The organism is Agrobacterium sp. ICMP 6402 (assembly GCF_009498615.1).
GTDB classification, from domain to species: Bacteria; Pseudomonadota; Alphaproteobacteria; order Rhizobiales; family Rhizobiaceae; genus Agrobacterium; species Agrobacterium burrii.
Genome location: NZ_QSNV01000003.1, coordinates 113,849 through 169,474, shown reverse-complemented (window position 1 = coordinate 169,474; position 55,626 = coordinate 113,849). Strand labels below are relative to the sequence as shown.

The following is a 55,626-nucleotide window of genomic DNA, read 5'->3' as shown; positions in this document are numbered from 1 at the left end:
ATCATGCTGCTGTTTCTCGGGCTTTAAACGAAAAAAGCCCGGCATTGCTGCCGGGCTTCCTTCAAGACTGTATCAACCGATCAGCGGCAATCGGCGCAGAAGCGCTGAATGCGCTTGCAGGCCTCTTCCAGCAGCGTTTCCGACGTGGCGTAGGAAATGCGGAAGTTCGGGCCAAGGCCGAAAGCCGATCCCTGCACGACGGCGACGCCTTCGGCTTCCAGAAGCTCGGAGACGAAATCCACATCCGACTCGATGACCTTGCCCGACGGCGCGGTCTTGCCGATCAGGCCGGCGCAGGACGGGTAAACGTAGAATGCGCCTTCCGGCGACGGGCAATTGATGCCCTTGGCCTGGTTGAGCATGGAAACGACGAGATCACGACGACCTTCGAAGATTTTCTTGTTGGCCGGAATGAAGTCCTGCGTGCCGTTCAGCGCCTCGACAGCCGCCCATTGCGCAATCGAACTGGCGCCCGAAGTCTGCTGGCCCTGGATCATGTCCATGGCCTTGATCAGTGGCAGCGGGCCGGCCGCATAACCGATACGCCAGCCGGTCATGGCATAGGCCTTGGAGACGCCGTTCATCGTCAGCGTGCGGTCATAGAGCGCAGGCTCCACCTCGACCGGAGTGACGAATTTGAAATCGCCATAGGTCAGATGCTCATACATGTCGTCCGTCAGCACCCAGACATGCGGATGCTTGACCAGCACGTCCGTCAGCGCCTTCAGCTCGTCATGCGAATAGGCGGCACCCGAGGGGTTGGAAGGCGAGTTGAAGACGAACCACTTTGTCTTCGGCGTAATCGCCTTTTCCAGCGCTTCCGCGGTCAGCTTGAAATTGTCTTCAAGCGTGGTGTCGACGAATACAGGCGTGCCGCCGCAGATCGCCACCATTTCCGGATAGCTGACCCAGTAAGGTGCGGGAATGACGACTTCGTCACCCGGGTTGAGGGTGGCCATGAAGGCGTTGAAAAGGATCTGCTTGCCGCCCGTGCCGACAATCGTCTGCTCCGGCTTGTAGTCGAGGCCGTTTTCGCGCTTGAACTTGTCGGCGATGGCCTTGCGCAGTTCCGGAATGCCGGAAACAGGCGTGTATTTCGTTTCGCCGCGCTTGATGGCCTCAATGGCCGCTTCCTTGATATTTTCGGGCGTATCGAAATCCGGCTCGCCGGCGCCAAGGCTGATCACATCGCGGCCCTTCGCTTTAAGCTCGCGGGCTTTCTGGGTAACAGCGATGGTGGCGGATGGCTTTACGCGGGAGAGAATGTCGGCAAGGAAGGCCATTTTTAATCGGTCCTGTTGTGGTTGACATCGACAGAGGCTGGGGCAGAGGCTGAAAAACTTGTCATCTGCGGCATTTTCTATGTCGAAAGACTGGCCTTCTTTCAAGGTCAAAAGCCGGCTTATGTGCCGTAGCGGAGAATTTAACCTTCCTTAACCCGGAAGTAACGCTTGATACGCTACATTCGCGAGCCTAGGGGTCGTGTCTCTATAGCTGGTTGAAAAATGGCGCCCAAAAGCATCTTTTCCAGTCTTGTCCGCGAGGTCGATGGCACATGGTCCACGGCCTACCAAACATTCAACCTGAAATCGGCCCTGCAGCCGATCTTTCGCCGAACGACGAGCGGCGCGCTCGACATCGATTCCTTCGAAGGTCTGGTACGGCCCCATCGCAATGGCGAACCGGTGACGCCAGGCGAGTTCTTCTCGCTGGTGGAGCCTGACGATATCGAGAATATCGACAGCATCCTGCGCACGATCCACATTCTCAATACCGGCAGGCTCAACCGTTCCCGCGCCCGCATCTTCGTCAACTTCCATCCGGGCCTGTTCCAGACCCCCGCCAAGATGCGGCAGGAAGTGGAGCGCATGCGGCTTACCGCCCACGAAGCCGGCATGACGGCAGACCGCATCGTCTGCGAAATCTCCGAGAAAAAAGCCTCCGACACGCAGATGGTCGCAGACTTCGCCTACCACATGCACGACATCGGCTTTCGCGTGGCGCTGGACGATTACGGTGCAGGCGATTCCGACATCGACCGGGTAAAGCTCATCAAGCCCGATTATGTGAAATTCGAAGCGGGCTGGGTGCGTGATTTCATGCAGAATTCAGCCGGCGCCGCCCTCCTGCGCGTCATCGTCAGCCAGTTTCGCGACGATGGAATAGAGCCGGTATTCGAAGGGCTGGAGAGCGCCTGGCAGGTCGATCTGTGTGAAGATCTCGGCGTCCTGCTGATGCAGGGTTATGCTCTCGCCAAGCCGGAACTCGCACCTACAAGTTTCGACGCACGTTTTCCCGAACTCGGCAGCGCCTATTTCAACACTGCGCCGCGGACGGACCGGAACGGCACGATGCCGCCATTTTTCCGTGAAGAGCGCCCGACTGAGCCGCATCCACAGCGCCCGACCCGCACCTTCGGAAAACGCGGCCTCTGAGGTTATCTGCGGCAGGCACCCCCTGTAATCCCGTTTGCCACAATATTGCCGCAATAAATACCGCGGAACGCCAGAATTCGGTCTCCAAGCCGTCCATTTCGAAGCCTCTTTTATCCTTCATGGACAGGGACAAGAGGCAATCGCCATGTTTACCAACGACCGGACTTCCGTTGAAAGGTTAAGGGCGCAGAGAACGCTGTTTTCCCTCTGGATGGCGGCGGCTGCTTTTCTTGTCATCGTCACCATGGCTGCGGGTATCGCGACATCCGCCAATGCAGCGGCCCAAGCCGTCGATACATTGCACACCGCCTCTATTCCGCAAGCGGCCACGTCGCGGGCCGGTCCCCATGTCCTGCTCATCATCCTGTCGGCGGCGGCCTTCATCGGCCTCGGCATCGGCGGCCTGACGCTGACCCGGCGGAGCCTCAAGGACGAAGCCCGCCGCTACAAATAAGCCGGGGCTCCAAAAGCCGTGGCAGTCGCGCCTGTGAGAGTGACCGCCTTCCGCCGGCTTGCGGCACCGGCAGGTTACTGCTAAAGCACCCGGGAAACCGTCTGATCGACATTTCAAAAAATCCCCGAATTGCCAAGGCCGATTGAATGATCTTCCGGCCCCTTGTGTGCTGGTGCCAATCATGACGCGTATTCAGGCCAATATGCTGCTTTTGCTCGCCGCAGCGATCTGGGGAGGCGGTTTCGTCGCCCAATCCTCTGCCATGGCCTCCATTGGTCCATTCTGGTTTGTCGGCCTGCGTTTCGCCATCGCCGCAATCACCGTGCTGCCCTTTGCCATGATGGAAACCCGGTCGAAAAAATCACCGCCACGCCGTAGGGAAATCGGTAGCTACATCCTCGTGGGTCTGGCGCTATTCGGCGGCGCCACCACCCAGCAGGTCGGGCTTTTGACCACGACCGTTACCAATTCCGCCTTCCTGACCGGGCTTTACGTCATTTTCGTACCCGTGATCGCCGTCGTCCTTTACCGGCGTCATCCCCACTGGGTCGTCTGGCCCTGCGCGCTGATGATGCTTGGCGGCATCTTCCTTCTGTCCGGCGGCGCGTTCGAGACACTGACGCGGGGTGATATTCTCAGCATCATCTGCGCCTTCTTCTGGGCGATCCAGATCACGCTGGCAGGGCGTTTCGTCTCCGAGAGTGGGCGACCACTGGCGCTCTCCTGCACACAATTTGCGGTTTGCGCTCTCCTGAGTTGCATGATCGGCATCGTCTTCGAACCGATCAGCCTGGCGGCCATCGAGGCGTCGCTGGCGGAAATCCTCTATGTCGGCCTTGTTTCCTCCGGCCTCGCCTTCGTCTTGCAGGTCATCGGCCAGCGTTACACCACGGCGCCGCAGGCGGCGATATTCCTGTCCTCGGAGGCGCTTTTCGGCGCTTTGATGGCCTCGCTTTTCCTGAATGAGGCCATTTCCAGCGCCGGTTATGTCGGATGCCTGATCATATTCATCGCCATATTGATCGTAGAACTGGTACCGGAACTGACGCGAAAGCGGCAAAAAACCGTGGCTGGAACTGCCTGACGCAAAAAGAACCGTTTTTTCTCACCCGGCGGAAAAACGCGTTTTGGCATCCAATTTTTTGCCGGGAACACCCGTGCCAACCGGCAATTATTTCATCAAGTATCACTTATGCGAAAAAAATGTGCGATTACACGCCTTAATTCTACCGCAGGTTTTTTATCTGACAAAAAGCCCGTGAAAACTTTTGCTTGCCAATTTTCCATAAACGCATCAATCTACTGCGGTTCGGGCAATTTGCGAGCATGGGAAGGCCTATAAAATTTGCGCACTGGGGACGCTATAAACCTCGGGCGGTGGGACGAAAAACGTTGGATGAGAACGCCATTACTTCCCGCTGTGAAGGTCCTTTTTCTCAATAGTCAAGAGCTGCCTGCCAACGCCCTCGCGGGGCAAAACTGTAATGCTGCCTGTAGCTGAACGCGGGCAGAGCGAAAAGGACCTGATGCATGGCCGAAACTGGCACCGTAAAATTCTTCAATACAGACAAAGGCTTCGGCTTCATCAAGCCAGACAATGGTGGCGCTGATATCTTTGTTCACATCTCTGCTGTACAGGCTTCCGGCCTGTCCGGACTTTCAGAAAATCAGAAAGTGAGCTTCGACACGGAACCGGATCGTCGCGGCAAGGGCCCGAAGGCAGTCAATCTGCAGATTGCTGGCTGACCCTAAAACGGCTTTCTTTTCTAGTTGAAGCCCGGCAGGAATGCCGGGTTTTTTTATGCCTGCCCCACGCACCATGCATAAGGCACTCAGAGCCCCTGAAGGTAGGGATTGTTGCGGCGTTCATCGCCCAGCCGCCCGCCCGGGCCATGCCCGCAGATGAACCCGACATCGTCGCCGAGCGGCAAAAGCTTGTCGCGAATGGACGCCATCAATTGCTCATGGTTTCCGCCGGGCAGATCGGTCCGCCCCACCGACCCAGCAAACAGCACGTCACCAACATGGGCGAATTGCTGCTCGCGATTATAATAGATGACATGACCAGGCGCATGGCCCGGGCAATGATAGACCTCAAAGACATGGCCCCCGAAGGATACCCTGTCGCCGTCTTTCAGCCATTTGTCCGGCACGACGTTCTGAAGACCGGTGATGCCATATTTCTCGGCCTGCGTCTCGATCCTCTCAAGCAACGGCCGGTCGTCCTCATGTGGACCGATGACCGACAGCGAGAGTTTCGCGCGCAATTCCTCGGCACCGCCGGCATGGTCGAGATGCCCGTGCGTCAGCCAGATTTCCTTGAGCGTGATGCCGTTTTCAGCGACGACCTGGAGGATGACGTCCACATCGCCGCCGGGATCAACGACAACACCCTCCTTGGTGTCCTCATCGAAGAGGATGGTGCAGTTCTGCTCGAACGGCGTGACCGGAATAATGCCCGCCTGCAACTTTCCCATATCCCGTATCTCCTTGTCCGACAAATCCCGCTTCCTATAGACCGCGACCGTTCCCAGCACAATGGCGGAGAAAAGATATGGCTTTTCCGCTGTCAGACTGACCTTGAAAATCACAATAAAATTCAATCAGATAGCGATTAACCCCTGGCCAAAAACGGCAATAGCCGTCGAAAAATGTGGAACGCCCGGGTGGCTGCGACGTTGTAGCTCCAGTCTTAAAAGGAGTGAGACACATGGACAAGACGCTTAAAATGCTCATGGCTGGCGGCGCTTTCGCCCTGATGGCCGGTTATGCAAACGCCGCCATGGTCGCCACCACCGCATCGGACATTTCCGTTCGCTCCGGCCCCGGCGAAGACTATCCCGAACTGGGTCTGGCCACCCGTGGCAGCAGCGCAGTGCTGGACGGCTGCATGGATGGCAGCAGCTGGTGCCGTATCGAGGTCAATGGCCTGCGCGGTTGGGCGCATGCCGATTATCTGAATGTGATGTATGAGGGTTCTCCCGTCATTCTCGAAGACCGCCGCACGGAACTCAGCGTGCCTGTCGTGACGTATGAGAAGACCTCAAGCGTGCAGGCCGAACCCAATCCCGGCGACCCGAACCTCGGCCGCGTCGGCGACGTCGACATCACCCCGCCCGAAGCGGTTATCACCTATATGGACGAGCATCCTGGGGACACAGTTACCTTCGATGGCGATGTGGTCGTCGGCACAACTCTGCCGTCCGATACCCGTCTCGTTGAAGTCCCCGACTATCAGTATCGTTATGTCCGGGTGAACGACGTGCCGGTTCTGGTCGAGCCATCAACCCACCGGATCGTCTACGTTTATCAGTAGACCCATTGGCTGAATGGTATGGAACAACTGAAGAGCGCGGGCTTTCCGCGCTCTTTTCTATTTCCGGTAAAGCCCACTCAGGATTCCAGTTGCACCCGCACCCGCAGCATATTATCCACCGCAACAGAAAATGATCGGCGGCATTCTCCCGAGCGGACGCATTTTCGGCTATGTTTACAGAATATTGGCGCATCGACGTATGTCAGCCGCAGGATATGAAGGAACCGCAGTGCCACCGCAATCGCTCAAAACCGCCGCCGCGAGACAAATACCGGCACTCCCGAAGGTTGACGACGGCAAGATCGACTTCGATATAATCGAGGCGCTGTTTTTCGCCTATCGCGATTTCGTCTCCGATCCCGATGTCATTCTGTCGAAACTGGAATATGGACGGGCGCATCACCGGGTGGTCTATTTCGTCAGCCGGCAGCCCGGCATGACGGTGGCGGATTTGCTCGATACTTTGCAGATCACCAAACAGAGCCTCGCCCGCGTCCTCAAGCAACTGATCGACGACGGTTATATCCGCCAGATGGCCGGACCCGAAGACCGCCGCCAGCGCCGGCTTTATCCGACACTGACGGGACGCGAACTGGCGCTGGCCCTGAGCGAACCACAATCGCGGCGTATCGATCGTGCGCTGGAGGGACTTGGCCCCGATGCCCGCGCCTGCGTGCGAAAATTCCTGGCGCAAATGCGCAGCCCGGCAACCGGCGAAAGTGACTGACAATGGCGACAGCAACGACAAAACGCCCGCCGGCGGATGACGACGCCGCCCACCTCCTGATCGTCGATGACGATGCCCGCATTCGCAATCTTCTCCAGCGGTTTCTGGGCGAAAAGGGATACCGCATTTCCGTCGCTGCGGATGCGGCCGAAGCGCGCCGCAAAATGATCGGCATCCGTTTCGACCTGCTCATCCTCGACGTGATGATGCCGGGAGAAAACGGACTTTCGCTCACCCGCTCGCTGAACGAGGACAAATCCGTGCCGGTCATTCTGCTGACCGCCCGCTCGGAAGCGGATTCCCGCATCGAGGGACTGGAGGCAGGCGCTGATGACTATCTCGCCAAGCCCTTCGACCCACGTGAGCTTGTCCTGCGCATCAACAATATCCTGCGGCGCAACACTTCGCCCGATACGCCCAAGATCGAGCAGATCATGTTCGGTCCCTACAGCTTCTCCATTCCCAAAAAGGAATTGCGCCGCGGCCCCGAAACGATCCGCCTGACGGACCGCGAGCAGGAGATCATGCTGCTTTTCGCACTCCGGGCCGGCGACACCATTCCGCGGCATGAACTGGTTGAGGCGGAATCGGAAGTGGGCGAAAGAACCATCGACGTGCAGATCAACCGTCTTCGCCGCAAGATCGAGGACGACCCAGCCAACCCGATCTATCTGCAGACGGTGCGCGGCATCGGCTACCGGCTGAGCGTGGATTGACAGGACAAACGAAAGGCGGGCGCACGGCCATGGCGAGCCTCGATTTTCTCAATACGGTCAAAAAAAGCGGCATAGCGAAGGCCTGGCGTTCGTTTGCCAGAGGGCTGCGCCACTGGTTGCCCACCGGGCTTTACACACGTTCGCTGCTGATCATCATTTTGCCGATGATCCTGCTTCAGGGCGTGGTCGCCGCCGTCTTCATGGAGCGGCACTGGCAGCTGGTGACGGAGCGTCTTTCTGCCGCCGTGACGCGCGATATCGCCGCGATCATCGAGCTTCTGCAAACCGATCCGGAAGAGGATGACTACCAGCGCGTTATCCGCATCGCCCGCGACAAGCTGGATCTCAGCGTCTATATCGAACCGAAGGCAGACCTGCCCGCGCCTAGGCCCGAGCCGCTGTTTTCGATCCTCGACAGGATTCTGGCGGATCAGTTGACGCAGCAAATCGGCAGGCCGTTCTGGATCGATACCTATGGCAACGGCTCGCTGGTGGAAATCCGTGTCCAGCTGGAAGACAAGACGCTGCGCGTCTTCACCAGCCGTAGCGCGGCCTATGCCTCCAATACCCATATCTTCCTCGTCTGGATGGTCGGCGCATCGCTGGTGCTGATTGCTATTTCGATCCTCTTCCTGCGCGGGCAGATCAAGCCCATCGAAGCGCTTGCCAAAGCGGCCGAAAATTTCGGTCGCGGCCAGAAGATCAGTGCCTATTCTCCCCGTGGCGCAGATGAAGTCCGGCGGGCGGGTCTCGCCTTCATCCTGATGCGCGAACGCATCGAGCGGCAGATGGAGCAGCGCACCGCCATGCTGAACGGCGTCAGCCACGACCTGCGCACCATCCTCACCCGTTTCAAGCTGCAACTGGCTCTGGCGGGCGACAATCCGGACCTTGAAGGGCTGGACAAGGATGTCGAGGACATGCAGTCGATGCTGGAGGCCTATCTGACCTTTGCCCGCACCGATGTCGAGGAGGATGTCGGCACGCTGGAGCTTCCCGCACTTCTGGAGAAGATCGGCCATGATTTCGAGCTTCACGGCAAGAAATTCAGCTACGAGCTTTATAATATCGACCGCATCATCGCGCGACCGAACGCCCTTTCCCGCCTCGTCGCCAATCTGGCGGAAAATGCCCGGCGTTATGCCACCAATCTCCATGTCGATATCCGCAAGGCGCCGCGCTCCATTATCATGACCTTCGATGATGACGGGCCGGGCATTCCGGAGGCCTCCCGCGAAGATGTCTTCAAGCCGTTTTTCAGGCTGGACGAGGCGCGCAACCTCAACGCCTCGGGCACAGGACTTGGCCTCTCCATCGTCCGTGACATCGCGCGCGGCCATGGCGGCGACGTATCGCTGGACGACAGCCCGATGGGCGGTTTGCGGGTAATCGTTAAAATTCCGGCATGAGACACCGGAGCGAAAACTGTCATGAGTTCGGGAATACCGTGCTCAACCTAAGAGATCGAGCAGCCATGCTGCTGTCTCAGCACATCTTCTCGCCGTTCGGCACCTGCTGCTCGACGGCAGCAAGCACGATATCGCCGTTGCTGTCAGCAAAGCCCAGCGTCAAGACCTCCGAGCGGAACGGGCCTATCTGGCGCGGCGGAAAATTCACCACACCCAATACCTGCCGGCCGATCAGGCTTTCCGGCGTATAATGCACGGTGATTTGCGCGGAAGATTTCTTGATGCCGATGTCAGGACCGAAATCGATTTTCACCTTGATTGCCGGCTTGCGGGCTTCGGGAAAGGGTTCGGCCTCGACGATGGTGCCGACACGGATATCGACCTTCTCGAAATCGGCATACGAAATTTCACCGCTCATACCCTGCTCCCGCTGGCCTGCAAGTTTCTCAACCAGCAAGTTCTTCCGCACGCGTTTTTGCCGCCGCAATCGCCTTGTCGAACAGCGGCTGCATGCCATCATCAGCCATCAGCACCGAAAGTGCCGCCGCCGTGGTTCCGCCGGGCGAGGTCACGTTCTGGCGCAGGCGCGCCGCCTCGTCTGGGGACTGATGCAGCAATTCGCCTGCACCGGCCACGGTTTCTCGCGCCAGGCGCATGGCGACATCCGCCGGCAGACCGGCCTTGCGGCCGGCTTCCGCCATGCATTCCACCAGATAAAAGACATAGGCCGGGCCGCTGCCCGAAACCGCGGTCACCGCGTCTATATCGCTTTCGGTTTCAACCCATTCGACCGGACCACTGACCTTTAGCAGCCCGTCCACCACAGCTTTAAGTTCCGGCGTCACCAGATCGTTGGCATAAGCCCCCGTCACACCGCGCCCCACCATGGCCGGCGTGTTGGGCATGGCCCGCACGGCGGCAACCGCGCCGAAATGAGAGACGAACGTGCCGATGGTGGTGCCGGCCGCAATCGAGACGACGACGGTATCCGCTCCGAGCAGAGGCTTGAGGGACGGCAGCACGGCTTCCATCATTTGCGGCTTCACCGCCACAAACAGAATGCCAGCCTTGACGCCTTCAGGCACGCTTTCGTTATGAGTCGCTCCGGCCTCGGCAATCGTCGTTCGCATGGCATCGGAAGGGCGCGGATCGATGACGATGACCTGAGATCCCGGCACGCCCTTTTTCAGCCAGCCCGAAAGCATGGCGCCGCCCATATTGCCGGCACCGACGAGGACGAGCGGACCGGAAGCCTTGTATACCATCTTCACGCTTCTCCGACGGTCTCGAACATGACCGCTTCGATTGCACTTTTCGCATCCAGCCCCGACCAGACGACGAACTGGAATGCCTGATAATATTGTTCGCAGGCCTCAAGCGCGCTGGAAAGCAGCACTTCCACCTGCTGGTTGTTGGGTTCGGCACCACCCGCCAGAAGCAGGGACTGGCGGAAGATCACAACGTCTTCCTGCCGCCACAGATCGAAATGACCCATCAGCACCTGCCCGTTGACCTGCGACAGCAGGCAAATGACTTCGTTGACGCGGTGGTCAGGCACCTTGATGTCGAAAGCGCAGGCCAGATGCAGCGCCTCGAAATCCTCCATCCACGCAAAGGAAACGTGGTAATCGGCCCAGTGACCAGCCACCGTCATGGCGATCTCGTCTTCGCCGGAACGCTCGAACGACCAGTCGTTGGAGGCAGCGACAATCTCGATCATGTCCACGGGATTGGACTGACGTTCAATTTCAAATTCTATCAGGCTCATGCGGCACCTTCTCAGCCGGTATTGAATGTTCTGTTTTGAACGCCGGGCACAAAACGCACACACAAACCGGATTCAACATTTGAGACGATTGCCCGACACCAACAGAATTAAGCATTCACCCTGTCCGGAGCTTACCAGGTCGTTTCGAATCATCATTTAAAATCAGTGTATAATGGCCGAGTCCTGCTGCCACCCCTCGCTCACCATTTTTGCTTTTTGAGCAGTGGATATCTTCTCCCCCATCACCTCAGGCGAGATACATAAGCGACTCTGGCGATTGCGTTTTTTGGAAGTGTCCACAGGCACCAAAAAAATCGCGCCAGAGGCTGGTTTTGGCAACCGGAGATTATTTCGGGTTGCATGGCCCGCAAACAAAAAGTCCCGGAATCGCAGGCGATCCGGGACCCATCAGGAAAAAGCGCTAAAAATCAGTCTTTGGCGGCCGAAAGCTTTGCTTCCAGAGCCTCGATGCGGGCGCGCAGCGCGTCGTTTTCATCGCGCGCCTTGATGGCCATTTCACGCACCGCGTCGAATTCCTCACGCTTGACCACATCGAGACTGTTCAGCCAGCGATCCGCCTGTGCATGAAGGGCGGCTTCCGCTTCCTTGCGCACGCCCTGCGCCGCGCCGGCCGCATCGGTCATCAGCCTGGCGAATTCATCCAGAATACGGTTGGTGCCTGTCGTGCTCATGGCGCTGTTCCTTCGTCGGTTCAGGGAGCGTTCCATTCCCTGCTGTTGATGCCTTTCAGGTAGGTGCTCGACAGCCGCCTTGCAAGCGAAATCGAAAAATGCGGCCTTTCGCTGCAGCGCCCGACATCGCAATCCGCTCACGAAAAATCACCTTGACCGCCGCCTCGGCAATCGCCATTTTCCTTGGCGTCAGGGAGACCGGTGAGCATCATCGCCCGGCCCCTTGAGGCAATGGATCATTCTGTTGTCCGCCCAGCAACGATGACGGAATATACGGATTGTTAGCCGCTCCCACCCAACTTGCCATCATGCCCTTTCCCAATATCGATCCGATTGCGCTCTCCATTGGGCCTCTGGCGATCCACTGGTATGGCATTGCCTATGTCGCCGGCATCATGCTCGGCTGGTTTTATGCCCGCCGCCTCGCCCGCACGGATCGCCTGTGGCCGAACGATACCTCGCCGATTTCGGCACAGCACCTTGATGATTTCATCCTCTGGGCAGCCGGCGGCATCGTGCTCGGCGGCCGCATCGGCTACATCCTGTTTTACGATCTCGGCGCCGTCGCCGCCAATCCGCTAAGGGCGCTCGAAATATGGAACGGCGGCATGTCGTTCCATGGCGGCCTCATCGGCACCACCGTCGCCATGATCCTCTTTGCCCGCAAGAACGGCATCCCGGTCTGGAGCATGTTCGACGTCATCGCAGCCGTCGCACCCATCGGCCTGCTGTTCGGCCGCATCGCCAATTTCATCAATGGCGAATTGTGGGGCCGCATCGCCGATGTGCCCTGGGCAGTCGTCTTCCCGACCGGCGGGCCGTTTGCGCGGCACCCGAGCCAGCTTTATGAAGCAGGCCTCGAAGGCCTCGTACTCGTCATCATTCTGGCCATCGCCATCTATGCCTTCAGGGCGCTGAAAACACCCGGCGTCGTCACCGGCATCTTCGTCTGCGGTTATGCCCTGTCACGCATCTTCGTGGAATTTTTCCGCGAGCCGGATGCGCAGATCGGTTATCTCGCCGGCAACTGGCTGACCATGGGCATGGTGCTTTCCACACCCATGTTTCTTCTCGGCCTCTGGGCGGTCCTGCGCGCACGCAGCGCCGCAAAAATCGCCTAAGCGGTATGGCCTGCCATGACGACACCGCTTGCGCAACGCATCAAATCCCTTATCCGGCTCAACGGTCCGCTCAGCGTCACCGACTATTTCTCGCTTTGCCTCGCTGATCCCGAACACGGTTATTACAAAAGCCGCGAGCCCTTCGGTCGCTCGGGTGATTTCATCACCGCGCCTGATGTCAGCCAGCTTTTCGGCGAAATGCTCGGCGTTTTCGTGGTGCATGCCTGGCAGCGGCACGGCGCGCCCACGGAGACCCGGCTGGTGGAAATCGGCCCCGGCCGCGGCACCATGATGTCGGACATGCTGCGCGTCATCCGCCGCATCGCACCGCCGCTTTACGAGGCGATGCGGGTCCATCTGGTGGAGACCAGTCCTCGCCTTTCCACAATCCAGAAGGAAACGCTTGCCGACCATGCCGGCCGGCTAACATGGCATGAAAGCTTCGACGCGGTGCCGGAAGGCTTCCTGCTCCTCGTCGCCAACGAACTTTTCGACGCCATCCCGATACGGCAATTCGTGAGAACACCGCAGGGTTTCCGCGAGCGGGTTGTCAGTCTCGATGCAAATGACGAGCTTGTCTTCTCGACCGGCCTTGCCGGCATCGACCCAGCCCTCTTGCCACCGCAGCCTGAACGACAGCCGCTTGGCACCATATTCGAAGTTTCACCCGCCCGCGAAGCCGTGATGACGGCGATCTGCGAGCGCCTGTCTATCCATGGCGGCACGGCGCTCGCCATCGACTACGGCCATCTGGTCGCCGGATTTGGCGATACGCTGCAGGCCATGCGCCACCACGCCTTCGACCCGCCGCTTGCGCATCCCGGCGAAGCCGATCTGACCAGCCATGTCGATTTCGAAAGCCTCGTGAAAACAGCCGAAGCGACCGGTGTGCATGTCAACGGCACCCTGAGACAGGGTGACTTTCTTTACGGTCTCGGTCTCAAGGAGCGGGCGGCAGCCCTTGCCGCCAAGGCGACACCCGACCAGACGCTGGCGATTGCCGAAGCGGTCAACCGTCTCGCCGGCGAAGGCGCCGGCAAGATGGGGGAACTTTTCAAGGTCATCGCCGTTTCAAGTCCCGCGCTTCATCTCATGCCGTTTCGTGCGGTGGATTGACAGCGCAATAACCTCTGGGCCAACATCGTCGCGACACACGAAGCAGGCACACTGCATCACACACGCCGCGCAACGCCGCAGCAACAGGAAACATCTCGCTTAACGCACCCCACTGGCCAACAGCGATATTCTCCAAGGAACTCCCGCACCATGCAGAACGTAACGCTGCCGCTCCCCATCCAGAGCCCCCTGCTCGCCGCGTCAGGTGAAAACCGTGTTCGCCACGGTTTCTTCACTCGGCAGGGCGGCGTCTCCTCAGGGCTTTATCAGGGTCTCAATGTCGGTCTCGGCTCGCATGATGAGCCGGAACTTGTTCAGGAAAACCGCCGGCGTGTGGCGCAATGGTTCGGCCTGTCCCCGGAACGCCTCGCCACCGTTCATCAGGTCCATTCTCCCGATGTTCTCGTGGTCGATGAGAGCTATGACGGCAACCGCCCGCAAGCCGATGCGATGGTGACGGCGACGCCGGGTTTCGTACTCGGCGTCTTGAGCGCCGATTGCGGCCCGATCCTGTTTGCCGATGCCGAGGCCGGTGTCGTGGGCGCTGCCCACGCCGGCTGGAAAGGCGCATTGTTCGGCGTGCTAGAAAACACCATCGAGACCATGACCAAGCTGGGCGCCAGCCGCGAGCGCATTGCAGCCTCGCTCGGCCCCTCCATCAGCCAGAGCAATTACGAGGTCGGGCCAGAATATGTGGCGCGCTTCATCGATATCGATCCGGCTTACGCGGATTATTTCACCGAAGCCGAGAAGCAGGGCCACGCGCTCTTCGACCTCAAGCGGTTTACCATCGACCGCCTGACGAAAGCCGGCGTAAAGGCAGAAAATCTCGGCCTCTGCACCTATCCGGATGAAGAACGTTTCTATTCCTACCGCCGCACGACCCACCGCGCCGAACCCGATTATGGCCGGCAGATTTCCGCAATCGCAATTCTGGAGGACTGACATGGCCCTGCACTTCGAGCTTTCGGAATTCGAAGCCCGCCGCGAGCGGCTGATGGCGAAAATGGCGGAGGAGAAGCTGGATGCCCTGCTGCTTTTCGCGCAGGAAAGCATGTATTGGCTGACCGGTTACGATACCTTCGGCTACTGCTTCTTCCAGACGCTGGTGGTCAAGTCGGACGGCTCGATGACATTGCTGACCCGCTCGGCCGATCTGCGTCAGGCGCGCAACACCTCGATCATCGAAAATATCCTCATCTGGGTCGACCGGCCCAATGCCGACCCGACGCTCGATCTTAAAAATCTCCTGAGTGACCTCGACCTGCTCGGCGCAAAGATCGGCGTGGAATACGATACCCACGGCATGACCGGCCGTGTCGCCCGCCTGCTGGACAACCAGCTTGCCAGCTTCGGCCAGATGGTTGACGCCTCCCACCTCGTCAGCACGCTTAGGCTTGTCAAAAGCCCGGCCGAGATTGCTTATGCCCGCAGGGCCGGCCAGCTTGCCGACGACGCCCTCGACGCCGCTCTGCCGCTCATCAAGGCCGGCGCGGACGAAGCCGCAATTCTCGCAGCGATGCAGGGCGCGGTGCTGGCGGGCGGAGGCGATTATCCCGCCAATGAATTCATCATCGGCTCCGGCGCCGACGCGCTGCTATGCCGTTACAAGGCCGGCCGCCGCAGGCTGGATACCAAGGATCAGCTGACGCTGGAATGGGCCGGCGTCAGCGCCCACTACCACGCCGCCATGATGCGCACGGTGGTGATTGGCGAGCAGGATTTCCGCCAGAAGGAGCTTTACAGCGCCTGCCTGCAAAACCTCACCGCCATCGAGGAAGTGCTGCGGCCGAGCAAGACCTTCGGCGATGTCTTCGACGTCCACGCCCGCGTCATGGACGAGCGCGGGCTCACCCGTCACCGGCTGAACTCCTGTGGTTATTCGCTGGGCGCGCGTTTCTCGCCGTCCTGGATGGAGCATCAGATGTTCCACGCCGGCAATCCGCAGGAGATTACCAGCGACATGACGCTGTTTGTGCATATGATCGTGATGGACTCCGATGCCGGCACCGCCATGACGCTCGGCCAGACCTATCTGACCACCGACGGCGCTCCGGAGCCGCTCTCGCGCCATAGTCTCGATCTTCTCACAGCTTAAATCGCCGCCGGGTTTGACAGAGCGGGAAAACCGCCCTTACATTGCCGCCACCTTGGGCAGGAAGGAGCGGAACATGAGAGAAAACGTCACGTGAGCCGGACGGGGTTTGTCTCCCCTTTCCCAGCCTTTGTCTCTCCAGCTCTTGTCGTTCCGGCACTGGTGCTGGCCCTCTCGGGCTGCAACACCACGGAAGCGCTGACACCGCAGGTGGATGTCGGCCACAATACGTCGCAGTCGACGCCGGTAACCCAGGGCGATCTCGACCAGATGGCCGCCGCCGCCGACCGCGCGCCGGCAGGCGCTTCGGCAATCGCATCCTCCGTACCGGCCTATGCGCCGCAGAATTCGTTGCAGGCGCAGGCACAGGCGCTTTCCAGCGGCAGCGAGTATGGCGAACCGCTAGGTCAGAACCAGTCACCCGCACAATCCCCTGCAGGTGCCCAGCCGCCGCCCTCGCAGCAGACGGCGTCGCTCGCACCCGCCGCTCCCGGCAATACCATCCGCTTCCTGCCGATCATCGGTGCGCCCGTTCAGGCCGTCACGCCGCTCTCGCGGCAACTGGGTGCCGAGGCACGGGCGAAGGGACTGACCATCCGCGCCTCCAACGACAACTCGGCAGAGAACATCCTGAAAGGATATTTCTCCGCCTTTGCCGATGGCGCCAAGGTCAATGTTATCTACGTGTGGGATGTGCTGGATGCCAATGGCGTGCGGCTTCACCGTCTTCAGGGACAGGAGACAGTGGCCGCAAAGGGCAGCGATCCATGGGCCGCCGTGACCGACAGGGTCATGCAGGATATCGCCGCAAAAACGCTTAGCGACTATTCATCATGGAAGCAGTCTCAAAGGGGATGAGGTGAAACGGCGGGAGAAGTCACAGAGATTTCATGAAAATCATTGCGAAAGCGCTGAGTCCTCTTGCAATCGGAAGCAACAGCGCTATTAAGGCGCGCATGGCAACAAGGCGTGTCCGGCAAAGGCTTTTCAGCCGGATGTTCCTCCCCTTGAACGACGCTTGGTTACGGCAGACAGATTTCCGTAGCGCAAGGCGATGGCATGGAAACAGGCGGGCGCAATGAAGGTTTTCGCAGGCAATTCGAACCGGCACCTTGCCGAAGCGATCTGCAAGTATCTCAACGTTCCCTTGGGAAATGCCACCGTAAAGCGGTTTGCTGATCAGGAAATATTCGTAGAAATCAGTGAAAACGTCCGTGGCGAGGACGTTTTCGTCGTTCAGTCCACATCGTTTCCGGCAAATGATCATCTGATGGAACTGCTCATCATGATCGATGCCATGCGCCGCTCCTCGGCAAAACGCATCACGGCAGTGCTTCCCTATTTCGGCTACGCCCGCCAGGACCGCAAGGCCGGCCCCCGCACCCCGATTTCCGCCAAGCTCGTTGCCAATCTGATCACCGAAGCCGGTGCCGACCGCGTCTTGACGCTTGATCTTCATGCCGGCCAGATCCAGGGCTTTTTCGATATTCCGACCGACAACCTTTTCGCAGCACCGATTCTCGCTCGCGACATCAAGGAACATTACGACACCAACAACGTCATGGTCGTTTCACCTGACGTCGGCGGCGTAGTGCGCGCCCGCGCCCTGTCGAAACGTCTGGACTGTCTGCTGGCTATCGTCGACAAGCGCCGTGACCGTCCGGGCGAATCCGAAGTCATGAACGTTATCGGTGATGTTTCCGGCAAGGATTGCATCCTCATCGACGACATCATCGACTCCGGTGGCACGCTCTGCAATGCAGCCGAAGCGCTGCTGAAAAAGGGCGCCACCAGCGTCACCGCCTATATTACCCACGGCGTGCTGTCCGGCGGCGCAGTCGCCCGCGTGGCCTCCTCGAAGCTGCGCGAACTCGTCATCACCGACAGCATCCAGCCGACCACCGGTGTGCAATCCGCACACAATATCCGCGTCATCAGCACGGCGGGCCTGCTCGGCGAAGCAATCAACCGCACCGCACAGGAACAGTCGGTTTCCGGCCTGTTCGACTGACGCTGCCGTTACACATCATCTCAACGTCATCCTTGGGCTTGACCCAAGAATCTAAACACGTCAACGAAATCAAGCCGTTGCAGATCCTCGGGACAGGACCGAGGATGACGTCGGAGTGCTGGGTGAGGTTTGCCATTCATCGGATGACCCCCATACTTCATGCAAGTCCGAAAGGTCGTCGCCCTCGCCTCCCGGAAAACCATTGAAGCGCTAAAGCACGACCGCAAAAATCATTCTACGCCACTCAAGACGACGCCGCGCCCGCATCCGGAGGCCGTTGCAGGCGTGTGGCGGCTGCCTTGATTTTCGGCCACCATCGCTTGGCCCGGAGACGGACGGCATGGCTGCCATTGCGCCACAGGCTGACCGTATCTGCGGTGACGGCATCACTCGTAAACAGATGGCGATGACGGCCGATTGCCAGCACCCGGTAGAGAAACAGCGTCGTCAGGGCTGAAAACAGCACAGACATCACCACATCGCTGAGGAAATGTCCGCCGGCCGCGATACGAAGACCGGACATGAGGATGACCGCGCCGGCGGCGAAGCTGCCCATCACGACACGACCGGGCCATTGCAGGCGGGGCCAGACGAGCGCGCAGAGCGGCAGGAAGAAGCTGGCGATTAGCGCCGTTTCCCCCGACGAAAACGAACAGTTCGAAAAGCACTGGGTGCTGAACTGGAAGGGTGGTGTGAAAAGCTGCTGCCCGCCGAAATCGCTGACGCTGAACGGCCGGGCGCGGCCGATATTGGCCTTCAACACGCCGTTGACCAGAAGCCCGGCGCACAAAACCACCGGCCCACAGAGGAAAGCCCAGACGCGCCAGCCGGTGCGCTGCTGGGAACCGAGCCGGATGTTGCCGATAAAGACGATGAAGGCCAAAATGGTGGCGAGTTCCGTCAGCTCGCGCAATGTGTCGCGAAACCACTCGGGAAGCGGTTCGCGGCCAGACCACAAATTTCCCTCGGGAGAGAAGAACAGCGAAGAGAACCCAAGATCGATGGAGGGGAAGGTCGCAAACAGGATGACAAGCGCCAGGGTGACGAACATCACCCAGATCGTGATCCGCATATGCGAAAGGTCATTGTCCATTAGCGCCTCCCGGAATGCATTGCGGCAGCAGGCGCCAGAGCCCGATTTCCCTGCCCTCGAGGAAACCCGGCCCGGCAGTCCAGCGTGCAACCGGCGCTTCGCCGGAAAGGCAGGCAGGCAGGCCATCCGCGCTTGCCAGAAACAGCGGGTTTTTCGCCTCACCGGCTTTCAGCGGGTAAAGAAGCGCGTAGTGGCTGGAAGGCACGCCCGTTTCCGGCAATGCGCGTGTCAGCAGCTGTTTTTCGTCCCGCAGCTGATAAAAAAGCTCGGCCAATATGGAGCGATCGGACGCGACAATGGCATCCGCCCCCGCTTCTTTCGCCCGAATAAAACCAGTAGACACCAATTCCGACCGGCCGAGATACCGCTTCATCGCCAGTTCGCCGCTCGGCAGGCGCAGTTGCGTCCCGGCAATTGTCATGACGGGCAGCGCGACGGCGACGACACCACCGAGCACGAGGGTGGAGACCGTCAGCCAGCGCCGGGATGCCAGCACCGGCACCGCCAGAAGCACACCCGCCGCATAGGCTCCGACAGCCCAGTTGGCGAGCGCCCTCGACATCAACCCCTGCGCCGTGATCAACAGCACGATCGGCACCGAAAGGGCGACCAGCGCCCTGGTTTCGGCACTCTTTGCCCGGAGGGTCGCGACGATCATGGCGACGAAGACAAACGGCCCGACGACACCCGCCTGCGAGAAGAAAAACTCAAGCGCCGGACCGATTTTCAGCTGAATACCGTTCCAGTTGGCATTGTCAGCCGTATGGCGCGCGGTCATGAAATCATGCGCCGCATTCCACCACAGATTGGGAGCGATGACCGCGACGCAAACCAGAGCAGCGATCGCCGCATCCCGCAGCCGGATACGCCAGCCCATGCAAAGCCAGCCAGCCGCGATGAAGCACGGCAGAAAATATATCATCGCGTATTTCGACATCAGGCCGAGGCCGAAACAGAGGCCGAGCGCAAGGCTCCAGCCCACCGCCGCCCTGCCCTCACCGCGGGCCTGCGCCAGCTTGCGCACGCAGATCATCGACAGCACAATGAACAGCATCATCGGCGTGTCGGTCGAGATCAGCAGGCTGCCGAGCGTTACAGCGGGCAATGTCAGATAGACGACCGCGGCGAGCGAAGCGAGCCTGGCGTCATAGATCATCCGCCCGAGAACAAGGATGGCCGCCGCCGCCACGCCATGGACCACAGGAGCGGCCAGCCGCACCTGAAAAGTGCCTTCGCCGCCACCCAGAATGCCGAACGCGCGAATGAGCCAGCCGATCAGCGGCGGCTTGGAATAGGCGCCGAGAGCCATCTCGCGGCCCCATAGCCAATATTGCGCCTCATCGACGAAGAGATCGGTGCGATTGAAGGCAAGACCGAGGACGCGCAGCGCCGTCACCAGCACGATGGCCGCAAGCGCCAGCGTCATCCATTGCCGCTGTTCGCTCGCCTGCGCATAGGGAAGAGCTGCTGCCCCGTCATGCATGCTGGCGGCGTTCTGCATGGATCAACCAGAGATTTCGGGCATAGATGAACAGCCCGGATGCCTGTCCGATGATAAAGACCGGGTCGCGGCGCCACACCGCGTAGGACAGCAGCACCAGACCGCCGAGCACGGAAAAATACCAGAAGGCCACGGGAATGACCGAACGGTTGGCCCGTTCCGACGAAATCCACTGAACCAGAAAACGCATGGTGAACAGCATCTGGCCCATGAAGCCGGTCATGACCCAGAGAAATTCCTTCCAGCTGTTCACATGCAGCATGGACCATAGAGCCGGTGTGTTCACGGCGATGTCTCCGTTTTGAAAGTTTCAGCCCAGCTTGCCCGCTTGCGCCGGCGCAACAGCCAGGCGACGCCGATCAGATCGTGGATGCCGACAAGCGCGCGGCCGATATTGGTGTAGTGGGAATTGCCATGCTGCCGCGCCCGGTGCGTCACGTCGACATGGGCGACCTGCCAGCCGTCGCGATTAAACAGCGCCGGGAAATAGCGGTGGTGGTGATCGAAATAGGGCAAGGCGAGATAGGCGTCACGACGGAAGGCCTTGAGGCCGCAGCCGGTATCGCGCGTGCCGTCCTTCAATATCCGCGCCCTCAGCCCATTGGCGAAGCGGGAGGAAAGACGTTTTCCAAGCGTATCGCGCCGGCCGACGCGCTGGCCGGCCACGAGCCCAAGGCGGCCGGTGGCTTTGGCGGTAAGGAGCGGTGCAAGCAGCGCCGGCAGATTGTCCGGCGGGTTCTGGCCGTCGCCGTCAAGCATGCAGATGATGGGCGCGCGCGCCGCCTGCACACCACTATGGATCGCCGCCGACTGCCCGCCCTGGCGGTCGTGCCGCACCAGCCGCAACATGGGATAACGATCGCCAAGCGCAAGAACGGCGTCCGCCGTGCGGTCCGAGGAGGCGTCATCTACCACGACGATCTCGAACTGGCCGACCGGCTGACACGCAGCCACGATCTCTGCCACGAGCGTCTCAACGCTCGCTTCCTCATTGTGCATGGGCACGATAACGGCGAAATCAGGCGTCGATCGCAAAGTGGCTCCGTCATATCCGTCTGCGCGGGTTCCGCAAACATCATCGATTGTGGCAGGAGATGGAGCGCGAAAAGCTTGCATGAACATGAACGACCGTTGAACTTTGCACGGTATGCGCCCGTTCTGTTGCAGTTTTATTACGAGTACGACGCCTGAGCAGGTCGACGATTTTTTCGCGGTATGCGGGAAATAATCATACAAATTTCAGCCCTTTAACGTGGCCGTAAACAATTGTTGCGACGCTGCGGCAACGTTTTTTTGGGGGAGGAAACAGATGCCGGGTGCAAATCCGACTGCTGTCAGAGCTAAATCATTGTCAATCAAGGCTAAATTTGCGGCGCTCGTCACGGGCGCAACGCTGGTTTCCTGCCTGTCCGTGGGGCTGCTGTCCTATGAGATGGGCAAGTCGGGCCTGATCGACGCCAGTAAAATCAGGCTGGAGACGGTTGCAGGAAACCAGTCCAAGCAGCTGGACGCCTACACGCTGCGGGTTGAACAGAGCATTTCCGAACTGTCGCAAAATGCTGCGATCGCCCAGGCGCTGGAAACCATGACCAATGTCGTGCCGACGGAAAAGGATGCGATCATCCAGGCTTTCCGCCGCGAAGGTGTCTCCGAGGAAGAGCGCGCCTCCTTCAACGGCGAAGGATTGCGGCTGCTCTACGCCATTCGCCACGCAACGATCAACGCGACCATCGCCAGCGTCTGGCGCAACACCCGGGTCAGCGATATCTATGTGATCGACAAGACCGGGCTGATTATCTACTCCGTCACCAAGGGCAAGAACTTCTTGACCGATGTGAAGGACCCGGAGAACAGCGCGATCAAGGAATTGTTCGACCGCGTGGAAGCCGGCAAGGACGGTGTCGTCAGCACGACCGGATTTACCGGCGGAGCAAATGATGCGGCCATGGTCGGCATGCCGCTCGCGGTCTCCAACTGGGGGCAACTGCAGCGCAAGGGCGCCGTCATCATGCGCATTTCAGCCGACCGCATCGGTGCGGTGGTCACCCCTGAGGAAACCGGCAAGACCATCGACGACGCCGTTCTTCTGACTGCGGATGGCAAACGCCGGGCGGGCGTGCTCTCGGGCGGCGCAGATGCCGCTATTTCCGAAAGCCTCGCGGCCCTCTCCGGCAGCAGCGAAGCCGGAACGGTGATGGCGCATACGTCTGCGGGCAACATCTTCTATGCCTATCGCCCGGTCTCCGTCTTCGGACAGAAGCATCTTCTGGCCATCGGTCAGCAGGAAAGCAAGGTTCTCGCCGCCGCCAACGATCTGGCCTTCTGGGCTACGCTGGCGACACTGGCGGTGCTCGCCGTCATGACGCTTATCGGCATCTTCGTTTCCGCCAGCCTCACCAAGCCACTGACCGGCCTTGCCGGGCTGATGGAGCGCCTGAACGGTGGTGAAAACAACATCGAGATCAAGGCGGTTTCCCGTGGCGACGAGATCGGCACCATGGCGCGCGCGCTGGAATCCTTCCGTCAGGGCATTCTCGACAAGCAGAACATGGAAGCCGAATCGCATCGCAAGGGCGAGGAGCTGGACGAGGAACGCGCCCAGCGCGAAATGGAAAAGGCAAGAAGCGCCAAGGAACTGGAAGAGGCCGTCGGTGCGCTTGCCTCGGGCCTTGCTCATCTTGCAGCCGGCAGGCTCGACCTTCGCATTGAAAAATCCTTCGTGCCGTCGCTCGATCATCTGCGCATCGACTTCAACAACTCGATGGCAGGGCTGGAAGCGACAATCTCCAATATCGGCGAAAGCGCCAATGCCATCCGCTCCGGTTCCGGCGAACTGAAAAGCGCATCGGAAGATCTGTCGCGGCGCACGGAACGTCAGGCCGCCGCCCTTGAAGAAGCCGCAGCGGCACTGGGCGACATGACGCAGGCCGTCAATGTTTCGCTGTCACGCTGCGATGTCGCAGTCGGCACCACGGCGGAAACCATGCAGGACGCCCATAAATCCACGGCTGTCGTGAAAGAAGCGATCGTCGCCATGGAGCGCATCGAAACCTCGTCGTCGAAGATCCGCCAGATCATCGACGTCATCGACCAGATCGCCTTCCAGACCAACCTTTTGGCGCTGAATGCCGGCGTGGAAGCGGCGCGCGCCGGTGAAGCCGGAAAGGGCTTTGCGGTCGTGGCGCAGGAGGTTCGCGAACTCGCCCAGAAATCGGCCGCCGCCGCGCGCGACATCACCACGCTGATCGCCACCTCGGCGGGCGATGTGGAAAGCGGCGTGGCTCTGGTGCTGAAGACCGGCGAAAGCCTGGAGCAAATCCAGAAACGCGTCCAGTCGGTCAGCGACCAGATCGGCGCGATTGCCACGGCATCGCGCGAACAGTCAGGCCGCCTTGGCGAGATCAATGCCTCGGTCAACGAACTCGATCATGTGACGCAGCAGAATGCGGCCATGGTGGAGGAAACCACGGCAGCGGCCTTCTCGCTGGCAAACGAGGCGGATGGCCTGACCGAACAGGTAGGGCAATTCTCCGTCGGCCATACCCAGCAGCGGGATCAGCGTTACGCGGCATAAGCCGTAACGACGAAAGGCCGGAGGCAAAACCTCCGGCCTTTTTGTTTGTACCGGGTTCCCAGGGGCCGAAGCCCCTGGGAACGCGCCGGCGGCTTGAGATCATAAAGAACCACCGCCGGCTTCCGGGGAGGAACTCAGAAGAAGCCAACCTTGTTCGGGCTGTAGGAAACCAGCAGGTTCTTGGTCTGCTGGTAGTGGTCGAGCATCATCTTGTGGGTCTCGCGACCAATGCCCGACTGCTTGTAGCCGCCGAATGCCGCACCCGCCGGATAGACGTGATAGCAATTGGTCCACACACGGCCCGCCTCGATGCCGCGACCGGCCCGATAGGCGATGTTGGTATCACGGCTCCAGACACCGGCGCCCAGTCCGTAAACCGTGTCATTGGCGATTTCGAGCGCCTCTTCCACCGTCTTGAAGGTGGTGACGGAAACAACCGGACCGAAGATTTCCTCCTGGAAAATCCGCATCTTGTTGTTGCCTTCAAAGATCGTCGGCTGAATGTAATAGCCGTCCTTCAGATCGCCAGTGAGTGTCTTGCGGTCGCCGCCGGTCAGAACCCTGGCGCCTTCCTTCTTGCCGATGTCGAGATAACTCATGATCTTGTCGAACTGTTCCTGCGAGGCCTGCGCGCCCAGCATGGTCGACGGATTGAGCGGATCATCCTGGCTGATGGCCTGAACCCGCTTGATGGCCTTTTCCATGAAGCGGTCATAGATCGATTCATGCACCAGCGCCCGCGACGGGCATGTGCAGACCTCACCCTGGTTGAGCGCGAAGAAGGCAAAACCTTCGAGCGCCTTATCAAGGAAAGCGTCGTCTTCGTTCATCACATCGGCAAAGAAGATGTTCGGCGACTTTCCGCCCAGTTCCAGCGTGATGTTGGTGACGTTGTCGGCCGCATAACGCATGATTTCCTTGCCCACCGAGGTGGAACCGGTAAAGGCGATCTTGGCGATGCGGTTGCTTTGCGCCAGTGGCTTACCCGCTTCGAGACCGGTGCCGTTGACGATGTTGAGCACGCCGGGTGGCAGCAGGTCCTCGATCAGCTCCATCACCAGCAAAATGGAGGCAGGCGTCTGTTCGGCGGGCTTCAGCACCACGCAATTGCCGGCGGCGAGCGCTGGCGCAAGCTTCCATGTGGCCATGAGGATCGGGAAGTTCCACGGAATGATCTGGCCGACAACGCCGAGCGGTTCATGGAAATGATAGGCGACCGTGTCGTTGTCGATTTGGCCGATCGTGCCTTCCTGTGCGCGGATGCAGCCGGCGAAATAACGGAAATGGTCGATGGCGAGCGGAATATCGGCATTGGTCGTCTCGCGCAGCGGCTTGCCGTTATCCCAGGTTTCAGCCCGGGCGATGAGGTCGAGATTGTCCTCGATACGCTGGGCGATCTTGAGCAGGATGTTGGAGCGCTCAGTTACGCTCGTCTTGCCCCATTTCTCCCTCGCCTTGTGGGCGGCATCGAGCGCAAATTCGACATCCGACGCGTCAGAGCGTGGAACTTCGCAGATCTTGTGGCCAGTGACGGGGGAAAGATTATCCATGTAGCGGCCGGATTTCGGCTCCACCCATTTGCCGCCGATGTAGTTGCCGTATTTCAGCTTGAAGGGCGCTTCGCCGGCTTTCTGCTGAACCTGAATATTCATGATTTCATCCTCCCTGATGAAAACGATCCGCGACGGATCGCATGAGAGGAAGGTGGGCCTGGATGGTGCGGTCCGGTAGAGGGGCGGCGCAGTTCCGCAGCGCACATTGTCTCACATCTGCGACAGACGCGCTGCGGGACGGCTTAAACAGCCTCAATGCACGGCAAGCTTCTTCATCTTGCGATGCAGCGTGGCGCGGCTGATGCCGAGCAGGGATGCAGCCTGCGTGACATTGCCATTGGTGCGCGACAGAACCCGGCGCAGGGCCGAGCGCTCGGCTTCCGCAAGGTCGGAACCGCCGTCGTGACGTTCTTCCTGCAGAATATCCGCGGCGGGCAGACCCTGCGCGATGGCATGGTCATCGAGCTTCAGCGCCAGACGTGCGGCACGCGTCGCGCCGAGAACGAGATCGTCCTGATCCACCGCCAGCAGCGAAAGCGCCGCGCCGAAACCGCTCGGCACAACGACGATGCGTGCACCGGGAAAGGCCCGGCGGAAAAGATTGCCCTCGATGCGCTGCGCCGCATCCCTTACCGCCTGGGTGACGAAGGAGAAGGTCATCTCGTTGATGTCGTCGCGGCAGGTGGAAATATCGAGCGCCCCCGTCACCCGGCCGGTGTGATCGCGGATGGGCGCCGTGGTGCAGCAGAGTTCGGTGTTCGAGGTGAAGAAATGCTGGTCGCGATAGACCACCACCGAGCGCTCATCGACAAGTGCCGTGCCAATGCCGTTGGTACCGACGCTCGCCTCACTCCAGACCGCGCCGGACCAGAGACCGAGAGCACGGAATTCCCGGTCGTCGGCGGCAGCACCGCGCCGTTCCAGCGCAACACCCTGCGCATCGGTCAAAAGCAGGCAGCAGCCGGATTTGCCGACACTGTGAAAGATGCGGTCGAGTTCATCAGTGCTTTCGGCGATCAGGCCCGCAGCACTTTCGCGGGCGCGGCGAAACTCGACATCACTGAGGAAGATCGGTTTACGGTTTTCCTCCGGCGCAAGACGGTGCTTGACCATGCAACGACGCCATGAAGCGACAATCGGAGAACTTGCGGCTGCGGAACGGTGGCCCGCGGTTTCATAGACGCGGTCCGCATGGGCGATGTCTGTCGGCATACGCTCCTCCCAAAGCTTTTCGGCAATGGTGCGCTGGAAGCGTTCATGTTTCAACTAAAAACTTTGCGACCGGCATGGCTGGCCGCAACCGCGGGCTGCGGCCAGCCTATCGAACCGCCTTGAAGTAACGCCGGCCGTCGGTCGCGTCGGTTTCTTCCTCAACTGATAGGAACGTATCATCGACAAGATTGGCGATGGAGTTCAGCGGACCGGGCTTGCCGAAAAAGAAGCCCTGCACCTGCAGGCAGCCTTCGCGGCGCAGGAATTCGATATGGGCCTTGGTCTCCACCCCTTCCGCCAGCACCGGGATGTTGAGGCTGTGCGCCAGAATGAGGGTCGAGCGAACGATCGCCTCCGACTGCACATTGGTCGACAGGCCATCGATGAAGGCGCGGTCGATCTTGATCTTGTCGAAAGGGAAACTCTGCAGCGTCGACAGCGAGGAATAGCCCGTGCCGTAATCGTCCATGGCAATCTTGACGCCGAGCGCCTTGAGTTTGCGGATCGTGATGAGCGCGTGGCGATGGTCGGCAATGATGCTGCCTTCGGTGATTTCCAGCTCGAGCCGTTCCGGCGCAAGTCCCGTCTCCAGAATGATCTTCTCCACCTTTTCGGGGAAATCATTATCAGCGAGCTGCTGCGGCGCGACATTCACGGCGATGGAAAGCGACTTTTTCCAGAGCGCGGCCTGCGCGCAGGCTTCGCGAAGAACCCATTCGCCGAGTTCAACGATGAAGCCGGTCTGTTCGGCAATCGGAATGAACTCAGCGGGAGAAACCATGCCCCGTTCGGGATGTTTCCAGCGTAAAAGCGCCTCGAAACCGACAATACTGCCGCTTTTGGTATCGTTCTGCTGCTGGTAATAAAGCTCGAATTCCTTGTTGGCGAGACCACTGCGCATGGCGATGGCAAGCGCGTTGCGCTCGCGGGCAGCCTCGTCCATGGATTTATCATAGAAGCAGATCGTATCCGAACTGCCGCCTTTTGCCCGATACATGGCGACATCGGCCTGCGCCATCAGCGTGTCGGCATCAATGGCGCCGCTGTTGCGGACCGATATGCCCACACTTGCGCCCACGGAAAATGTCTGCCCGTTCCACTCGACCGGCTTGCTGATCTGTTCGATCAGTCGCTGGGCGAATTCCGCGCCGTCGGCACGGGTATAATAGGAATGGGTCATCGCCACGAATTCATCGCCACCCATGCGGGCGAGAAACTCCCCGGCCTTCAGCACGGAACTCGCCCGGTCGGCAATGGCGCGCAGCACCGCGTCCCCCGCCGCGTGACCGTGCACGTCGTTGATTTCCTTGAAGCGGTCGAGATCGATGGACAAAAGTGCGGTATGCGCGCCCAGGGAAATATGACGCGTGCGACGGTTGAGATGTTCGATGAAAGCCGCGCGGTTGGGAATGCCCGTCAGCGGATCGTGCAGCGAAAGATGGCGATAGCGGGCAACCGCCTGCTGGGTGGACTGGGCATCGATGACATAGGTGGAAAGTCCGAGCGCCAGCAGCAGAAGCGTGACCGCGATGGCACCTCCGCCCATAATGGCCGGCGGCAGCAGATTCTCCGGAATGACGACGCGAGGATCAAACGCGAAGGACATCGAGGCCATGCCGGTATAATGCATCGAGGCGATGGCCAGGATCAGAAACGTTACCGCACTATATTGGCAAAAGCGGTTGAGGGGCCGCGCCACTCGGTTGACCGCAATCGCGCCCAGCACCGCGCCCAGCACCAGCGAGGCGATGACATAAGCCTGGTTCCAGAAAATCACGCCCTGCACATTATAAGCGGCCATGCCGGTATAATGCATCGCCGCGATACCAAGACCGAGGATCATGCCACCCGCTTCCACCAGCGCGCTGCGTCCGGCATAGGCGGAAATGCCAAAGCCGGCAGTTGTCGTGACAATGGCCACAAGAAGCGACAGTCCGGTCAGATAGGGATCGTAACCCACCTCGCCCGCCGCGGAATAACCCAGCATCGCCACGAAATGGGTGGTCCATATCGCAGCACCACCATTCACACCCGCCAGAAACAGCCAATTGACCTTTTGCAGCCCGGTTGCCAGGCGCGCCCTCGAAAAAAGACGTATCGTAACGAAGCTTCCCAGCATGCAGACGAAGACCGCTGCAATGGTATATCGGAAGTCATGATCGATGGCGAGGCACTGGAGAACTGTCAGCATTATCATCTACACTATTGGAATTTTGTGCAGCTTTATCATTTGCCAGGTTTTCAGCGGGTTTATATGCATGGATAAGCATATATTAAAAGTTGCAACAAACGAGTGAATTAGTTGCAACTAATAAAATCAGGACTACGCCCTCGTGAAAAACGGGCCGCTCTTGTCTTTATGGTCCTTTTGTATTATAGCGCCCGCACCCGTGTAGACACCCTTGGAGGCAACGCGGGCGGGATGGCTTTTAAGCCTCTCCAGTTCAGCGCCTGCGGGCATGAACTCTCCATATAACCTCGAAAGGAATTGCCATGAGCAAAGAATCGTATGAGCTCAAGGCCGAGGCGCGCGAACGAGTTGGTAAGGGGTCCTCTCGTGAACTTCGCCGCAACGGTTTGATTCCCGCTGTCATCTATGGTGACAAGCAGGCCCCCATTTCTATCGCACTCTCGACCAATGAAGTCACCAAGCGTATCCACGCCGGCGGTTTCATGACGACGGTTGGGACGATCGACGTCGACGGCAAGAAGATCAAGGTTCTCCCGAAGGATTACCAGCTTGATCCGGTCCGCGACTTCACCATGCACGTCGACTTCCTGCGCGTTTCGGGCAACACGCTCGTCAACGTTGAAGTTCCGGTTCACTTCGAAAACGAAGAAAAGTCGGACATCAAGATCGGCGGCGTTCTGAACATCGTTCGCCACACGGTGGAATTCCACTGCCCGGCCAACGACATTCCGGAATTCATCACGGTTGATCTCTCCGGTCTGAAGATCGGCGACAACGTCCACATTTCGAATGTGAAGCTGCCGAAGAACATCACGCCTGTCATCGCTGACCGTGACTTCACGATCGCAACGATCATTGCTCCGGCTGCAGGCGTTGCAGAAGAGACGACCGAAGAAGCTTCCGAGGAATAATCGGCGGCCGCAGGGCCGGATAGCTTTGGACATTGAGGCCCGTTCCGTTTTCGGAACGGGCCTTTTAGTTTTTGTGAACTTTAAAGACAGAAAGCTTGCCGCCAGCCCATGATGCGGGACCTGTTTCAGTGTCGATTAACACTTCCATGAAAAGATACCCTTGCGCTGTCGTGGAAACTTCGGACGGATGAAAACGGGGCGCAAAATTCCGGGGCAAAGGGTAGCTGCAATCAAACATGGCTCATTCCGTCGAAAGCCGCTTTATCGCGATTGTTTCCGGCGCACTTCTTACAGTGGTCGCTCCGCTCTTTACCCTTTTGCTGACGCTCTCCTATCACGAGGCCATCCGTAGCCAGCGCAATCACCTTGAGATTCTGCTGTCGACAAATGCGCAGGCGCTCGCCCGCCCCCTTTGGGATATGGACGACGACACCATAAATCAGATTACCGGAACCCTTGTTTCCGACCCGACGATCAAGATGGTCGAGGTCAAGGATACGTCCGGCCAGCTCGATATCGTACAGACGGCCGGCAGCGGTTTTATTCAGGATGCCGCCTCAACGACGCGCGAGGTAACCTACAAGACGACGAAGGGCACTGTTACCGTTGGCGAACTGACGGTCTATTACGACAATGTCAGCCTTCTCACCTCTCTCAGCCGCACCGAGATGGCTTTCATCACCATTTTCGTTCTCGCCATTCTCACCATCGTCCTGGCGGCCATTGCCGGCAACCGCTTCATGGTCATCCGCCCGCTGATGCGGCTTGCGGCAGCGATAGAGGCGACACGGCGTCTCGGCTCTCGCCACCATGTCGACTGGCGCTCGAAGGACGAAATCGGCCGGCTGGCGAAAAGCTTCAACGAAATGCAGACCCAGCTTGAAAAGGAAGAGCTGGAGATCAAGAACGCCCATGAACGCAAGACGGAGATCTACAACCGCACACCCGCCATGCTGTTCTCGCTCGACAGGCATGACCGGATTGCCGCCGTCAGCGATTATTGGGTGCAGGCGACCGGTTACGACCGCGCGAAAATATTAGGCCTGAATTTCGCCGACCTCATCCACCCGGATGACCGGACCCTGTTCCAGCAGCGCAAGGCGGCACAACAGTCGCCGGACGCCCCACATACCGGCATTACGGTCCGCTTTCATTGCATGGACGGCGGCGTCATGGACGCCCTCATTCTCGAGAAAGCCCTCGATTCCAGCGATGCCACGCAGCAGAGCACATGCCTCTGCGTCATGACTGACGTGACCGAACTGCGCCAGTCTGAAAAACGTAACCGCCAGCAGGCCATTTCCGACCATCTGACCGGCCTCTTCAACCGTCAGGGTTTCGAAGCGATTCTCGACCTGCAAATCCGCGATGCGGACAGGAACGGCAGCGAACTGGCCTGCCTCTTCATCGATCTGGACCGGTTCAAGGCCATCAACGACAATCTCGGCCATGCTGCGGGCGACGCGGTTCTGCGCGAATTCACGCTGAAACTCGAACCTCTACTGACGCCGCTCGACAGCGCATCGCGTCTGGGCGGCGACGAGTTTGCCATTCTGCTTGCCGGCCACACGGTGGAAGAGCGCGCCCTGCAGTTCTGCGAGCGTATCTGCGCCATACTGGATACGCCTTTTGAGATCGGAAGCAACAGTATCCGCCTTAGCGCCAGCATCGGCATGGCCGTCTATCCCCTGCATGCAACCAGCGCCTCCGAGCTTCTGCAGAATGCCGACATGGCCATGTATAGCCGCAAAAGAACGGGCAAAAACGGCTCACAGATCTTCGATCCCTCGATCATGGACCGGGCGCGCGAATATGCCGAACTGGAGAGGGATATCGCCCAGGCGCTTTCCGAAGACTGGTTCGAGGCGCATTTCCAGCCAATTCAAGACCTCTCGACCGGCGGAACAGCGGGTTTCGAGGCTTTGCTGCGTCTCAACCACCCGGAAAAGGGTCTGCTCTCCCCCGCCGCCATCATCAGCCTTGCGGAAGAGAACGGCACCATCAATCGCATCGGCAATGTCATCCTCGATCAGTCGATCGCCAATCTTGCCAGACTGTCGCGCCTGCCGGGCATGGAACAGACCTATGTGGCGGTGAATTTTTCGCCGCTACAGTTCGAACCGGGATTGCCGACACGGATCGCCGGCGTGCTGCACCGGCACGGCATCCTTCCCAAACGGCTGGTCATCGAGATAACCGAGGCCGTCATCATGAAGGACGACCCGCAAATCCGGGCGATCCTCAACGCCATTCATCAGTTGGGCTGCCGCATCGCGCTGGATGATTTCGGCACGGGTTATTCCTCACTCAGCTATCTCAGCCGTTTTCCGGTCGATATCGTCAAGATCGACCAGTCCTTCACCCGCTCCATCTGCGACGACGCGGTGGAAATCAGGCAGCGCAACCGCATGCTGGTCGAAGGCATAGCCGCCATCTCGCACAAGATGAACTGCACCGTCATCGCCGAGGGCGTCGAGACGGAAGAGCAGAAGGAACTTCTGACGGAAATAGGCGCCGATTACGGACAGGGCTATTTCTTCGCAAGGCCACAGCCCGTCGAAAGGCTGGTCACCACATTGGACACAATATCCGATATTGGCCGCATTGCGGCACGGCAAGCGTGAGGCGGTGGAGACAGCCATGGGATTGATCCGCATTTGTCTGATCTTTCTTGCTCTCGCACCCCTGTTTGCCCCATGGCCGGCCAGCGCGGCCAAGCTTTTCCTGACGACCGAAGTCTATCCTCCGTATAATCTGCAGGCCGCCGACGGCAGCGTGCACGGCGTCTATTTCGACCAGCTGAAGATCCTGCTGGAGGAAACCGGCACCAGTTACGAAGTCGCTGTCATGCCGTGGGCGCGGGCAATTGCGCTCGCCACGACACAGACCATGCATTGCGTCTTCGCCACGGCGCGAACGCCGGAACGGGAAAAACTCTTCAAATGGGTCTCGCCGATCCACACCGACCGCAACATTCTCGTGGCGCGCCGCAAGGCGGATATCAATGTCTCCAGCCTTGAGGACGCGAAGAAATACCGCGTCGGCACCCAGCGCGGCGACTATACCGAAGCCCTTCTGGAAACGCTCGGTTTCCCGCAGGTGGATGTCGGCGCGGATTTCCAGATCACGCTTCATAAATTGAGAGCGGGGCGCATCGACCTGATGCCCATGTCGGAGAGCACCTTCAAAAGCCTGCCGGCCGACACCTTCAGGGAAGTGATAACGCTTTCGCGGCAACAGCTGGGACTTGCCTGCAACAAGAGTGTTCCCGACGCGGTCATCGCGAAATTGCAGGCACGGCTGGACAGAATGATCGCCGACGGCGCGCAACAGCGGATATTCGACCGCTATAATCTCGTCAGCCCCTGACATCCTTCAAATATTGCCCAAATCGATAAAATGATTGACAGCCAGCGGATTTCGGGGTGGTGACAACAGCATCATCAGGTAAAAATGCGGACATGCCCCATGAAGATCATCGCAGGACTTGGTAATCCCGGCGCACAATATGCGGGAAACCGCCACAATATCGGTTTCATGGCCGTCGACGCATTGCAGCGCCTACCCTCCTTTTCGCCGTGGGCGAGAAAGTTCAAGGCGGAGATTTCCGAAGGTGAAATCGCCGGCGAGAAGGTTCTGCTGATGAAGCCTCTCACCTATATGAACCTTTCCGGCGAATCCGTCGGCGAAGCCATGCGCTTCTTCAAGCTTACACCGGGCGACATCATCGCCATCCATGACGAGCTCGATCTTCTGGCCGGCCGCACGCGCATCAAGACGGGCGGCGGCCATGGCGGCCATAACGGTCTGAAATCGCTCGACGCCCATTGCGGCAAGGAATACCGCCGCCTGCGCCTCGGCATCGGCCACCCCGGCGACAAGGAACGCGTGCACGGCCATGTGCTCGGCGATTTCGCCAAGTCCGACCGGGTCTGGCTCGATCCGCTTTTGGACGCCATTGCCGACAACGCCGCCATGCTGGTGAGGGGTGAGGATTCGCAGCTGATGAACAAGCTTGCGCTCGCCACGGGCAGCAAGCCGGAAGCCGAAAAGCCGGTGAAGGCGGCCAAACCCGCCGGGCAGTCCCACATCCATCAGGCGCGCAACAGCGCCCAGCCGAAAAAGCTGCCGGAAACCGGGCCAATGGCAGAAATGCTGAAGCGAATGTTCGGCAAGAAGGACTAACTCGAATGCCTTCAGAGACCATTGTCCTGCGCGAAGCCGGTCCCGGCGATCTGCCTGGCCTGCTTGAACTTTACCGGGCGCTCAATCCATCCGACCCCGAATTGACGGCGCAAGAGGCTGGTGCGCCCTTCACCGCCATGCTTGAGCAACCCGGCCTGACGGTGTTTTTGGCAATGCATGACGGAAAACCGGTTGCGACCGCTACGCTTCTGGTTGTTCCAAACCTGACGCGTGCCGCCCGCCCCTATGCCCTCATCGAAAATGTAGTGACGCTGGAGGCCCAGCGCGGTCGGGGATATGGCCGCATGGTCGTGCGCCATGCCATCGAGGCCGCTTTCACCGCAAACTGTTACAAGGTCATGCTGCTGACGGGCCGCGACGACCCCGCGGTTCATGCCTTTTACGAAAGCTGCGGTTTTGTGCAGAACAAGACCGGCTTTCAGATCCGGCAGGACTAATATTCACTCTTCCGGTTCCGTGGTGAACATCAGCGGAAACCCAGCCTCCTTGCCAAGATCGGTCGCTTCCCTGGCCTTGGTCTCGGCGATGTCGCGCTCACAGACGACAACCACCGCGCTGCCGAAGCGATGCGCCGTCATCATCACCCGATGGCCGGTTTCCTCGCTCATGCGAAAGACGGCCTTCAGCACCACGGTGACAAAGTCGCGCGGCGTGTAGTCGTCATTCAGCAGCATGACCTTGTAGAGCTTCGGCCGCTCCAGCTTCGGTTTGACTTTCGGTTTCGGTTTGAGATCGACAGGACTGTCACTCATGATTGTCGCTCATCATGGTCGTTCACGGGGAAAATCCCCTTGGCTAGCGAAAGATCGTTTGATCCACTTATATTGCGCCGCAACCGTACCATCGACAAGCCCGGTGCGGCGCTCGCGCGAAATTCCGACCCATTCGCAGGGCTTTGCCGGCCCAAATCGGCCCGCGGGCTTGACCTTGCCCTGCCCTTTCCGCAAAAGGCTCCTCAACGAATTCTTTCAAACGGACAGGTTTCAAGCCATGGGCTTTAAATGCGGTATCGTCGGGCTGCCGAATGTCGGCAAGTCCACCCTCTTCAACGCGCTGACGAAAACGGCTGCCGCACAGGCTGCCAACTATCCCTTCTGCACCATCGAGCCGAATACCGGCGAAGTTGCGGTGCCTGATCCGCGTATGCAGCAGCTTGCGGCCATCGCCGGTTCTAAGGAAATCATCCCGACCCGCATCTCCTTCGTGGACATTGCCGGCCTGGTGCGCGGCGCATCGAAGGGTGAAGGTCTCGGCAACAAGTTCCTCGCCAACATCCGCGAAGTCGATGCCGTCGTACATGTGCTGCGCTGCTTCGAGGACGACGATATCACCCACGTGGAAGGCCGCATCAATCCTGTCGGCGATGCCGACACGATCGAGACGGAGCTGATGCTCGCCGACCTCGAAAGCCTGGAGCGCCGCGTCGAGCAGACCCGCAAGCGCGCCAGCAGCAAGGACAAGGAATCCCTCGCCCAGCTGCCCGTGATGGAAGCCGTCATCGCGCTGCTTAACGACGGAAAGCCGGCACGTCTGCTTTTGAAGTCGCTGGCGGCCGAGGAGATCGAAATCCTCAAGGGCCTCAATCTGTTGACATCGCACCCGGTCCTCTATGTCTGCAACGTCTCGGAAGCCGACGCATCCTCCGGTAACGAGCACACTGAGGCCGTCGCAGCGATGGCAAAGCAGCAGGGCGCGGAATGCGTGATCATCTCGGCGGCGATCGAAGCCGAAGTCGCGCAGCTTCCGGCCGATGAAGCCGAGGAATTCCTCTCGGCGCTTGGCCTTACCGAAGCTGGTCTCGACCGGCTGATCCGTGCCGGCTATCACCTGCTCGACCTCATCACCTATTTCACCGTCGGCCCGAAGGAAACGCGAGCCTGGACGATCGTGCGCGGCACCAAAGCCCCCGCCGCCGCCGGCGTCATCCATACCGATTTCGAACGTGGCTTCATCCGCGCCTTCACCATCGGCTTTGACGACTACATCGCCTACAAGGGCGAAGTGGGCGCCAAGGAAGCCGGCAAGGGGCGCGATGAAGGCAAGGAATATGTGGTTCAGGACGGCGACGTCATCCACTTCCGCTTCAATACCTGATCTGGTTTGGAGCCCGTCTGGGGGATAGATCGCTTCTTTGAAGCCTTGATCGAAGGGGCGCCGGCCTTACCGCCCGTTTCTTCTCCCCGAGGGGGAGAAGGTGGCCCGAAGGGTCGGATGAGGGGGCTAGCTCTCCGAATATCTCTACCCTCGCCCCCTCATCCCGCTGCCGCGGACTTCTCCCCGGCGGGGAGAAGAAACGGGCCTCACCCGCTCGCCATCCCTCCATCGCATCACACCTTCGATTTGACCTTTACGTAAACGGAAAAATCATCTTAGATGCGCCAACCTTGACTGTGCGAAGGGAGGACGCCATGACGCCGGTCGCGACTTATGCCTATGAGGATTTCCCCGTCGGACGGGAATTTCCCCTCGGACCGCAATCGATTTCGGCCGAGCAGATCATTGCTTTCGCCAGCGAATTCGACCCGCAACCCATGCATCTTTCCGAAGAAGCCGGCCGCCAGAGCATTCTCGGCGGGCTGGCGGCATCAGGCTGGCACACCTGCAGCCTGCTAATGCGGATGATGGCGGACAGCTACATCGGCAACTCGACCTCGCAGGGCAGCCCCGGCATCGATTACGTCGATTGGAAAAAACCGGTTCTGGCGGGCGATACGCTTTCGGGAAAATCCATCGTTCTGGAACAGCGCCCTTCCGGCTCACGCCCCGGCATCGGCCTCGTGAAATTCCGCCACGAGCTTTTTAACCAGCGCGGCGTGCTGGTATCGCACGGCGAAAACACCGTCATGTTCCTGATGCGGGCAAATGGAGGCCTTGCAGCATGAGACTGGCAGAACTTTCCCCGATCGGCGAACGCGTGACCCTTGATACGCTGCATTTTTCCGCCGAAGACATCATTCGCTTCGCCCGCGATTTTGATCCGCAGCCTTTCCATCTCGATGCCGAGGCCGCCAGAGACAGCGTTTTCGGCGGCCTCTGTGCCTCCGGCTGGCACACGGGCGCGGGCTGGATGAAGTGTTTCCTGTCCCATTGGGCAAAAGAGGTAAAGAGGCTGAAACAGCAAGGCCTTGAGCCACCACGGCTCGGCCCCTCGCCGGGTTTTCGAGAGCTCAAATGGAAGAAGCCGGTGTTTGCCGGTGATGATGTGACCTATTTCGTGACGCTGCTCGATACCCGGCCGCTGGAATCGCGCGCCGGCGTCTGGCTCAACACCACCTTCAACGAAGGTGTGAACCAGTCGGGAGAAACGGTTCTGACCTTCCGCAGCGGGGTTCTGGAGTTCGAATAGGCACTGGCCCCTATCACGCCGCCGCGATAGCTTTCAGCAGGAAAAGCGGCGGGCCGGTAAATATGGATGATATTCTCAAGGGTTATGCCGAAGCAGCAACGCCCGACCTGATTTCCAGATTTGACAATCTCGACTGCGGGGCGATTTACGCACCCGTCATCGACCTGCTGCCGACGACACCCTCCCGGATCGCAGATATTGGCAGCGGCACCGGCCGCGACGCCGCCTGGTTTGCCGCGCAGGGCCATGGCGTTCTTGCCGTCGAGCCGGTCGGAGAGCTTCGGGAACCCGGCATGCAATTGCATTCATCGGAGAGAATAACGTGGCTGGATGACAGTTTGCCCGCGCTGACAAAGGCTCGCCGCTATGGCGCGTTCGATCTGGTTGCCCTGTGCGGCGTCTGGCACCACGTTGATCAGGATGCAAGGCGGGCTGCGATGGAAAGCCTCTCGGCGATGACGGCGACAGACGGATTGCTCATCATGTCGCTGCGTCATGGTCCGGCGCCCGAGGGCCGTCGCGCCTTTGCCATTTCCCCGGCGGAAACCATAAACGAGGCCGCCCGTCTTGGCTTCACGTTAATCCGGGAAGCGGAGGTCGGTTCCATTCAGGCCGGGAACCGCGCTCTGGGCGTTTACTGGACATGGATTGCCTTACGAAAAACCGGCGGGACGAGCGGGCTACCGCAGCAGCCCTGACCACTATTTCTGCCTCAATGGCCGGAAAACTCCACCAGCGTCCGCACCTCCACGCCAAGGTCCTCCAGCTTCTTGCGGCCACCAAGATCGGGCAGATCGATAACAAAGCAGGCGGAGACGATATCCGCGCCCATCTGCCGCAAAAGCTTGACTGCGCCTTCGGCGGTCCCGCCAGTCGCAATCAGATCATCGACCAGAATGACCTTCTCGCCGGGCTGCACGGCGTCCACATGCATTTCCATCTCATCCACGCCATATTCCAGACTGTAGGCAACCCGTACCGTGGTGTGTGGCAGCTTGCCCTTCTTGCGGATCGGCACGAAACCGGCGGAAAGCTGATGCGCCACCGCCCCGCCCAGAATGAAACCGCGCGCCTCCATGCCGGCAATCTTGTCGATCTTCGTTCCCGCATAGGGCTGCACAAGCTCGTCCACCGCCCGACGGAAAGCGCGCGGATTGCCGAGCAATGTGGTGATGTCCCGAAAGATGATGCCCGGCTTCGGATAGTCGGGAATGGAACGGATGGCAGCGGAAAGCTCCGAAGCGATAACGGTCATGGTATTTCCATTTGGTATGGGAATGATCAGAGGGTTCGGGCCACCCTATCAACTTGATGGCGGCGGACCAACAAAAAAGGACCGCGACCGTCGGCCATCATCTGTTGGTACAGAACCTCGACAGCCTGGGTCGCGTGAACTGCGATCGGATAACAGTTCCTTTGTCCGACAGGCCATAAAAAAGCCCCCACGGAAAACCGTGGGGGCCGATGCTTGGCCGGCAACTGGATGCCGCTCAATGTTCCTTGCGGGCATAGACGGATTTTTTGGTGAGATAGATCAGTGCCGTGAAGATGAACAGGAACACCATGACCATGAAGCCGGTGCGCTTGCGCTGTTCCAGATGCGGCTCCGCAGCCCACATCAGAAAGGCGGACACGTCCTTGGAATATTGATCCACCGTCTGCGGCGCACCGTCGTCGTATGTCACCTGATCGGCGCTGATCGGCGGCGCCATCTTCAAGGAAGGACCGCTGACGAAATACGGGTTGAAGTGCGTGCCTTCCGGCACCTGGTAGTCCGAACCATCCGAGTTTTTGATACCCGTCGGCGCATCCTGATATCCGGTCAGCAGCGCATGGATGTAATCCGGGCCGCCTTCCTGATAACCGCCGATGATCGGGATCATGTCGATGATGAATTGCGGGAAACCACGCTCCACGCCGCGCGCCTTGGCAAGCAGCGACATGTCGGGCGGTGCGGCCCCGCCATTGGCGGCGGCTGCCGCCTCATGGTTCGGGAACGGCGAAGGGAAATGATCGGAAGGCACAGCCTTGCGATTATACATTTCGCCATCGGCGTTCGGGCCGTCCTGCACTTCATATTCGGCAGCGAAAGCCTTCACCTGATCTTCTGAATAACCGAAATCTCCCAGCGTGCGGAAGGAAACAAGGCTCATCGAATGGCAGGCGGAGCAGACTTCCTTATAGACCTTGAGACCGCGCTGCAGCTGGCCCTTGTCGTATTTGCCGAAAGGTCCGGCAAAGGACCAGCTCTGCTCCTCGGGCTTGATGACCGGGAAGTGACTGCCGACAATAGCATGTTCGGTCTTGGTGGCGAGGTCATGGCTTTCCTCCGCCGCAAAAGCGGCGGCGGAACAGCCAATGGCGGCGATAAGCGCGATGCTCGTGAGAAGCGTCTTCATTGTCGTCATCCTTCCTTCGCGCTCAGATCTGGGCGGCCGCTGGCGCGGCACCCTTCTTGGCGGCGTTCTTTTCAAGAACGGCCTCGGTAATCGAATTCGGAATACGCCGCGGCGTTTCGACCAGACCGAGGATCGGCATGATGACGAGGAAGAACCCGAAATAGTACAGCGTGCCGATCTGCGACATGACGACATAGAGGCCTTCCGCAGGACGTGAACCCAGCCAGCCGAGCAGGATGGCGTTGACCACGAAAATCCAGAAGAACAACTTGTACCACGGACGATAGACGGCAGAGCGAACCTTCGACGTATCGAGCCAGGGCAGGAAGAACAGCACGATGATCGCCCCGAACATGACGAGAACGCCACCGAGCTTGGAATCGATCGGCCCGACATTGAAGGTGATGGCGCGCAGCATCGCGTAGAACGGCAGGTAATACCATTCCGGCACGATATGCGCCGGCGTCGAGAGCGGATTGGCCATGATGTAGTTATCAGGGTGGCCGAGGAAGTTCGGCATGTAGAAGATGAACCAGGCATAGGCGATGAGGAACACCGAAACGCCGAGCGCATCCTTCAGCGTCGCATAGGGCGTGAAGGGAACCGTATCGGTCTTGCTCTTCACTTCCACACCGGTCGGGTTGGTCTGGCCGGTCACATGCAGCGCCCACACGTGCAGGATGACGACACCCGCGATCATGAAGGGCAGCAGGTAATGAAGCGCAAAGAAGCGGTTGAGCGTTGGATTATCCACCGCAAAGCCGCCGAGCAGGAACTGCTGGATCCATTCACCAATCAGCGGGAAAGCCGTGAAGAAGCCGGTGATAACGGTCGCGCCCCAGAAGGACATCTGGCCCCAGGGAAGCACGTAGCCCATGAAGCCCGTCGCCATCATCAAGAGATAGATCACGCAGCCGAGAATCCAGAGGATTTCGCGCGGCGCCTTGTAGGACCCGTAATAAAGACCGCGGGCAATGTGCAGATAGACCGCGATGAAGAAGAATGACGCGCCGTTGGCGTGCATATAACGCAGCAGCCAGCCGTGGTTGACGTCACGCATGATCTTTTCGACGGAATTGAAGGCAACCGTCGTTTCAGCGGCATAATGCATGGCAAGCACGACGCCGGTAAGGATCTGCACGATCAGCATGACGGAAAGCATCGCACCGAAGGTGTAGGCGTAGTTCAGGTTACGCGGGACAGGATAGGCAACGAAGCTGTCATAGATCAAGCGCGGCAAGGGAAGCCGCGAATCGATCCACCTCTCGATGCCGGTGGACGGCTGATAACTGGAATGGCCACTCATAAATATCTGTCCCCTTATCCGATCTTGATCACGGTATCGGATGTGAATGCAAATGTCGGGATGGCGAGGTTCTGCGGCGCCGGGCCCTTACGAATGCGGCCCGCCGTATCGTAGTGCGAGCCATGGCAGGGACAGAACCACCCGCCGAAATCGCCGGCCTGGCCGAGCGGAACGCAACCGAGATGGGTGCAGGAACCGATCATGACGATCCAGTTCTCCTTGCCCTCGCCGGCGGAACGGTCGATATCCGTCGCCTGCGCTTCGGCGGCAATGTTGGCATTGCGCGCCACCGGATCCTTGAGGTCGCCAAGAGCGACCGCCTTGGCTTCATCGATTTCCTTTTCCGTGCGGTTGCGGATGAAAATCGGCTTGCCGCGCCACTTCACGGTAAGCGACATGCCCGGCTCGACCGCCGCGACATTCACTTCGATGGAAGCGAGCGCCAGCGTCGATGCATCGGGACGCATCTGGTCGATGAACGGCCATGCGACTGCAGCAGCGCCAACGGCGCCCGTCATTCCGGTTACTAGATAAAGAAAATCGCGACGGGTCGGTTCACCCGAGGCGTCGTGATTGGTTACGTGCTCGCTCACCGCTACACCATCCTCTGCGCTGTTTTTGCCGTAAATCGCATGAGTCCTCCCGCTATGATTTGATCCAGGACAAACTCCGTCCCATCATCCTGGACACAACTGCGGCATCAAGAAACCGCGTCAATGTGTTTGATCGCAAAATATTGACTGACTTGGCAAGAGCAAAGCACACAAAGCTGCCGTAATTCTGCCTGAGGGGGCCGATTTGTTTCGCATTTTTCGCGGGCCTTGGCAGGCGGGCAACATTGTGCCCGCCTGTGCCCCATGTTACGAGACGCACAGGGAGAGCTTGGAAAGCAGGGATTCGGATGACGGCGAAGCTCGCTTGCATGGTCTCCACGATGGTGGCTGCCGTTCTTTTCATCGCCAGCCTGCGTTATGTGACGGATTTCTGGCTTCTCGCCTTCGTCACAAGTTTCCAGCTCCACATCGCCCTTGTCTGTATCCTGTTGTCGTGCCTCGTCTTTTGGTTCACGCGCGACACCGTTTCCGCCCTGCTCATGGTCTGGTCGCTGGCACTTGCCATCCATGCCATCGCCATGCTGATGGAATTCTCCACATCCGCCAACCCGGCATCGGATGCGAGGCCCTTCCGGCTTTTGTCCTTCAACGTGCTGATGGACAATGCCGTCAATGCGGATGCGATTGCCGACACCATTCTCGAATCAGGCGCGGATGCGGTCTATCTGTTCGAGGCGGCGGCGCTGCAATCGGTTCTGCCACGGCTTGAGCAAACCTATCCCCACAGGCTCGGCTGTTATGCCGGAACGCCGACCTGCGACCTTTTGATCCTGTCGAAACGGCCATTGCTGGAAGGCCATTTCCACAGCCTCAGCGATCTGCGCCGCGACCGTTTCGCCATCGCCAGCGTCGATTTCGACGGCACGGAGCTGACGCTTGCCGCCGGGCACATCACCAAACCCTATTTCGACGATTATCATGCACATGAGCTGGACGAGATCAGCGAAATCCTGTTCCGCGTCACAGGGCCGCTCATTCTGGCGGGCGACTTCAATTCGGCGAGCATCGCCCCCGACATGCGCGCTTTTCTTGCCGCCAACGACCTGAAGAAAGCACCATGGGAACCCGCCACATGGCCAACGGAGGCAGGCCGCTTCGGCATCGCCATCGACCACATCTTCGCCCGCGAACCGGCGACCCTGATGAAGACCACCCGCCTGCCAGACAGCCTCGGCTCCAATCATTACGGACTGATGGCGGATTTCATGATCGGCCGGTAACACCAGACGCCCTGCCATACGAAAACGGCGGCCCGAAAGCCGCCGTCCTTATTTTGCCGGGTCGCAGAGCGCGGATCAGAACTCGGACCATTCCTGCGCCGACGCGGCCTGTCGTCCACCACCGAAGGCGGCAGCGATTTTTTGCCCCATGGCGCGTGCCGGCGAAGGCTGCGGAACCGAGGCCGGACCGGCCACAAGAATGTTTTCCCCCGCCCCCCGTAATGTGAACTGCGAAAGCAGCACGTTGAGGGCGCCCGCCTGCGAAGCGAGGCTGCCGCTGGCAGCCGTCGTCTGTTCCACCATGGCTGCGTTTTTCTGGGTACCCTGGTCCATCAGGTTCACGGCGGAACTGATTTCCGAAAGGCCGGTCGACTGTTCACGCGTCGAGACAGCGATGGACGCAACGTGGCGGTTGATTTCCCGCACCTCGTTGACGATCCCTTCAAGCGCCTCCCCCGTCTTGCCGACCAGCGACACCCCTTCGCGCACCTGCTCGCCGGAACGGTTGATGAGAACCTTGATCTCCTTGGCGGCATTGGCCGAACGCTGCGCCAGTTCGCGCACCTCCTGCGCCACGACGGCAAAACCCTTGCCGGCATCGCCTGCCCGGGCAGCCTCCACCCCGGCGTTCAGTGCAAGAAGGTTGGTCTGGAACGCGATTTCATCGATGACGCTGATGATATTGCTGATCTCATTGGCGGATTTTTCGATATCCTGCACCGCCAGAACCGTGCGTGTAACGATCTGGCCGGACATTTCGGCACTTTCCCGCGCTCGCTCCACGATCCGGCCGGCTTCGGCGGCGCGATTGGCCGAATCCTTCACCGCCGTCGTCACCTGTTCCAGCGCCGCCGCCGTTTCTTCGACGGAAGATGCCTGCTGTTCTGTGCGGCGGGAAAGATCGCCTGCCGCCGCCAGAATTTCGCCGGCGCCCGCATCGATGACCCGGGCATTTTCACCGACCGAGCGCAGCGCCGCCTGCAGCGTCGCGACCGATTCGTTGAAATCGCCACGCAAACCATCCAGCCGCTCGGCAAAGGCGATATCCAGACGACAGGTCATGTCGCCCTGCGAGAGTTTCTTCAGCCCGGCGCCCAGATTTTCAACCGCGAAACGGATTTCTTCCGCTTCCCGCGCTTTCTGTGCTTCGTGCTCGATCCGCTCCTGCTCGCTGAGGCTGCGATTGGCCTCGGTTTCCCGCTCCAGACGCTCGCGTTCGATGGCATTGTCGCGGAATACGGCAACGGCCGCGGCCATTTCACCGATCTCGTTTTTGCGGCCGGAATGTGGAATGGCGCTCTCATTATCGCCAGCAGCCAACCCGTTCATGGCGCGGGTGATGTCATTGATCGGGCGCGAGATACGCTGGAAACTGAAAACCGCAGCGGCAAGCGCAACGGCAGCGGCAACAAGCATGCCGCCAAGCGACATGAAGAAGGCAAAATCACCCGCCGCCTCTGCCGCCTGTTGGTCCGCCAGACCGCGCTCGCGATTGTCCTCAATCATCTCTTTCATCAGCACACCCGCCGCGTTGCCCACCGGCGTCATCTTGGCGACCTGCGCCCGGGCGGCGTCGACATCGCCGGTGACGATGATTTTTTTTCAGCTCCGCGCCCATGGCCTCGTAATTTGTGACCATTCCATTCAGGCGCTGGAATTTTTCAATCGTTGCAGGCAGCTGCAATTGCGCACCATAGGCATCAAACGCCTCGGCGCGCTCCTGCTGGGATTTGAGGATGCGCTGGAACATGGCATTTCGCGCCTCCGGCGTTGCCGCGTTCATCGCCACCAGATAGTTGCGACGAATATCGCTTAGCCTGTCGCTCAGATCGGCGATGATGAGCGAACGCTCCATACGCCGAACGATGTTGCCGGCCTGTTGCTCCATCTCACCGATGGACCGCATGCTTGCGGCCCCCTGGGCGATGGAAAAGAGAACTGTGATGCCGAACAATGCCGGCAGAAGAATACGAATTCTAAAAATATGCATTGTTCTCGATCCACAAAAAAATGAGCGCGTTCCTCCCGCGGTCCTTTTTTTGCATGCACCGATAAACAAGAGCTTACCGCCCTGTTATAAATTTCAGGTTGAATAAATCTTTTTTATTCGTGTGTTTTTTCAGATATTAGCAACCATTGATTTTATATTTGTGCATATTGAATAGCCGCCCGCTCGCAAAGCGCAGTCTCAGACGGTCTCCTCGGCAGCGAGAAAACCACCCGATTGCCGTGCCCAAAGCTCCGAATAAAGTCCGCCCTGCGAGACCAGATCGGAATGCGTGCCCTGCTCGACGATGCGGCCCTGATCCATCACGATCAGCCGGTCCAGCGCGGCGATCGTCGACAGCCGGTGGGCAATGGCCAGCACCGTCTTGCCCTGCATCAGCTCATCCAGATTACTCTGGATCGCCGCCTCCACCTCCGAATCGAGCGCCGAGGTCGCCTCGTCGAGCACGAGGATCGGCGCGTCCTTCAGCATCACGCGGGCGATGGCGATGCGCTGGCGCTGGCCGCCGGAGAGTTTCACGCCACGTTCGCCAACATGGGCGTCGAAACCGGTGCGGCCGCGCTGGTCTTCCAGCCTCTCGATGAAATCATCCGCCTTGGCCCGCCGCGTCGCCTCCCGCAATTGCGCTTCGGTGGCGTCCATGCGACCGAACATGATGTTATCGCGGATGGACCGGTGCAGAAGCGAGGTATCCTGCGTGACCATGCCGATATGGGCGCGCAGCGATTCCTGCGTCACTCTGGCGATATCCTGCCCGTCGATCAGGATGCGGCCTTTCTCGACGTCGTAAAACCGCAGCAGCAGGTTGACGAGGGTGGATTTGCCCGCGCCGGAACGCCCTACGATACCGACCTTCTCACCCGCCCTGATATCAAGATTGAGATTATCGATGACGCCATTGGCCCGCCCATAATGGAAGCTGACATTTTCAAAGCGGATGCTCGGCTTTTTGACCTCCAGCACCGCCGCATCCGCCGCATCGACAAGGCCGATCGGCTGCGAGATCAACTCGGCGGCATTCTGCACCGTGCCGAAATTGCGCATGATTCCGTTAAACTGCGTCATCAAGCGGCCGAGCAGGAAGTTGAGGCGCAGCACCAGCGCCAGCGTGAAGGCCACCGCACCGGAACTGATCCTGCCGGACAGCCACAGATCAATGCACAGCGCCGCCATTGACGTGATCATCACGCCTGACAGCAGCGCCATGGAGGCGCGCACGCCGGTGATGAACCGGGTGAAGGTCATGGTGGCGTGCTGGAAAATATCGAAACCCTGCCGCATGTAGCGGTCATTGGCGTCATCGCGCCCGAACAGCCTGAGTGTCTGGATATTGCTATAGGCATCGACCATGCGGCCGGACAGCATCGAGGCGGCTTCCGCCGTCTCTTTCGAATGATAACGGATGCGCGGCACGAAATAACGCGCCAGCGCCGAAAAGATCAGCACCCAGACCAGCACGACGACGGCCAGCCGCCAGTCCAGCCCGCCGATTAGAAACAGCATCGAGACGGAATAAATGCCGACGAACCAGACGCTTTCCATCAGCGAGGTAACCAGATCGCCCGCCGCCTGCCCGCCCGACCATACCTTGGTGACAATACGGCCGGAAAAATCATTCTGAAAAAAGGAAAGCGATTGCCGCGCCACATGCATGTAGGACTGCCAGCGCACCAGATTGTAAAAACCGGGCGTGATGATTTGCTGGTCCACCAGCGCCGTAATCATGGTGACGATGAAACGCACGACGCCGATCAACACCAGCATGCCCACCAACTCGCCGCCATGGGCGGAAAGCAGCCCCGCCCAGCCTTCTCCCGGCTTCACGGTTGAGAGAATATCCACAAGCCGCCCGACAAACCAGAACAGCGCCGCCTCAATGGCCGCCGTCAGCCCGCCCAGCACCAGCATGGCGAAAAACGGCGCCTTGGCCTGCGAGATGTAAAACCAGATGAAAGCGAATGTGTTTTCAGGCGGCCGCAAATCGTCCTTGCGGGCGAAGGGCTTTATCCAGTTCTCGAAAAACTCGAAGATGCGGGTAATGACCATCATCGGGATATAGGCGGATTCCCGTTGCCGGAACAGCCGCAGAGCGTTGGGGAAGAGATTATATTTCGGTAACGTTCGGGAAATGAAAAAGGGCGGGGAGTGTTCCCCGCCCCTATGCCTTTTTTATTCCGCGGCCACTTCCGCGTCATGGTCGGCGATGAAGCCGCCGGACTGACGCCGCCACAGATCGGCATAGATGCCGCCCATCGCCGCCAGTTCCGCATGGCTGCCCGCCTCGACGATCTGGCCCTTGTCGAGGATGATGAGCCGGTCCATTTCCGTCAGCGTCGAGAGGCGGTGGGCAATCGCAATCACCGTCTTGCCTTCCATCAGCGAGAACAGGTTCTCCTGGATCGCCGCCTCAACTTCGGAGTCGAGTGCCGAGGTCGCCTCGTCCAACACCAGGATCGGCGCGTTCTTGAGGAAGACACGGGCGATCGCGATACGCTGGCGCTGGCCGCCGGAGAGTTTTACGCCGCGTTCGCCCACCTGCGCATCGAGGCCCTGCCGGCCATGCATATCGACAAGCGTTTCCACGAAGTCCCAGGCGTTTGCCCGCTTTGCCGCCGCGATCACCTGCTCGTCGGTGGCCTCGGGATGGCCATAGGCGATGTTGTCGCGGATCGAGCGGTGCAGCAGCGACGTATCCTGCGTCACCACACCGATCAGCTCGCGCAGGCTGTCCTGCGACACCTTGGAGATGTCCTGCCCGTCGATGGTGATCCTGCCCGCTTCCAGATCATAGAAGCGCAAAAGCAGGTTCATCAGCGTCGTCTTGCCAGCGCCTGAGCGACCGACGAGACCAACCTTCTCGCCCGGCTTGATATCGAGCGTCAGCCCGTCGATCACACCCTTGTTCTTGCCGTAGTGGAAGCGGACGTTATCATAACGGATGGCGCCCTGCGGTGCCGCAAGCTGCGGCGCCTTCGGAGCATCGACGATATCATGCGGCTTCGTCATCATCGACATGCCGTCATAGACCGTGCCGATATTTTCAAACAGCGACGTGACTTCCCACATGATCCACTGCGACATGCCGTTGACGCGCATGGCAAGGCTGATGGCGATGGCGACCGAGCCGGCCGTCACCGAACCCTGCATCCAGAAATAAAGACCAAGCGAGGCCGTGGAAAACAGCACCACCGCATTATTGAGGTCGATCAGGATGTTGAAGGCGGAAATCTTGCGCATCTGGCGGTGAACGGTGCCGAGAAACACGTTCATGCCCTCACGCGCATATCGCTCCTCGCGCCCCGCATGGGAAAACAGCTTGATCGTCGAGATGTTGGTGTAACTGTCGACGATCCGCCCCGTCATCAGCGAGCGCGCATCGGCCTGTTCCTGCGCCAGCCGGCCAAGTTTCGGCACGAAATAGGCAAGGATACCCATATAGATGCCGAGCCATGCCAGAAGCGGAATGACCAGCCGCCAGTCGGCCGCCGCCACCATGAACAGCATCGAAACGACGAAGCTGATGGCGTAGACGAAAACATCGATCACCTTCAGCGCCACTTCGCGGATCGCCAGTGCCGTCTGCATCACCTTGGTCGAAACCCGGCCCGCAAATTCGTTGGCGAAGAAGTTCATGGAGTGACGCAGCAGGAAACGATGCATCTTCCAGCGCGCGATCATGCCGAAATTGCCGGCCAGCGTCTGGTGCATCGTCATGGTGTGGATCGCACCCATCAACGGCAGCAGGAAGAGCACCAGCCCGGCCATGACGATCAGATGCCAGCCCTCATCGGCAAAAAACGTCGCGCGATCGGCCGTGGAAAGCCAGTCAACGATACTGCCGAGGAATTTGTAGAGCATGGCTTCCGCAATGGCGATGCCCATGGACATCAGGCCAAGCAGCAGCAGCCACGGCCAGGCGGGCTTCACATAATGCCACAGGAACGGCAACAGCGTCTTCGGCGGCACATCGGGCGTCGAAGAAGGAAAAGGATCGAGGCGTTTTTCAAACCAGCCAAACATAGGCCAAGCTCCGGCAATCAATCGCCCCATCGAAAGGTGAGCAAACGCAAATATGGCTCACGACGGAACGGAAAAGTCTTTGGATATGGCCGTGACAGCCACATGACGAATCGAGAAATGGGAAACGCGGTCAAACCGCGGAGTAACACCTAAGCCAGCAGCGGCACTACTGGGGCCGGGAGGCGAAAGCGAATGTCAATATCCATGAGAACCTCCCTAGCTGGTGTTGAAGATGTGGCCTTGTAGCGCAAAAAATAATCAATGACCAGTCGGAAAGATACTGGATACGCCAGAAAACTTCCGATTGTGTCGAACATAACAAAATGGGCGGATTTACCCGCAAAGGTTTCCGCCCATCATCAACCTGGATATGTCGTCTTATTCAGCTGCGTCCTGCGCCTGCCCGCTCTCATATTCCGTAACAAGCTCAACCATGCCGGCCTGCGTATGACGCTTGAGTTCCCGGCGATCGCTGGGCTGCGGCGCGAAGGTGACGGTCAGACCGGTATCCCGCACCGTGCCGATGGCGAAAGATGCACCGGACAGCATGCGCACACCCTCATGCAGCCACAACGGGTCGGTAGCGAAATGCTGGCCGATGCCGACGACAACGGGAATACCCTGCCAGTGCGACATGCGATCATAATGGATATGGCCCGCCAGAATGCCCATGACGTCGTGTTCGAACAACACTTCGTCCAGCGCCTCGGTATCGTCGAAGGACAAGGATTCCCACTCTGCGTCGGGACGGTCGAAATCGAGCGCCGGCGCATGGTGCATCACCAGAAGCTTCGGCAGATCGGGATGGTTTTCGAGTTCCTCCTCGAGCCATTCAATCTGGCCGGGCTCGAAAGCGCCGCCGACCTTGCCGGGAACGCTGGTATCCATGACGATGACATGGATATCCGAAATCACCTGCGAATGGTCGTAGGGCGCATCCAGATCTTCATTGCGGCCGAGCATCACGGGATAAAAACCGTCGCGACGGTCATGATTGCCAAGAGCGAAAAGCACCGGCACATCCAGTTCCGCCTCAGCCATCAGGCGCTTGAGTTCTTCATAGCTGCCGGCATCGCCCCGGTTGGTCAGATCACCGCTGACGACGATGAATTCCGGCGGCGGCACCAGCGCCTTGATCTGCGTGAGCGTGGCGGACAACGTGGCTGAGGTCTCGGAATAAAGATCATCATCCTGCACCTGAGGATTGCCGATATGCAGATCGGTCAGATGGACAAAATTCACCCGTTCGGACATGGCGTCCTCCTGTTGTTGCGTGCAGAAAATCCGGCTCGAAAAGTATCGTGACGGCCACGTCCGCTGTTGCGGGCAGGCCTGACGATGTGCTGATGAATGGGTAGCCGCCCTGTGTGTCACGCGAATGAATATCCGCCCGGCAACGGCACCGGAAAAGAGACTTTTTGTGCCGCATCTGTTGCCCGCCCCCCGCTCGTGATAATCGGGCAGGCACGCCAACCGCAATGAGAAGACCATGCCCGAAATCAGGCCCGAAATCAGAATAGCTCTTTATCAGCCCGATATTCCCGGCAATACCGGCACCATTCTGCGATTGGCCGCCTGCCTTGGCCTCGGGGTCGATATCATCGAGCCGGCCGGCTTCGATATTTCCGACCGCAATCTGAAACGCGCTGGCATGGATTATATTGCCGCGGCGGCGCTGATGCGCCATGTCAGCTGGGAGCGCTTCGAGGAATGGCGGGTAACCACTGGCCGCCGCCTTGTTCTCGCCTCCACCAAGGCCGCCCTGCCCTATACTGACATCAGCTACCGCACCGATGATATCCTGCTCTTTGGCCGGGAAAGTGCCGGCGTGCCAGACCACGTGCATGACAAGGCCGATGAGCGAATCATCATCCCCATGGTGGCCGGACAACGCTCCATCAACGTCGCCATGTCGGCGGCAATGATCACCGGCGAGGCCCTGCGCCAGACGGCATGGGCCTGACCTGCCATCTTTGTAGCCATTTTTGCAGGCAAACATAAAGATTGACCAATTTTACCGCGAAACTGTCGCAACCCGGCCTGTACCGAAGGCGTTTACGCTCCTATACTGATTAGCCGGGCAATTAAAAATCGCCCTCGCCGGGACAATCCGCCGGCGGGTGTGAGGAGACGTCGCATGCAATCCACCATTGTCATCGTCAACCTTCTCGGCGCGGTCGCGCTGCTGCTTTTCGGCTTGGCGCAGGTCAAGGACGGCGTCACCCGCGCTTTCGGCATGAAACTCAGAAGCGTGCTGGCCACCGGCACCCAGAACGGCCCGCGCTCGTTCTTTTCCGGCTTCTTCGCCACCGTCGCACTTCAAAGCTCGACGGCAACGGCACTCACCGTCGCCTCCTTCGCCGAACGTGACCTCATCAAACCGCGCATGGCGCAGGTGGTGCTGCTTGGCGCCAATGTCGGCACTGCCGTCACCGCCTGGATTGTGGCGGCCGGCGTGGAATGGCTGTCGCCGCTTCTGATCCTTTCCGGCATCATTCTCAAAAAAGGCAGCTCCAACGCCAGACAGGGCGGCGGAACGGCGGTTATCGGCATCGGCCTCATGCTTCTGTCGCTGCATCTTTTGAGCGGCGCCACCGAGCCGATGCGCGCTTCGCCGGCACTCGGCGTCTTCATCGGCCTGCTGGATGGCGCATGGCCCGTCGCGCTGATCTTTTCCGCCGTTCTTGCCTTCGTTTCCTCTTCCAGCCTCGCCGTCGTGGTGCTGATCCTGTCGCTGGCCGCCACTGGCACGCTGTCGGCCGGCCTCATCATTGTTCTCATTCTCGGCGCCAATCTCGGCGGCGCCATTCCGCCCGTCATCGCCACACTCTCCGGCCCCGCCTCTGCGCGACGCATCACCATCGGCAACCTTGTGGTGCGCACCATCGGCTGCCTCATCGCCATGCCGCTCGCCTCTTACGGCGCAACGTATTTGCAGCAATTGCCGCTTTCGCCCGCCAAGTTGCCGGTCGATGCCCACCTCATCTTCAATGTCATTCTGGCAGCCGTCGCCTGGCCTTTCTCCGGGCTCATATCCGACCTGATGGCAAAGCTGGTGCCGGGCGATCCGAAGGCTGAGGATGGCCCGAATTTCCTCGACCAGCAGGCGCTTGATATGCCGGTCGTCGCGCTTGCCAACGCCACCCGCGAGGTCCTGAGCGTCGGTGACAGCATAGAGCGCATGCTGATCCGCGCCGAAAACGCCTTCAAGCACAATGATCTCGCACCGCTTCAGGAAGTTTCGCTCCTCGAAACCAAAGTGGATCGCCGTCAGCAGGAGGTGAAGGTCTATCTTTCGCAATTGGGGCGCAGGGGGCTTTCCGACGAGGAAGCCCGCCGTTCGATCGCCATCATCGATTATGCGATCAATCTCGAACATATCGGCGATATCATCGAAAAAGGCATCTGCGAGCAGATCCGCAAGAAAGTGCTGAACAGCTTCAAGTTTTCCGATGACGGTTATGAGGAGTTGAAGACCCTGTTCGACATGACCATCGAGAACCTGCGCGCTGCCCAGAGCATTCTGGTCACCGGCGATTTCGATCTCGCCCGCCGGCTGATGGAAAGCAAGGTGGACATCCGCCGCCTCGAGAAACAGTCCTCCAATCGCCATCTGGAGCGGCTGCGCGACGGGTTGGCGGAAAGCATGCAGACCAGCTCCCTGCACCTCGACATGCTGCGGGATCTGAAGCGCATCAACGCTCATATCGTAACGGTGGCCCACCCCATTCTGGATGAAAGCGGCGTGCTGATCGAAAGCCGCCTGCGTTACGCCGAGCCGCGCGCCTGAGCATTTCTAAAGTTCAATCGGCCGAGGGCAAACGCCGCATGGTGAATTCGATGCGGTCGCCTTCAAGCTGCCGCCAGCTTTCCACTTCAGTCCAATAGGCGGCCTTGGGAAAGCTGTCGAACCATTCGCGCGCCTTGGCGCGGGCCTCTTCACGCTCAAGACAGAAGGTCTGCCGCACGAACATGCCGTCACGTTTTTGTTCACCGCCGGCGCTTTCGCGTTCCCTGCGGTGATTGGCAATCCTGCGCTTCAGCCCGTCAAGGGGCGGCGGTCCGGCAAATTTCGTCATGATATTCACCTCTGGCACCTACATCGATAAAGATAGTGTCCGCATGTGAACTTGGCGAGTCGAATTTGTGCATGAAGCCGGCACCTGCTAGACGCGACGGAGAATCGACTTCACCTAGAGCGTTTCCGCTTTTCTTCGAATCGCGAAAACGCTCTAGCTCTTTATTTTTACGCATTGTCCTGACGGAAAAGCGATGCCGCTTTTCCTGGAAATGCTCTAAGGAGACTATGCATGGAACGGCCAATCTTGCCGAAGGGCTTGCCCGAGGACATCGAAGACAAGAAGGCCGTTGCCCAAGCCTGGTTCCAGCATCTGCGCGACACCATCGTCACCTCCTTCGAAACGCTCGAAAACGACCTGACCGGCCCCCTGTCGGATCAGGAGCCCGGTCGCTTCGTGCAGAAGGACTGGCTGCGCGACAATGGCGAAGGCGGCGGCGGCAGGATGTCGATGATGGAAGGCCGCGTCTTCGAAAAGGTCGGCGTGCACACTTCCACCGTCTATGGCGAGTTCTCGCCGGAATTCCGCCAGCAAATACCGGGTGCGGAAGAAGACCCGCGCTTCTGGGCCTCGGGCATTTCGCTGATCGCCCATCCGGTCAATCCCAATGTCCCGGCCGTGCACATGAACACCCGCATGGTCGTCACCACCAGCCACTGGTTCGGCGGCGGTGCGGATCTGACACCCGTACTGGGCCGCAGACGGACGCAGGAGGACGCAGATACCCAGCTATTCCACCGCGCCTTCGAAATCACCTGCAAACGCCACCCGGTCGCCGATTATCCGCGCTACAAAAGCTGGTGCGACGACTACTTCTTCCTGAAGCATCGCAATGAAGCCCGGGGTATCGGCGGCATCTTTTTCGACTGGCTGCATCCGGACGAAGAGAAGGGTGGCTGGGACGCCAATTTCGCCTTCGTGCAGGATGTCGGCCGCGCCTTCAATCTGGTCTATCCGAAAATCGTTCGTGCCAATTTCAATCAACCCTGGACGGAAGAGGACCGCGACGAGCAGCTTATCCGCCGCGGCCGTTATGTGGAATTCAACCTGCTTTACGACCGCGGCACCATCTTCGGCCTGAAGACCGGCGGCAATGTCGAATCGATCCTGTCGTCTCTGCCGCCGGTGGTGCGCTGGCCTTAAAAAACCTCACGCAAATTTGACGCTCATCAGCCAATTTGTCGCAAATAGCGCAAATTAGGACTTATGGAAAAATAAAGGCAGTGGTAGTCTCCTCCCGCAGACGTACTGGAGGAGCTATCGTCATGATTACTTCGAACAGCATGCCTATTTCTGCTTCCCCCGAGGAAGCGCAGCATTCCATCGATACCCCCGAATTGATCGACCGCCTGGCAGCGGAAATGCGTGCCACGGGCGATCGCGAATTGCCGCATTCCTTTTATGTCGAACAGGTAAAGCGCACCCTTGCCGGACAAACCACGGCACGGCGGGCGGCCAATGACGAAATGCCTCGTACAAAAATTCCGGCAGCAAGCACATCCTCTGTTTTCCAGTGCTGGGCAATGCCAGAATAGGGGCCAGAATAAGGACCAGAATAGAGACCCGAACAGGGTCGAAGGGTGCCGCTCTGGAACATAAGCGGCGACCGTTCGTTTCTTGGCAGAGGGACAGCATGTTCTTTCAATGCTGTCCCTCACTCGAAACAGGGAGGTAAAACCAATGAGACTGTTTGAATGTGGAACGCTCGTGCCCGGCTGTGCCTGGCATACACGCGCCGATGACGACGCCGAAGTTGTCCGCCGCACGGTGGAACATATGCGCTCGGCCCATGGCGAAACCACGATCCGCGAAAATATGATCGACAACATCAAGGCCCGCATCCGCGACGAGGCAAATGCGGCTTAAGCCGAACCGCCGTCATCGCTGCGGTCTCAATTCTCCAGCATGGTTTTCAGCCGGGCGGTCAGCGCTGCCCGGTCCAGCGAGAAATTGACGTCGATCCACTTTTCCTCGAGGCTTTTCAGCACCTCGCCCACCTTCGGGCCAGCCTCGACGCCGGCGGCCATCACATCCGCGCCGCTTAACGGAAATCCCGGTTTTTTGAATTTTTCCGCTCTCGTCAGCAGCGTCGAAAGACGCGCCACTTTCTGCATCGCCGCACCACCCGCCGAAAGGTCGGCGCGGGCCGAGGCAAGCGCGAGCTTCAGCCGCGTCCTCACACCCTCGACACCCTGGCGATAAAGCAGCCGGTCAAGCGCCGTCTCCTTCATTTCAGGGTCGATCACCGGGGCGGAAGCCCAACTAGCCAGATATCCCGCCTCAGCCTTCGAAAGCCTAAGCCGCGTCGCAAGTGCCGCCAACCTGTCCTTGTCGGGCGGCACGATGGCGACAAGCCGCAGCATCGGGTCCACAGCCCAGCCGAGGGACTGCTCCGTCGCCACCAGCCCGTGAATGGCATCAATGCCCCATTTTTCCGTTTCGGGAAGAATTTCCGTCAGAACACCGGATTGCCGCATCCACAGCAGGGCACGGGAAGGATCCCGCGCGGAAAGCAGTTTTTTCAGCTCGCTCC

Annotated in this window: 56 protein-coding genes (2 of these 56 only partly in view); 31 read left to right on the top strand and 25 right to left on the bottom strand. The window is 59.5% G+C overall.

Annotated features, from left to right (window positions below; translation table 11 throughout):
• Positions 1-27 carry the end of a calcium:proton antiporter gene (locus tag DXT96_RS11995; protein WP_149900073.1) on the top strand. 1,080 nt of this gene lie to the left of the window's left edge, so only the last 27 of its 1,107 coding nucleotides appear in the window; its start codon lies off the left edge, out of view; its stop codon occupies positions 25-27.
• Positions 28-80: 53 nt separating this feature from the next.
• Here the strand turns inward: DXT96_RS11995 and DXT96_RS11990 are convergent, their stop codons facing one another.
• Positions 81-1,283 carry a pyridoxal phosphate-dependent aminotransferase gene (locus DXT96_RS11990; RefSeq protein ID WP_149900072.1) on the bottom strand — a complete coding sequence of 401 codons (1,203 nt, stop codon included), beginning with the start codon at positions 1,281-1,283 and terminating at the stop codon, positions 81-83.
• Between the two features lie 222 nt (positions 1,284-1,505).
• On the opposite strand from DXT96_RS11990, the gene DXT96_RS11985 reads away from it, so the two are divergent.
• From DXT96_RS11985 to DXT96_RS11970, 4 genes are all read left to right on the top strand, one after another.
• Positions 1,506-2,435: an EAL domain-containing protein gene (locus tag DXT96_RS11985; RefSeq protein WP_149900071.1), complete on the top strand. Its 930-nt coding sequence runs from the start codon at positions 1,506-1,508 to the stop codon at positions 2,433-2,435.
• A gap of 145 nt (positions 2,436-2,580) precedes the next feature.
• The gene (locus tag DXT96_RS11980; RefSeq protein ID WP_153514987.1) at positions 2,581-2,889 is read left to right on the top strand and encodes a hypothetical protein; all 309 of its coding nucleotides are present in this window, start codon (positions 2,581-2,583) and stop codon (positions 2,887-2,889) included.
• A gap of 181 nt (positions 2,890-3,070) precedes the next feature.
• Positions 3,071-3,973, top strand: a complete 903-nt coding sequence (locus tag DXT96_RS11975; RefSeq protein ID WP_153514986.1) for a DMT family transporter — start codon at positions 3,071-3,073, stop codon at positions 3,971-3,973.
• Between the two features lie 446 nt (positions 3,974-4,419).
• Entirely contained in the window at positions 4,420-4,635 is a 216-nt protein-coding gene (locus tag DXT96_RS11970) for a cold-shock protein (RefSeq protein ID WP_003494703.1), read from the top strand.
• Positions 4,636-4,721: 86 nt separating this feature from the next.
• Here the strand turns inward: DXT96_RS11970 and DXT96_RS11965 are convergent, their stop codons facing one another.
• A complete protein-coding gene (locus DXT96_RS11965; RefSeq protein ID WP_153514985.1) occupies positions 4,722-5,366 on the bottom strand; it encodes an MBL fold metallo-hydrolase in 645 nt (214 codons plus the stop codon).
• 233 nt (positions 5,367-5,599) lie between these two features.
• Here DXT96_RS11965 and DXT96_RS11960 point away from each other — a divergent pair, with 233 nt between their 5' ends.
• From DXT96_RS11960 to DXT96_RS11940, 4 genes are all read left to right on the top strand, one after another.
• Positions 5,600-6,205: a DUF1236 domain-containing protein gene (locus DXT96_RS11960; protein WP_149900066.1), complete on the top strand. Its 606-nt coding sequence runs from the start codon at positions 5,600-5,602 to the stop codon at positions 6,203-6,205.
• 199 nt (positions 6,206-6,404) lie between these two features.
• Positions 6,405-6,932, top strand: coding sequence for a MarR family winged helix-turn-helix transcriptional regulator (locus tag DXT96_RS11950; RefSeq protein ID WP_153514983.1), 528 nt, complete (start codon positions 6,405-6,407; stop codon positions 6,930-6,932).
• Positions 6,933-6,934: 2 nt separating this feature from the next.
• Positions 6,935-7,648: a response regulator gene (locus tag DXT96_RS11945; RefSeq protein WP_153514982.1), complete on the top strand. Its 714-nt coding sequence runs from the start codon at positions 6,935-6,937 to the stop codon at positions 7,646-7,648.
• Positions 7,649-7,677: 29 nt separating this feature from the next.
• Positions 7,678-9,057, top strand: coding sequence for an ATP-binding protein (locus DXT96_RS11940; protein WP_153515125.1), 1,380 nt, complete (start codon positions 7,678-7,680; stop codon positions 9,055-9,057).
• A gap of 76 nt (positions 9,058-9,133) precedes the next feature.
• Here the strand turns inward: DXT96_RS11940 and DXT96_RS11935 are convergent, their stop codons facing one another.
• From DXT96_RS11935 to DXT96_RS11920, 4 genes are all read right to left on the bottom strand, one after another.
• Positions 9,134-9,475, bottom strand: a complete 342-nt coding sequence (locus DXT96_RS11935; protein ID WP_149900063.1) for a tRNA-binding protein — start codon at positions 9,473-9,475, stop codon at positions 9,134-9,136.
• 28 nt (positions 9,476-9,503) lie between these two features.
• The gene (proC, locus tag DXT96_RS11930; RefSeq protein ID WP_153514981.1) at positions 9,504-10,322 is read right to left on the bottom strand and encodes a pyrroline-5-carboxylate reductase; all 819 of its coding nucleotides are present in this window, start codon (positions 10,320-10,322) and stop codon (positions 9,504-9,506) included.
• A 2-nt stretch (positions 10,323-10,324) separates the two neighbouring features.
• Positions 10,325-10,825 (bottom strand): YbjN domain-containing protein, encoded by a 501-nt coding sequence (locus tag DXT96_RS11925; protein WP_142840357.1) that lies wholly within the window; start codon positions 10,823-10,825, stop codon positions 10,325-10,327.
• 428 nt (positions 10,826-11,253) lie between these two features.
• Positions 11,254-11,517: an accessory factor UbiK family protein gene (locus DXT96_RS11920; protein WP_149900061.1), complete on the bottom strand. Its 264-nt coding sequence runs from the start codon at positions 11,515-11,517 to the stop codon at positions 11,254-11,256.
• Positions 11,518-11,825: 308 nt separating this feature from the next.
• Between DXT96_RS11920 and lgt the strand changes: the two genes are divergently transcribed.
• The 6 genes from lgt (at position 11,826) to DXT96_RS11890 (ending at position 17,860) form a co-directional block, all read left to right on the top strand.
• Entirely contained in the window at positions 11,826-12,638 is an 813-nt protein-coding gene (gene lgt, locus DXT96_RS11915) for a prolipoprotein diacylglyceryl transferase (protein WP_174373651.1), read from the top strand.
• A gap of 15 nt (positions 12,639-12,653) precedes the next feature.
• Positions 12,654-13,754 (top strand): class I SAM-dependent methyltransferase, encoded by a 1,101-nt coding sequence (locus DXT96_RS11910; RefSeq protein WP_153514979.1) that lies wholly within the window; start codon positions 12,654-12,656, stop codon positions 13,752-13,754.
• Positions 13,755-13,904: 150 nt separating this feature from the next.
• A complete protein-coding gene (pgeF, locus tag DXT96_RS11905) occupies positions 13,905-14,699 on the top strand; it encodes a peptidoglycan editing factor PgeF (protein WP_153514978.1) in 795 nt (264 codons plus the stop codon).
• 1 nt (position 14,700) lies between these two features.
• Entirely contained in the window at positions 14,701-15,852 is a 1,152-nt protein-coding gene (locus DXT96_RS11900; RefSeq protein WP_153514977.1) for a Xaa-Pro peptidase family protein, read from the top strand.
• Between the two features lie 90 nt (positions 15,853-15,942).
• On the top strand, positions 15,943-16,707 hold the full coding sequence (locus DXT96_RS11895) for a hypothetical protein (RefSeq protein WP_371418848.1): 765 nt from the start codon (positions 15,943-15,945) through the stop codon (positions 16,705-16,707).
• Between the two features lie 220 nt (positions 16,708-16,927).
• Positions 16,928-17,860: a ribose-phosphate pyrophosphokinase gene (locus DXT96_RS11890; RefSeq protein ID WP_046798416.1), complete on the top strand. Its 933-nt coding sequence runs from the start codon at positions 16,928-16,930 to the stop codon at positions 17,858-17,860.
• 244 nt (positions 17,861-18,104) lie between these two features.
• On the opposite strand, the gene DXT96_RS11885 is transcribed toward DXT96_RS11890, so the two are convergent.
• Genes DXT96_RS11885 through DXT96_RS11870 form a run of 4 tightly spaced genes read right to left on the bottom strand, consistent with a single transcriptional unit; the run spans position 18,105 to position 21,576 of the window.
• A complete protein-coding gene (locus DXT96_RS11885; protein ID WP_153514976.1) occupies positions 18,105-18,953 on the bottom strand; it encodes a phosphatase PAP2 family protein in 849 nt (282 codons plus the stop codon).
• Positions 18,943-20,454 carry a glycosyltransferase family 39 protein gene (locus tag DXT96_RS11880; protein ID WP_194287625.1) on the bottom strand — a complete coding sequence of 504 codons (1,512 nt, stop codon included), beginning with the start codon at positions 20,452-20,454 and terminating at the stop codon, positions 18,943-18,945. Before DXT96_RS11880 ends, DXT96_RS11885 begins: the two co-directional genes overlap by 11 nt.
• Positions 20,429-20,716: a lipid-A-disaccharide synthase N-terminal domain-containing protein gene (locus tag DXT96_RS11875; protein ID WP_142840682.1), complete on the bottom strand. Its 288-nt coding sequence runs from the start codon at positions 20,714-20,716 to the stop codon at positions 20,429-20,431. Before DXT96_RS11875 ends, DXT96_RS11880 begins: the two co-directional genes overlap by 26 nt.
• 20 nt (positions 20,717-20,736) lie before the next feature.
• A complete protein-coding gene (locus tag DXT96_RS11870) occupies positions 20,737-21,576 on the bottom strand; it encodes a glycosyltransferase family 2 protein (protein ID WP_153514975.1) in 840 nt (279 codons plus the stop codon).
• Positions 21,577-21,763: 187 nt separating this feature from the next.
• On the opposite strand from DXT96_RS11870, the gene DXT96_RS11865 reads away from it, so the two are divergent.
• Positions 21,764-24,028 carry a methyl-accepting chemotaxis protein gene (locus DXT96_RS11865; RefSeq protein WP_153514974.1) on the top strand — a complete coding sequence of 755 codons (2,265 nt, stop codon included), beginning with the start codon at positions 21,764-21,766 and terminating at the stop codon, positions 24,026-24,028.
• A gap of 134 nt (positions 24,029-24,162) precedes the next feature.
• Here DXT96_RS11865 and adh read toward each other — a convergent pair whose 3' ends face one another.
• The 3 genes from adh to DXT96_RS11850 all read right to left on the bottom strand — a co-directional run bounded on the left by adh (position 24,163) and on the right by DXT96_RS11850 (position 28,984).
• Complete coding sequence (adh, locus tag DXT96_RS11860; protein ID WP_153514973.1) at positions 24,163-25,680, bottom strand: aldehyde dehydrogenase; 1,518 nt, start codon at positions 25,678-25,680, stop codon at positions 24,163-24,165.
• A gap of 153 nt (positions 25,681-25,833) precedes the next feature.
• Positions 25,834-26,793, bottom strand: a complete 960-nt coding sequence (locus DXT96_RS11855; RefSeq protein ID WP_149900296.1) for a helix-turn-helix domain-containing protein — start codon at positions 26,791-26,793, stop codon at positions 25,834-25,836.
• Between the two features lie 106 nt (positions 26,794-26,899).
• Entirely contained in the window at positions 26,900-28,984 is a 2,085-nt protein-coding gene (locus DXT96_RS11850) for a bifunctional diguanylate cyclase/phosphodiesterase (RefSeq protein WP_153514972.1), read from the bottom strand.
• Positions 28,985-29,286: 302 nt separating this feature from the next.
• On the opposite strand from DXT96_RS11850, the gene DXT96_RS11845 reads away from it, so the two are divergent.
• The 5 genes from DXT96_RS11845 to DXT96_RS11825 all read left to right on the top strand — a co-directional run bounded on the left by DXT96_RS11845 (position 29,287) and on the right by DXT96_RS11825 (position 34,538).
• Entirely contained in the window at positions 29,287-29,895 is a 609-nt protein-coding gene (locus DXT96_RS11845; RefSeq protein WP_149900049.1) for a 50S ribosomal protein L25/general stress protein Ctc, read from the top strand.
• A 236-nt stretch (positions 29,896-30,131) separates the two neighbouring features.
• Positions 30,132-32,519 carry a bifunctional diguanylate cyclase/phosphodiesterase gene (locus DXT96_RS11840; protein WP_153514971.1) on the top strand — a complete coding sequence of 796 codons (2,388 nt, stop codon included), beginning with the start codon at positions 30,132-30,134 and terminating at the stop codon, positions 32,517-32,519.
• A 16-nt stretch (positions 32,520-32,535) separates the two neighbouring features.
• Entirely contained in the window at positions 32,536-33,264 is a 729-nt protein-coding gene (locus DXT96_RS11835) for an ABC transporter substrate-binding protein (protein WP_149900047.1), read from the top strand.
• 99 nt (positions 33,265-33,363) lie between these two features.
• A complete protein-coding gene (pth, locus tag DXT96_RS11830) occupies positions 33,364-34,080 on the top strand; it encodes an aminoacyl-tRNA hydrolase (protein WP_153514970.1) in 717 nt (238 codons plus the stop codon).
• Positions 34,081-34,085: 5 nt separating this feature from the next.
• Positions 34,086-34,538 (top strand): GNAT family N-acetyltransferase, encoded by a 453-nt coding sequence (locus DXT96_RS11825; protein WP_153514969.1) that lies wholly within the window; start codon positions 34,086-34,088, stop codon positions 34,536-34,538.
• A 3-nt stretch (positions 34,539-34,541) separates the two neighbouring features.
• On the opposite strand, the gene clpS is transcribed toward DXT96_RS11825, so the two are convergent.
• On the bottom strand, positions 34,542-34,853 hold the full coding sequence (gene clpS, locus DXT96_RS11820) for an ATP-dependent Clp protease adapter ClpS (protein ID WP_149900044.1): 312 nt from the start codon (positions 34,851-34,853) through the stop codon (positions 34,542-34,544).
• A 238-nt stretch (positions 34,854-35,091) separates the two neighbouring features.
• Between clpS and ychF the strand changes: the two genes are divergently transcribed.
• From ychF to DXT96_RS11800, 4 genes are all read left to right on the top strand, one after another.
• Complete coding sequence (ychF, locus tag DXT96_RS11815; protein ID WP_149900043.1) at positions 35,092-36,195, top strand: redox-regulated ATPase YchF; 1,104 nt, start codon at positions 35,092-35,094, stop codon at positions 36,193-36,195.
• 314 nt (positions 36,196-36,509) lie between these two features.
• Positions 36,510-36,983, top strand: a complete 474-nt coding sequence (locus tag DXT96_RS11810) for a MaoC family dehydratase (protein WP_149900042.1) — start codon at positions 36,510-36,512, stop codon at positions 36,981-36,983.
• Positions 36,980-37,447, top strand: a complete 468-nt coding sequence (locus DXT96_RS11805; RefSeq protein ID WP_153514968.1) for a MaoC family dehydratase — start codon at positions 36,980-36,982, stop codon at positions 37,445-37,447. Before DXT96_RS11810 ends, DXT96_RS11805 begins: the two co-directional genes overlap by 4 nt.
• 62 nt (positions 37,448-37,509) lie before the next feature.
• On the top strand, positions 37,510-38,145 hold the full coding sequence (locus DXT96_RS11800) for a bifunctional 2-polyprenyl-6-hydroxyphenol methylase/3-demethylubiquinol 3-O-methyltransferase UbiG (RefSeq protein ID WP_153514967.1): 636 nt from the start codon (positions 37,510-37,512) through the stop codon (positions 38,143-38,145).
• Positions 38,146-38,159: 14 nt separating this feature from the next.
• Here the strand turns inward: DXT96_RS11800 and DXT96_RS11795 are convergent, their stop codons facing one another.
• The 4 genes from DXT96_RS11795 to petA form a co-directional block, all read right to left on the bottom strand.
• Positions 38,160-38,702: an adenine phosphoribosyltransferase gene (locus DXT96_RS11795; protein ID WP_045019026.1), complete on the bottom strand. Its 543-nt coding sequence runs from the start codon at positions 38,700-38,702 to the stop codon at positions 38,160-38,162.
• Positions 38,703-38,937: 235 nt separating this feature from the next.
• The gene (locus DXT96_RS11790) at positions 38,938-39,846 is read right to left on the bottom strand and encodes a cytochrome c1 (RefSeq protein WP_149900039.1); all 909 of its coding nucleotides are present in this window, start codon (positions 39,844-39,846) and stop codon (positions 38,938-38,940) included.
• Between the two features lie 22 nt (positions 39,847-39,868).
• Complete coding sequence (locus tag DXT96_RS11785; protein ID WP_149900038.1) at positions 39,869-41,152, bottom strand: cytochrome b N-terminal domain-containing protein; 1,284 nt, start codon at positions 41,150-41,152, stop codon at positions 39,869-39,871.
• Between the two features lie 14 nt (positions 41,153-41,166).
• Positions 41,167-41,745 carry a ubiquinol-cytochrome c reductase iron-sulfur subunit gene (petA, locus tag DXT96_RS11780; RefSeq protein WP_149900037.1) on the bottom strand — a complete coding sequence of 193 codons (579 nt, stop codon included), beginning with the start codon at positions 41,743-41,745 and terminating at the stop codon, positions 41,167-41,169.
• A gap of 308 nt (positions 41,746-42,053) precedes the next feature.
• Between petA and DXT96_RS11775 the strand changes: the two genes are divergently transcribed.
• Complete coding sequence (locus DXT96_RS11775; RefSeq protein WP_153514966.1) at positions 42,054-42,986, top strand: endonuclease/exonuclease/phosphatase family protein; 933 nt, start codon at positions 42,054-42,056, stop codon at positions 42,984-42,986.
• Positions 42,987-43,061: 75 nt separating this feature from the next.
• On the opposite strand, the gene DXT96_RS11770 is transcribed toward DXT96_RS11775, so the two are convergent.
• From DXT96_RS11770 to DXT96_RS11755, 5 genes are all read right to left on the bottom strand, one after another.
• Positions 43,062-44,501, bottom strand: coding sequence for a methyl-accepting chemotaxis protein (locus tag DXT96_RS11770; protein WP_371418847.1), 1,440 nt, complete (start codon positions 44,499-44,501; stop codon positions 43,062-43,064).
• Positions 44,485-45,045 (bottom strand): hypothetical protein, encoded by a 561-nt coding sequence (locus DXT96_RS27400; protein ID WP_246670562.1) that lies wholly within the window; start codon positions 45,043-45,045, stop codon positions 44,485-44,487. The genes DXT96_RS11770 and DXT96_RS27400 overlap by 17 nt, the downstream gene beginning before the upstream one ends.
• Positions 45,046-45,174: 129 nt before the next feature.
• Positions 45,175-47,040 carry an ABC transporter ATP-binding protein gene (locus DXT96_RS11765; RefSeq protein WP_153515122.1) on the bottom strand — a complete coding sequence of 622 codons (1,866 nt, stop codon included), beginning with the start codon at positions 47,038-47,040 and terminating at the stop codon, positions 45,175-45,177.
• 123 nt (positions 47,041-47,163) lie between these two features.
• Positions 47,164-49,014, bottom strand: a complete 1,851-nt coding sequence (locus DXT96_RS11760) for an ABC transporter ATP-binding protein (protein ID WP_149900034.1) — start codon at positions 49,012-49,014, stop codon at positions 47,164-47,166.
• A gap of 378 nt (positions 49,015-49,392) precedes the next feature.
• On the bottom strand, positions 49,393-50,268 hold the full coding sequence (locus DXT96_RS11755; protein ID WP_149900033.1) for a phosphodiesterase: 876 nt from the start codon (positions 50,266-50,268) through the stop codon (positions 49,393-49,395).
• 235 nt (positions 50,269-50,503) lie between these two features.
• On the opposite strand from DXT96_RS11755, the gene DXT96_RS11750 reads away from it, so the two are divergent.
• Both DXT96_RS11750 and DXT96_RS11745 read left to right on the top strand, forming a co-directional pair.
• Positions 50,504-50,977, top strand: coding sequence for a tRNA (cytidine(34)-2'-O)-methyltransferase (locus DXT96_RS11750; protein WP_153514965.1), 474 nt, complete (start codon positions 50,504-50,506; stop codon positions 50,975-50,977).
• A 174-nt stretch (positions 50,978-51,151) separates the two neighbouring features.
• Positions 51,152-52,804, top strand: a complete 1,653-nt coding sequence (locus tag DXT96_RS11745; RefSeq protein ID WP_149900031.1) for a Na/Pi cotransporter family protein — start codon at positions 51,152-51,154, stop codon at positions 52,802-52,804.
• Positions 52,805-52,817: 13 nt separating this feature from the next.
• Here DXT96_RS11745 and DXT96_RS11740 read toward each other — a convergent pair whose 3' ends face one another.
• Complete coding sequence (locus DXT96_RS11740) at positions 52,818-53,093, bottom strand: hypothetical protein (protein ID WP_149900030.1); 276 nt, start codon at positions 53,091-53,093, stop codon at positions 52,818-52,820.
• A 231-nt stretch (positions 53,094-53,324) separates the two neighbouring features.
• Here DXT96_RS11740 and hemF point away from each other — a divergent pair, with 231 nt between their 5' ends.
• From hemF to DXT96_RS11725, 3 genes are all read left to right on the top strand, one after another.
• Positions 53,325-54,236 carry an oxygen-dependent coproporphyrinogen oxidase gene (hemF, locus tag DXT96_RS11735; protein WP_153514964.1) on the top strand — a complete coding sequence of 304 codons (912 nt, stop codon included), beginning with the start codon at positions 53,325-53,327 and terminating at the stop codon, positions 54,234-54,236.
• Between the two features lie 122 nt (positions 54,237-54,358).
• A complete protein-coding gene (locus DXT96_RS11730) occupies positions 54,359-54,628 on the top strand; it encodes a hypothetical protein (RefSeq protein ID WP_153514963.1) in 270 nt (89 codons plus the stop codon).
• Between the two features lie 145 nt (positions 54,629-54,773).
• Positions 54,774-54,959: a DUF1059 domain-containing protein gene (locus DXT96_RS11725; RefSeq protein WP_046797940.1), complete on the top strand. Its 186-nt coding sequence runs from the start codon at positions 54,774-54,776 to the stop codon at positions 54,957-54,959.
• 26 nt (positions 54,960-54,985) lie between these two features.
• Here the strand turns inward: DXT96_RS11725 and DXT96_RS11720 are convergent, their stop codons facing one another.
• Positions 54,986-55,626 carry the 3' portion of a CCA tRNA nucleotidyltransferase gene (locus DXT96_RS11720; protein WP_153514962.1) on the bottom strand. The gene runs 616 nt beyond the window's last position, so the window shows 641 of its 1,257 coding nt (coding positions 617-1,257); its start codon lies off the right edge, out of view; the stop codon is at positions 54,986-54,988.

Excerpts from the sequence above, each read along its gene's own strand:
- DXT96_RS11990 (WP_149900072.1), bottom strand. The coding sequence starts at position 1,283 with ATGGCCTTCCTTGCCGACATTCTCTCCCGCGTAAAGCCATCCGCCACC.
- DXT96_RS11985 (WP_149900071.1), top strand. The coding sequence starts at position 1,506 with ATGGCGCCCAAAAGCATCTTTTCCAGTCTTGTCCGCGAGGTCGATGGC.
- DXT96_RS11980 (WP_153514987.1), top strand. The coding sequence starts at position 2,581 with ATGTTTACCAACGACCGGACTTCCGTTGAAAGGTTAAGGGCGCAGAGA.
- DXT96_RS11975 (WP_153514986.1), top strand. The coding sequence starts at position 3,071 with ATGACGCGTATTCAGGCCAATATGCTGCTTTTGCTCGCCGCAGCGATC.
- DXT96_RS11970 (WP_003494703.1), top strand. The coding sequence starts at position 4,420 with ATGGCCGAAACTGGCACCGTAAAATTCTTCAATACAGACAAAGGCTTC.
- DXT96_RS11965 (WP_153514985.1), bottom strand. The coding sequence starts at position 5,366 with ATGGGAAAGTTGCAGGCGGGCATTATTCCGGTCACGCCGTTCGAGCAG.
- DXT96_RS11960 (WP_149900066.1), top strand. The coding sequence starts at position 5,600 with ATGGACAAGACGCTTAAAATGCTCATGGCTGGCGGCGCTTTCGCCCTG.
- DXT96_RS11950 (WP_153514983.1), top strand. The coding sequence starts at position 6,405 with ATGTCAGCCGCAGGATATGAAGGAACCGCAGTGCCACCGCAATCGCTC.
- DXT96_RS11945 (WP_153514982.1), top strand. The coding sequence starts at position 6,935 with ATGGCGACAGCAACGACAAAACGCCCGCCGGCGGATGACGACGCCGCC.
- DXT96_RS11940 (WP_153515125.1), top strand. The coding sequence starts at position 7,678 with ATGGCGAGCCTCGATTTTCTCAATACGGTCAAAAAAAGCGGCATAGCG.
- DXT96_RS11935 (WP_149900063.1), bottom strand. The coding sequence starts at position 9,475 with ATGAGCGGTGAAATTTCGTATGCCGATTTCGAGAAGGTCGATATCCGT.
- proC (WP_153514981.1), bottom strand. The coding sequence starts at position 10,322 with ATGGTATACAAGGCTTCCGGTCCGCTCGTCCTCGTCGGTGCCGGCAAT.
- DXT96_RS11925 (WP_142840357.1), bottom strand. The coding sequence starts at position 10,825 with ATGAGCCTGATAGAATTTGAAATTGAACGTCAGTCCAATCCCGTGGAC.
- DXT96_RS11920 (WP_149900061.1), bottom strand. The coding sequence starts at position 11,517 with ATGAGCACGACAGGCACCAACCGTATTCTGGATGAATTCGCCAGGCTG.
- lgt (WP_174373651.1), top strand. The coding sequence starts at position 11,826 with ATGCCCTTTCCCAATATCGATCCGATTGCGCTCTCCATTGGGCCTCTG.
- DXT96_RS11910 (WP_153514979.1), top strand. The coding sequence starts at position 12,654 with ATGACGACACCGCTTGCGCAACGCATCAAATCCCTTATCCGGCTCAAC.
- pgeF (WP_153514978.1), top strand. The coding sequence starts at position 13,905 with ATGCAGAACGTAACGCTGCCGCTCCCCATCCAGAGCCCCCTGCTCGCC.
- DXT96_RS11900 (WP_153514977.1), top strand. The coding sequence starts at position 14,701 with ATGGCCCTGCACTTCGAGCTTTCGGAATTCGAAGCCCGCCGCGAGCGG.
- DXT96_RS11890 (WP_046798416.1), top strand. The coding sequence starts at position 16,928 with ATGAAGGTTTTCGCAGGCAATTCGAACCGGCACCTTGCCGAAGCGATC.
- DXT96_RS11885 (WP_153514976.1), bottom strand. The coding sequence starts at position 18,953 with ATGGACAATGACCTTTCGCATATGCGGATCACGATCTGGGTGATGTTC.
- DXT96_RS11880 (WP_194287625.1), bottom strand. The coding sequence starts at position 20,454 with ATGCAGAACGCCGCCAGCATGCATGACGGGGCAGCAGCTCTTCCCTAT.
- DXT96_RS11875 (WP_142840682.1), bottom strand. The coding sequence starts at position 20,716 with ATGCTGCATGTGAACAGCTGGAAGGAATTTCTCTGGGTCATGACCGGC.
- DXT96_RS11870 (WP_153514975.1), bottom strand. The coding sequence starts at position 21,576 with ATGTTCATGCAAGCTTTTCGCGCTCCATCTCCTGCCACAATCGATGAT.
- DXT96_RS11865 (WP_153514974.1), top strand. The coding sequence starts at position 21,764 with ATGCCGGGTGCAAATCCGACTGCTGTCAGAGCTAAATCATTGTCAATC.
- adh (WP_153514973.1), bottom strand. The coding sequence starts at position 25,680 with ATGAATATTCAGGTTCAGCAGAAAGCCGGCGAAGCGCCCTTCAAGCTG.
- DXT96_RS11855 (WP_149900296.1), bottom strand. The coding sequence starts at position 26,793 with ATGCCGACAGACATCGCCCATGCGGACCGCGTCTATGAAACCGCGGGC.
- DXT96_RS11850 (WP_153514972.1), bottom strand. The coding sequence starts at position 28,984 with ATGCTGACAGTTCTCCAGTGCCTCGCCATCGATCATGACTTCCGATAT.
- DXT96_RS11845 (WP_149900049.1), top strand. The coding sequence starts at position 29,287 with ATGAGCAAAGAATCGTATGAGCTCAAGGCCGAGGCGCGCGAACGAGTT.
- DXT96_RS11840 (WP_153514971.1), top strand. The coding sequence starts at position 30,132 with ATGGCTCATTCCGTCGAAAGCCGCTTTATCGCGATTGTTTCCGGCGCA.
- DXT96_RS11835 (WP_149900047.1), top strand. The coding sequence starts at position 32,536 with ATGGGATTGATCCGCATTTGTCTGATCTTTCTTGCTCTCGCACCCCTG.
- pth (WP_153514970.1), top strand. The coding sequence starts at position 33,364 with ATGAAGATCATCGCAGGACTTGGTAATCCCGGCGCACAATATGCGGGA.
- DXT96_RS11825 (WP_153514969.1), top strand. The coding sequence starts at position 34,086 with ATGCCTTCAGAGACCATTGTCCTGCGCGAAGCCGGTCCCGGCGATCTG.
- clpS (WP_149900044.1), bottom strand. The coding sequence starts at position 34,853 with ATGAGTGACAGTCCTGTCGATCTCAAACCGAAACCGAAAGTCAAACCG.
- ychF (WP_149900043.1), top strand. The coding sequence starts at position 35,092 with ATGGGCTTTAAATGCGGTATCGTCGGGCTGCCGAATGTCGGCAAGTCC.
- DXT96_RS11810 (WP_149900042.1), top strand. The coding sequence starts at position 36,510 with ATGACGCCGGTCGCGACTTATGCCTATGAGGATTTCCCCGTCGGACGG.
- DXT96_RS11805 (WP_153514968.1), top strand. The coding sequence starts at position 36,980 with ATGAGACTGGCAGAACTTTCCCCGATCGGCGAACGCGTGACCCTTGAT.
- DXT96_RS11800 (WP_153514967.1), top strand. The coding sequence starts at position 37,510 with ATGGATGATATTCTCAAGGGTTATGCCGAAGCAGCAACGCCCGACCTG.
- DXT96_RS11795 (WP_045019026.1), bottom strand. The coding sequence starts at position 38,702 with ATGACCGTTATCGCTTCGGAGCTTTCCGCTGCCATCCGTTCCATTCCC.
- DXT96_RS11790 (WP_149900039.1), bottom strand. The coding sequence starts at position 39,846 with ATGAAGACGCTTCTCACGAGCATCGCGCTTATCGCCGCCATTGGCTGT.
- DXT96_RS11785 (WP_149900038.1), bottom strand. The coding sequence starts at position 41,152 with ATGAGTGGCCATTCCAGTTATCAGCCGTCCACCGGCATCGAGAGGTGG.
- DXT96_RS11775 (WP_153514966.1), top strand. The coding sequence starts at position 42,054 with ATGACGGCGAAGCTCGCTTGCATGGTCTCCACGATGGTGGCTGCCGTT.
- DXT96_RS11770 (WP_371418847.1), bottom strand. The coding sequence starts at position 44,501 with ATGAAAGAGATGATTGAGGACAATCGCGAGCGCGGTCTGGCGGACCAA.
- DXT96_RS11765 (WP_153515122.1), bottom strand. The coding sequence starts at position 47,040 with ATGGTCATTACCCGCATCTTCGAGTTTTTCGAGAACTGGATAAAGCCC.
- DXT96_RS11760 (WP_149900034.1), bottom strand. The coding sequence starts at position 49,014 with ATGTTTGGCTGGTTTGAAAAACGCCTCGATCCTTTTCCTTCTTCGACG.
- DXT96_RS11755 (WP_149900033.1), bottom strand. The coding sequence starts at position 50,268 with ATGTCCGAACGGGTGAATTTTGTCCATCTGACCGATCTGCATATCGGC.
- DXT96_RS11750 (WP_153514965.1), top strand. The coding sequence starts at position 50,504 with ATGCCCGAAATCAGGCCCGAAATCAGAATAGCTCTTTATCAGCCCGAT.
- DXT96_RS11745 (WP_149900031.1), top strand. The coding sequence starts at position 51,152 with ATGCAATCCACCATTGTCATCGTCAACCTTCTCGGCGCGGTCGCGCTG.
- DXT96_RS11740 (WP_149900030.1), bottom strand. The coding sequence starts at position 53,093 with ATGACGAAATTTGCCGGACCGCCGCCCCTTGACGGGCTGAAGCGCAGG.
- hemF (WP_153514964.1), top strand. The coding sequence starts at position 53,325 with ATGGAACGGCCAATCTTGCCGAAGGGCTTGCCCGAGGACATCGAAGAC.
- DXT96_RS11730 (WP_153514963.1), top strand. The coding sequence starts at position 54,359 with ATGATTACTTCGAACAGCATGCCTATTTCTGCTTCCCCCGAGGAAGCG.
- DXT96_RS11725 (WP_046797940.1), top strand. The coding sequence starts at position 54,774 with ATGAGACTGTTTGAATGTGGAACGCTCGTGCCCGGCTGTGCCTGGCAT.